At 52.2% G+C, this 57671-nt stretch carries 58 protein-coding genes and 1 riboswitch (1 of these 59 cut by a window edge); of the genes, 34 read left to right on the top strand and 24 right to left on the bottom strand.

Translation table 11 applies throughout. The annotated features are described in order from the left end of the window. The 14 genes from OH144_RS15790 to OH144_RS15725 form a co-directional block, all read left to right on the top strand. A protein-coding gene (locus tag OH144_RS15790) for a GatB/YqeY domain-containing protein (protein ID WP_266203236.1) crosses the window boundary here: on the top strand, positions 1-196 show its end. It extends 266 nt beyond the left edge of the window; 196 of the gene's 462 nt are visible here — the last part of the coding sequence; its start codon lies off the left edge, out of view; the stop codon is at positions 194-196. A gap of 125 nt (positions 197-321) precedes the next feature. Continuing rightward, the gene (locus OH144_RS15785; RefSeq protein ID WP_266203235.1) at positions 322-840 is read left to right on the top strand and encodes a CvpA family protein; all 519 of its coding nucleotides are present in this window, start codon (positions 322-324) and stop codon (positions 838-840) included. A 170-nt stretch (positions 841-1010) separates the two neighbouring features. Further along, on the top strand, positions 1011-1592 hold the full coding sequence (locus tag OH144_RS15780) for an anthranilate synthase component II (protein ID WP_266203234.1): 582 nt from the start codon (positions 1011-1013) through the stop codon (positions 1590-1592). A gap of 146 nt (positions 1593-1738) precedes the next feature. Beyond that, positions 1739-2515: an alpha/beta fold hydrolase gene (locus OH144_RS15775; protein ID WP_266203233.1), complete on the top strand. Its 777-nt coding sequence runs from the start codon at positions 1739-1741 to the stop codon at positions 2513-2515. Next, positions 2512-3177 (top strand): cbs domain containing protein, encoded by a 666-nt coding sequence (locus OH144_RS15770; RefSeq protein ID WP_266203232.1) that lies wholly within the window; start codon positions 2512-2514, stop codon positions 3175-3177. Before OH144_RS15775 ends, OH144_RS15770 begins: the two co-directional genes overlap by 4 nt. Positions 3178-3188: 11 nt before the next feature. Then, a complete protein-coding gene (locus OH144_RS15765; RefSeq protein WP_266203231.1) occupies positions 3189-4577 on the top strand; it encodes a BamA/TamA family outer membrane protein in 1389 nt (462 codons plus the stop codon). A 10-nt stretch (positions 4578-4587) separates the two neighbouring features. Next, a complete protein-coding gene (locus OH144_RS15760; RefSeq protein WP_266203230.1) occupies positions 4588-5475 on the top strand; it encodes an NAD kinase in 888 nt (295 codons plus the stop codon). A 157-nt stretch (positions 5476-5632) separates the two neighbouring features. After that, positions 5633-6580, top strand: coding sequence for a DUF6089 family protein (locus OH144_RS15755; RefSeq protein ID WP_266203229.1), 948 nt, complete (start codon positions 5633-5635; stop codon positions 6578-6580). A gap of 48 nt (positions 6581-6628) precedes the next feature. Beyond that, positions 6629-7396, top strand: a complete 768-nt coding sequence (porG, locus tag OH144_RS15750; protein ID WP_266203228.1) for a type IX secretion system protein PorG — start codon at positions 6629-6631, stop codon at positions 7394-7396. A 59-nt stretch (positions 7397-7455) separates the two neighbouring features. After that, positions 7456-8199 (top strand): isoprenyl transferase, encoded by a 744-nt coding sequence (locus OH144_RS15745; RefSeq protein WP_266203227.1) that lies wholly within the window; start codon positions 7456-7458, stop codon positions 8197-8199. An 11-nt stretch (positions 8200-8210) separates the two neighbouring features. Next, positions 8211-10742, top strand: coding sequence for an outer membrane protein assembly factor BamA (gene bamA / locus OH144_RS15740; RefSeq protein ID WP_266203226.1), 2532 nt, complete (start codon positions 8211-8213; stop codon positions 10740-10742). 18 nt (positions 10743-10760) lie between these two features. Beyond that, complete coding sequence (locus tag OH144_RS15735) at positions 10761-11417, top strand: OmpH family outer membrane protein (protein WP_266203225.1); 657 nt, start codon at positions 10761-10763, stop codon at positions 11415-11417. 30 nt (positions 11418-11447) lie between these two features. Beyond that, positions 11448-12059, top strand: coding sequence for an OmpH family outer membrane protein (locus OH144_RS15730; protein WP_266203224.1), 612 nt, complete (start codon positions 11448-11450; stop codon positions 12057-12059). A 77-nt stretch (positions 12060-12136) separates the two neighbouring features. Further along, positions 12137-13171 carry an RluA family pseudouridine synthase gene (locus OH144_RS15725; RefSeq protein WP_266203223.1) on the top strand — a complete coding sequence of 345 codons (1035 nt, stop codon included), beginning with the start codon at positions 12137-12139 and terminating at the stop codon, positions 13169-13171. 704 nt (positions 13172-13875) lie between these two features. Here OH144_RS15725 and OH144_RS15720 read toward each other — a convergent pair. The 9 genes from OH144_RS15720 to mazG form a co-directional block, all read right to left on the bottom strand. After that, entirely contained in the window at positions 13876-15525 is a 1650-nt protein-coding gene (locus OH144_RS15720; protein WP_266203222.1) for a tetratricopeptide repeat protein, read from the bottom strand. A 31-nt stretch (positions 15526-15556) separates the two neighbouring features. Next, entirely contained in the window at positions 15557-16495 is a 939-nt protein-coding gene (locus OH144_RS15715; protein ID WP_266203221.1) for a PstS family phosphate ABC transporter substrate-binding protein, read from the bottom strand. Continuing rightward, on the bottom strand, positions 16485-16742 hold the full coding sequence (locus tag OH144_RS15710) for a hypothetical protein (protein WP_266203220.1): 258 nt from the start codon (positions 16740-16742) through the stop codon (positions 16485-16487). The genes OH144_RS15715 and OH144_RS15710 overlap by 11 nt, the downstream gene beginning before the upstream one ends. Before the next feature lie 113 nt (positions 16743-16855). Next, positions 16856-17698, bottom strand: a complete 843-nt coding sequence (locus OH144_RS15705; RefSeq protein ID WP_266203219.1) for an energy transducer TonB — start codon at positions 17696-17698, stop codon at positions 16856-16858. Between the two features lie 186 nt (positions 17699-17884). Then, positions 17885-18715, bottom strand: a complete 831-nt coding sequence (locus OH144_RS15700) for an energy transducer TonB (protein ID WP_266203218.1) — start codon at positions 18713-18715, stop codon at positions 17885-17887. A gap of 3 nt (positions 18716-18718) precedes the next feature. Next, complete coding sequence (locus OH144_RS15695) at positions 18719-19240, bottom strand: ExbD/TolR family protein (protein ID WP_266203217.1); 522 nt, start codon at positions 19238-19240, stop codon at positions 18719-18721. A 19-nt stretch (positions 19241-19259) separates the two neighbouring features. Then, a complete protein-coding gene (locus OH144_RS15690) occupies positions 19260-19865 on the bottom strand; it encodes an ExbD/TolR family protein (protein WP_266203216.1) in 606 nt (201 codons plus the stop codon). Between the two features lie 24 nt (positions 19866-19889). Then, positions 19890-20756, bottom strand: coding sequence for a MotA/TolQ/ExbB proton channel family protein (locus tag OH144_RS15685; RefSeq protein ID WP_266203215.1), 867 nt, complete (start codon positions 20754-20756; stop codon positions 19890-19892). A gap of 497 nt (positions 20757-21253) precedes the next feature. Continuing rightward, positions 21254-22063, bottom strand: a complete 810-nt coding sequence (gene mazG, locus OH144_RS15680) for a nucleoside triphosphate pyrophosphohydrolase (protein WP_266203214.1) — start codon at positions 22061-22063, stop codon at positions 21254-21256. Positions 22064-22133: 70 nt separating this feature from the next. Between mazG and OH144_RS15675 the strand changes: the two genes are divergently transcribed. The 5 genes from OH144_RS15675 to OH144_RS15655 all read left to right on the top strand — a co-directional run bounded on the left by OH144_RS15675 (position 22134) and on the right by OH144_RS15655 (position 26507). Continuing rightward, a complete protein-coding gene (locus tag OH144_RS15675; protein ID WP_266203213.1) occupies positions 22134-22478 on the top strand; it encodes a hypothetical protein in 345 nt (114 codons plus the stop codon). Between the two features lie 167 nt (positions 22479-22645). After that, positions 22646-24037, top strand: a complete 1392-nt coding sequence (gene glmM, locus OH144_RS15670; RefSeq protein ID WP_266203212.1) for a phosphoglucosamine mutase — start codon at positions 22646-22648, stop codon at positions 24035-24037. Between the two features lie 147 nt (positions 24038-24184). After that, complete coding sequence (locus tag OH144_RS15665) at positions 24185-25327, top strand: cysteine desulfurase family protein (protein WP_266203211.1); 1143 nt, start codon at positions 24185-24187, stop codon at positions 25325-25327. Positions 25328-25407: 80 nt separating this feature from the next. Further along, positions 25408-25989, top strand: a complete 582-nt coding sequence (locus OH144_RS15660) for an LOG family protein (protein ID WP_266203210.1) — start codon at positions 25408-25410, stop codon at positions 25987-25989. A gap of 14 nt (positions 25990-26003) precedes the next feature. Continuing rightward, positions 26004-26507 carry a hypothetical protein gene (locus tag OH144_RS15655; RefSeq protein ID WP_266203209.1) on the top strand — a complete coding sequence of 168 codons (504 nt, stop codon included), beginning with the start codon at positions 26004-26006 and terminating at the stop codon, positions 26505-26507. 93 nt (positions 26508-26600) lie between these two features. On the opposite strand, the gene hemH is transcribed toward OH144_RS15655, so the two are convergent. Further along, a complete protein-coding gene (gene hemH / locus OH144_RS15650) occupies positions 26601-27629 on the bottom strand; it encodes a ferrochelatase (RefSeq protein WP_266203208.1) in 1029 nt (342 codons plus the stop codon). Between the two features lie 400 nt (positions 27630-28029). Here hemH and era point away from each other — a divergent pair, with 400 nt between their 5' ends. From era to OH144_RS15625, 5 genes are all read left to right on the top strand, one after another. Continuing rightward, positions 28030-28920 (top strand): GTPase Era, encoded by an 891-nt coding sequence (gene era, locus OH144_RS15645; RefSeq protein WP_266203207.1) that lies wholly within the window; start codon positions 28030-28032, stop codon positions 28918-28920. A gap of 63 nt (positions 28921-28983) precedes the next feature. Continuing rightward, positions 28984-30297, top strand: a complete 1314-nt coding sequence (der, locus tag OH144_RS15640) for a ribosome biogenesis GTPase Der (RefSeq protein ID WP_266203206.1) — start codon at positions 28984-28986, stop codon at positions 30295-30297. 193 nt (positions 30298-30490) lie between these two features. Beyond that, a complete protein-coding gene (locus tag OH144_RS15635) occupies positions 30491-30658 on the top strand; it encodes a hypothetical protein (protein ID WP_266203205.1) in 168 nt (55 codons plus the stop codon). Positions 30659-30733: 75 nt separating this feature from the next. Beyond that, positions 30734-30943 (top strand): hypothetical protein, encoded by a 210-nt coding sequence (locus OH144_RS15630; protein WP_266203204.1) that lies wholly within the window; start codon positions 30734-30736, stop codon positions 30941-30943. Between the two features lie 173 nt (positions 30944-31116). After that, positions 31117-31293: a hypothetical protein gene (locus tag OH144_RS15625; protein ID WP_266203203.1), complete on the top strand. Its 177-nt coding sequence runs from the start codon at positions 31117-31119 to the stop codon at positions 31291-31293. Between the two features lie 72 nt (positions 31294-31365). Here OH144_RS15625 and OH144_RS15620 read toward each other — a convergent pair whose 3' ends face one another. After that, a complete protein-coding gene (locus OH144_RS15620) occupies positions 31366-31935 on the bottom strand; it encodes a hypothetical protein (RefSeq protein ID WP_266203202.1) in 570 nt (189 codons plus the stop codon). Positions 31936-32205: 270 nt separating this feature from the next. Here OH144_RS15620 and OH144_RS15615 point away from each other — a divergent pair, with 270 nt between their 5' ends. After that, positions 32206-32934 (top strand): SpoIIAA family protein, encoded by a 729-nt coding sequence (locus OH144_RS15615; protein WP_266203201.1) that lies wholly within the window; start codon positions 32206-32208, stop codon positions 32932-32934. Positions 32935-32986: 52 nt separating this feature from the next. Beyond that, positions 32987-34039, top strand: a complete 1053-nt coding sequence (locus tag OH144_RS15610; RefSeq protein ID WP_266203200.1) for a hypothetical protein — start codon at positions 32987-32989, stop codon at positions 34037-34039. 32 nt (positions 34040-34071) lie between these two features. Here the strand turns inward: OH144_RS15610 and OH144_RS15605 are convergent, their stop codons facing one another. From OH144_RS15605 to OH144_RS15585, 5 genes are all read right to left on the bottom strand, one after another. Further along, positions 34072-34353, bottom strand: coding sequence for a hypothetical protein (locus OH144_RS15605; protein WP_266203199.1), 282 nt, complete (start codon positions 34351-34353; stop codon positions 34072-34074). A 107-nt stretch (positions 34354-34460) separates the two neighbouring features. Further along, positions 34461-35276, bottom strand: coding sequence for an N-acetylmuramic acid 6-phosphate etherase (murQ, locus tag OH144_RS15600; RefSeq protein WP_266203198.1), 816 nt, complete (start codon positions 35274-35276; stop codon positions 34461-34463). An 80-nt stretch (positions 35277-35356) separates the two neighbouring features. Further along, a complete protein-coding gene (locus OH144_RS15595) occupies positions 35357-36229 on the bottom strand; it encodes a BadF/BadG/BcrA/BcrD ATPase family protein (protein WP_266203197.1) in 873 nt (290 codons plus the stop codon). 61 nt (positions 36230-36290) lie between these two features. Further along, positions 36291-36560: a cytochrome b5 domain-containing protein gene (locus OH144_RS15590; protein WP_266203196.1), complete on the bottom strand. Its 270-nt coding sequence runs from the start codon at positions 36558-36560 to the stop codon at positions 36291-36293. 162 nt (positions 36561-36722) lie between these two features. Further along, positions 36723-37895 carry a formimidoylglutamase gene (locus OH144_RS15585; RefSeq protein ID WP_266203195.1) on the bottom strand — a complete coding sequence of 391 codons (1173 nt, stop codon included), beginning with the start codon at positions 37893-37895 and terminating at the stop codon, positions 36723-36725. A gap of 235 nt (positions 37896-38130) precedes the next feature. Between OH144_RS15585 and OH144_RS15580 the strand changes: the two genes are divergently transcribed. The 7 genes from OH144_RS15580 (at position 38131) to OH144_RS15550 (ending at position 47789) form a co-directional block, all read left to right on the top strand. Continuing rightward, a complete protein-coding gene (locus OH144_RS15580) occupies positions 38131-39888 on the top strand; it encodes an AMP-dependent synthetase/ligase (RefSeq protein WP_266203194.1) in 1758 nt (585 codons plus the stop codon). Between the two features lie 403 nt (positions 39889-40291). Next, positions 40292-40726 (top strand): MarR family winged helix-turn-helix transcriptional regulator, encoded by a 435-nt coding sequence (locus tag OH144_RS15575; protein ID WP_266206351.1) that lies wholly within the window; start codon positions 40292-40294, stop codon positions 40724-40726. 25 nt (positions 40727-40751) lie between these two features. Beyond that, a complete protein-coding gene (locus OH144_RS15570) occupies positions 40752-43154 on the top strand; it encodes a 3-hydroxyacyl-CoA dehydrogenase/enoyl-CoA hydratase family protein (RefSeq protein WP_266203193.1) in 2403 nt (800 codons plus the stop codon). Between the two features lie 316 nt (positions 43155-43470). Further along, positions 43471-44649 carry a thiolase family protein gene (locus OH144_RS15565; protein WP_266203192.1) on the top strand — a complete coding sequence of 393 codons (1179 nt, stop codon included), beginning with the start codon at positions 43471-43473 and terminating at the stop codon, positions 44647-44649. Between the two features lie 45 nt (positions 44650-44694). Beyond that, positions 44695-45042, top strand: coding sequence for a four helix bundle protein (locus OH144_RS15560; protein ID WP_266203191.1), 348 nt, complete (start codon positions 44695-44697; stop codon positions 45040-45042). Positions 45043-45095: 53 nt separating this feature from the next. Next, entirely contained in the window at positions 45096-46892 is a 1797-nt protein-coding gene (locus OH144_RS15555) for an acyl-CoA dehydrogenase family protein (RefSeq protein ID WP_266203190.1), read from the top strand. 168 nt (positions 46893-47060) lie between these two features. After that, entirely contained in the window at positions 47061-47789 is a 729-nt protein-coding gene (locus OH144_RS15550) for a glycosyltransferase family 2 protein (protein ID WP_266203189.1), read from the top strand. Here OH144_RS15550 and OH144_RS15545 read toward each other — a convergent pair whose 3' ends face one another. The 5 genes from OH144_RS15545 to recG all read right to left on the bottom strand — a co-directional run bounded on the left by OH144_RS15545 (position 47790) and on the right by recG (position 54216). After that, positions 47790-49244: a hypothetical protein gene (locus OH144_RS15545; protein ID WP_266203188.1), complete on the bottom strand. Its 1455-nt coding sequence runs from the start codon at positions 49242-49244 to the stop codon at positions 47790-47792. It abuts the gene before it with no gap. A gap of 81 nt (positions 49245-49325) precedes the next feature. Continuing rightward, positions 49326-50489, bottom strand: coding sequence for a serine hydrolase domain-containing protein (locus OH144_RS15540; protein WP_266203187.1), 1164 nt, complete (start codon positions 50487-50489; stop codon positions 49326-49328). A 94-nt stretch (positions 50490-50583) separates the two neighbouring features. Next, on the bottom strand, positions 50584-51069 hold the full coding sequence (locus OH144_RS15535; RefSeq protein ID WP_266203186.1) for a hypothetical protein: 486 nt from the start codon (positions 51067-51069) through the stop codon (positions 50584-50586). Between the two features lie 187 nt (positions 51070-51256). Next, a complete protein-coding gene (locus OH144_RS15530; protein ID WP_266203185.1) occupies positions 51257-51658 on the bottom strand; it encodes an acyl-CoA thioesterase in 402 nt (133 codons plus the stop codon). Between the two features lie 185 nt (positions 51659-51843). After that, positions 51844-52037: riboswitch (cobalamin riboswitch) on the bottom strand. Between the two features lie 73 nt (positions 52038-52110). Then, a complete protein-coding gene (gene recG / locus OH144_RS15525; RefSeq protein ID WP_266203184.1) occupies positions 52111-54216 on the bottom strand; it encodes an ATP-dependent DNA helicase RecG in 2106 nt (701 codons plus the stop codon). Positions 54217-54330: 114 nt separating this feature from the next. Between recG and OH144_RS15520 the strand changes: the two genes are divergently transcribed. Further along, complete coding sequence (locus OH144_RS15520) at positions 54331-54540, top strand: hypothetical protein (RefSeq protein ID WP_266203183.1); 210 nt, start codon at positions 54331-54333, stop codon at positions 54538-54540. 665 nt (positions 54541-55205) lie between these two features. On the opposite strand, the gene gldD is transcribed toward OH144_RS15520, so the two are convergent. Genes gldD through OH144_RS15505 form a run of 3 tightly spaced genes read right to left on the bottom strand, consistent with a single transcriptional unit; the run spans position 55206 to position 57662 of the window. Further along, on the bottom strand, positions 55206-55775 hold the full coding sequence (gene gldD, locus OH144_RS15515; RefSeq protein WP_266206350.1) for a gliding motility lipoprotein GldD: 570 nt from the start codon (positions 55773-55775) through the stop codon (positions 55206-55208). Between the two features lie 13 nt (positions 55776-55788). Then, positions 55789-57159: a gliding motility-associated protein GldE gene (gene gldE / locus OH144_RS15510; RefSeq protein ID WP_266203182.1), complete on the bottom strand. Its 1371-nt coding sequence runs from the start codon at positions 57157-57159 to the stop codon at positions 55789-55791. Between the two features lie 26 nt (positions 57160-57185). Beyond that, the gene (locus tag OH144_RS15505; protein ID WP_266203181.1) at positions 57186-57662 is read right to left on the bottom strand and encodes a single-stranded DNA-binding protein; all 477 of its coding nucleotides are present in this window, start codon (positions 57660-57662) and stop codon (positions 57186-57188) included. Between the last annotated feature and the right edge of the window lie 9 nt (positions 57663-57671).

Below are 57671 nucleotides of genomic sequence, written 5' to 3'. Positions count from 1 at the left end.
AGATTACCTGCCCAAGCAGCTGGACGAGGGCGACCTGCGCACCCGTCTGGTGGAGATCATCCAGCGTGTGGGTGCTACCGGGCCATCAGACATGGGCAAGGTGATGGGCGTGGCCACCAAAGAGCTGGCAGGCCAGGCCGACGGGCGCGCTATTTCACAAACCGTAGGCGAGTTGTTGAGCAATACTGATTTTTAAAGTATAAATTTGCAGCTGTTGCCGCTGGTTTTGCACGGCGGCAACAGCTGCAAATTACATGTAAAGTATGGCCGTGCTATACTTGAGAAGTATGATTTCCGGCTGCTTCCACCCTTTATGATGATATGAGTACGTTTGATTTTTTCCTGGCCATTCCGATTGTCTATGGTGCCTTTATGGGCTTCCGGAGAGGACTGCTGCTGGAGTTGGTGTCGTTGGTGGCGCTGGTGCTGGCCATACTTGGAGGCCTGAAACTGCTGGACACGGCCCTGCCCCTGATGGCCGGCTTTATTGGCGATGCGCACGGGCTGTTGCCCTACGTTACCTTCTTGATAGTGTTCGTAGGCATCATCCTGCTCATCCACCTGGGTGGCCTGCTGCTCAAGAAAGTGATCGACTTCACCCCCTTTGGCCTCTTCGATAATATGCTGGGGAGCATACTGGGCGCCCTGAAATGGTGCCTGGCCCTGAGCCTGCTGTTATACGTGTCGGAGATGGCCGGTATCAGTGTGTCTCAGGACACGGCCGATGCCTCCATGGTATACCCGGTGGTGCTCAAGACAACGCCTTACGCGCTCGACATCCTGAGCTACGTACTCCCGTTCATCAAGGCGCTCATTACCTCGCTCAGGCAACACTTTTAGGAGTTTGAGAGTTTGGGAGTTAGAAAGTGGAGGAGTTAGGATTGTTTAATATGATGTTCATATTTTGCAGCAGCTCCGATATTCATTTACTGGTAAGGAGAAACAAAGGCTTATACTTCATTAACTCCTAAACTCTTTAACTCTCTAACTCCCCAACTCTTTAACTTCCCATGTTTCTCCTGCTCGATAATTTCGACTCCTTTACCTATAACCTGGTCGACTACTTTGGCCGCCTGGGAGTGGTAGTGCGGGTGGAGCGGAACGACGTACCACTGCAGGAGCTACAGAAACTACCTATTGAGGCGGTGGTGCTCTCGCCAGGGCCGGGGGCGCCGCAGGGTGCCGGAAGTATGATGGAGGTGATCAGCTATTACCATAACCGCGTGCCGATGCTGGGTATTTGCCTGGGGCACCAGGCGCTGGGCGAGTTCTTCGGGGCTAAGCTGGAGAAGGGGCTGCGGCCCATGCATGGCAAAATATCGGAGATCACCTGCGCGGAAGACCCTCTTTTTGAAGGCTTGCCAGCCACGATGCCAGTAGTGCGCTACCACTCGCTGGTGCTGCGCCAAACGCCGGAAAGTATAATACCGCTGGCCCACACGCAGGAGGGGGAACTGATGGCGTTCCGGCACCGGGAGCTGCCGCTCTACGCGCTGCAGTTCCACCCTGAGGCCGCCCTCACCACTTATGGCTTGCAGATGCTTCAAAATTGGGTTAGTATTGTTAATATTGCGCAGGCATCGGGCCGTTAAGGCTCCATGTTTGTTCATACTTTGCAGAGCAGGCAAACGTATACTTCCGCTGCATGCGTCTGGGGCAATTTCCGGAAACCGGCTACTGCTGCAGAAAGTATAAGCAAGGGCAGCACACAGGTTTCTTATAAAAGTTTTTTCGATTCATGGATTTACAAGTCAAACAAGAAGGAGAATATCAGTATATTGATGAGGGAGAAGGAGAGGTGCTGTTGCTGCTGCATGGCCTTTTCGGGGCACTCAGCAATTGGAACGGCGTTGTGGACCATTTCTCGAAGAACTACCGCGTGGTCATTCCGCTGATGCCGATCTATGAGATGGCGCTGCACAAGGCTGGCGTGCCGGGGCTGGTGAACTTTGTGGAGGGCTTCGTGAAACTCAAAAAACTGCAGAACCTGACCCTGCTCGGTAACTCGCTGGGCGGCCACGTAGGGCTGGTGTATACGTTGAACAACCCGAAAATGGTAAAGCGCCTGGTGCTAACCGGTAGCTCCGGCCTCTTCGAGGACTCCATGGGCGGCTCTTTTCCGAAGCGCGGCAACTATGAGTATGTGGAGGAGCGCGTGGGCTATACGTTCTACGACCCCAAAACGGCTACCAGGGAGCTGGTGGACGAAGTGTTCGGCATCACCAACAGCAATGCCAAGTGCCTGCGCATCATCGCCATCGCCAAATCGGCCCAGCGACATAATATGGCCAAGGATATCACAAACATTAAGGTGCCTACGTTGTTAATCTGGGGACTGAACGATACGATCACGCCGCCGCTGGTGGCCTACGAGTTTAACAGGCTCATCGATAACTCTGATTTATTCTTTATAGATAAGTGCGGGCACGCGCCAATGATGGAACATCCGGAGAAGTTTAACAGTATCTTAGAAAAGTATTTAGAAAGAACACCGATAACCGCCTCATCCGTATGATCGCAGAAGAACTCATCAACCAAATGATTCCGCCGCTGAAGTTCTACGACACCGTAGACAAGGCGCTGCGGTGGATGGATGAGTTCCGCGTAAACGAGTTGCCGGTGGTAAGCAACCGCAAGTACATGGGGCTGGCCACCGAGCTTAACCTAATCGAGCTGCCCGACCGTACCCGCCAACTCAAGGATCTGGAACTGGAGTTCCAGGAGGTGCACGTGCAGGGACAGCAGCACTTCTACGATGTGATGGAGGCTGCCATCAAGAACAAGATTCAGGTCGTGGCCGTGCTCGACGAGGAGCATGACTACATGGGTGTGATCACCATTAACGATACATTGGCGGCTTTCGGGCAGATGTCGGCGCTGCAGGGCTCGGGAAGTATACTGGTGCTTTCCATGCCGGAGCGCGACTACTCGCTGGCCCAGATCAGCCGGTTGATCGAGGAGGAAAAAACCAAGATTCTGAGCGCCTACGTGTCGCCGGACGAGCTGGACCCCTACAAGATCAAGCTGACCCTGAAGCTGAACACCACCGACCTGAGCCGCATCATCGCCACGCTCGAGCGCTTTGAGTACCGCATCACCGCCCAGTTTAACGACAACACCGACTACGACGTGGGCCGCGACCGCCTCGACATGCTCTTCAAATACCTCGACATTTAATGCTTGCATAAATGCCGCTGCGAGCTTTCCTGTTTATACTTGTACTTTTTACCGGAGCCGCAGCGCTGGCCAACCCCTGCACGGTGCCTGCCGTGGTGGTAGCCGACATTAGCCTGGCCGGGAACGAGACCACCAAAAGCCAGGTAATGCTGCGCGAGCTCACCTTTGCCCCCGGCGACACCATACTGGCCGAGGAGCTGGAGCCGCTGCTACAGGAGAACCAGAAGCGCCTGTTCAACCTCCGCCTGTTCCACCATGTTAACTACACGTATACTTGCTCCGAAGGGCTGGTGCAGGTAACCTACCAGGTGCAGGAGCGCTTTTACCTGTATCCCATCCCTATTTTTGACTTTGCCGACCGTAATTTTAACGCCTGGCTGGAGAAAAAGGACTGGAGCCGCATCGACTATGGCCTCAACCTGATCCGGCGCAACTTCAGGGGCCGTAATGAGGAGGTGCGCGTGCGGGTGCAGCGGGGCTTTAACAAGCGCCTGGAACTGGGCTACCGCATCCCATACGTATGGCGCAAGTATAACCTGGGGGCAGATTTCTCGGTGGCCGACTACCGTAGCCGCACCATCAGCTACACCAACCTGAATAACAAGCAGCGTTTCTTTGAGCAGGAGAATGGCATGCCCATCAAGCGCAGCTCGGTGTCGGCGGCGCTGGTGCACCGGCAGAACGTGCAGCGGCAGTCGGGGCTAAGGCTGTCCTACTTCAACGAGCACATCTCCGACTCCGTGGCCTTCCTGAACCCCGATTACTACCGGGATGCGCAGCGGGAGCGGCAGTACGCCCGGGTGGAGCTGTACAGGGTCATCAACCTGCGCAATAATTTTGCCTACCCCACGGCGGGGAGCTACTTTGAGGCTGCCCTGGGGCAAACGCTTTTCCTGGAAAAATCTGGTTCGCCGTATACCACGGCCCGGGCCAAGTATGTGCGGTATCTTCCGCTCCCGGGCAAGTATACGTACATGGCGGGGGCGGAGGGGCAGCTGCGGCTGGCCGGCAGGCATGCCTTTGCCGATAACGTTGCGCTGGGCTACCGCTCCTACGTGCGCGGCTACGAGCTATACGTGGTGGGGGGGCAGCACTACGGGCTTTTTAAACAGGGCCTGACGCGGAAATTGCTGGATATTAAAAGTATAAAGCTTACATTTATAGATAATCCGAAGTTCAACAGTGTGCCGTTGGCGCTCTACCTTAATGCTTTTACTGACGCCGGGTACGTGGTGGATGACGTTTTCGGGCAGAAGAACCCGCTCACGAACCGCCTGCTGCTGGGCAGCGGGATGGGGTTGCATGCCGTGACCTTTTACGACATCGTACTACGGCTGGAGTATACCCTGAACCGGGAGGGGGACACCGGATTATACTTTAGCGCAAGGTTTCCTTTTTAACACGACTACTATGAAAATTGCCATACTTGGTAAACCCTTTACCGATGACATCAGCCCCTTTATCCAGGCGCTTTTTGATGAGCTGCACCGCCGCAAGGCCCAGCTGTGCCTGGTAGAGCACTTTGAACTGTACCTGAAAAATACCATCAACCTGCCTACCGGCATCGAAACCTTCAGGCGCGGCGATAAGCTGGAGGGGGTGGATGTGGTGTTGAGCATTGGCGGCGACGGCACCCTGCTGGATACGGTTACCTATGTGGGGGCGCAGCAGCTGCCCATACTTGGAATCAACACCGGCCGCCTCGGCTTTCTGGCCACCATCCCTTACGATAGTATAAACATCGCAATAGACGCGCTCTATAAAGGCCATTATGCCCTGGATGACCGCGCGCTTATCCGCGTGGATTCTGACCAGGAGGTGTTTAACGGCATCAATTTCGGGCTGAATGAGTTTAGTATACTAAAGCGCGATACTTCGTCCATGATAGTGGTGCATACGTATATAGATGGTGAATATTTGAACTCTTACTGGGGCGATGGCTTGGTGGTGGCCACGCCCACCGGTTCCACGGGGTACTCGCTTAGCTGTGGGGGACCTCTGGTGCTACCGCAGACCAACAATTTTGTTATTTCGCCCGTATGTCCGCATAACCTGAACGTGCGGCCCATGATCGTGTCTGATCGCACCGTGATCTCGTTTGAGGTGGAGGGGCGCAGCAGCAGCTATCTGGCTGCGCTGGATTCCAGGTCTACATCAGTGGACATGAACGTGCAGTTGGCGGTGCGGAGGGAGGCTTTTGTGGCCAGGCTGGTAAAGCTTCACCATGTTAACTTTCTATCAACACTTCGGAGCAAGCTGAATTGGGGGCTTGACAAGCGGAATAGCATCATAAAATAATATTAAATATATCTGTTATATTATTTTGTTAGTCCGGTATTCTCGTTATTTTTGGCTTCTATTAATTTGGGGTGAATACAAGCTTACTGATACGCTACCTTTTATATATTTCTCTATTATGAAGAAACTTTGTACTCTTGTTTTGACGCTCGGTTTTATGCTTACACTTTGCGCCCCAGGCGCCGAAGCGCAGCGTTGGACGAAGCGTAAGCAGTATGGCACCGTAGGCTTTTCTCTAGGGGCCATGAACTACTTCGGAGACATCGTGCCGCAGCCAGACTTTACGAGTTTCCGCTTTAAGTCTACAAGGCCTAGTGCAAGCATCAGTTACGCTTACCGTTTCGCGCCGCGCTTCTCTTACCGCGTAGGCTTTACATGGGGGCGTATCACCGGAGATGATGCCCTGAGCGCTTCACAGAATGAAGGGGAGAACAGAGGTCGCTTCGGCAGGAATCTCTCTTTCAGAAACGATATTAAAGAACTGAGCGCCGTAGCTATCGTAGACCTGTTCGAAAACCGCAGTACTTTCCAGCGCCGTCCGGACTTTGTGCCGTATGGTTTCCTGGGTGTGGCAGTTATGCACCACAATCCTAAAGCGTATTATGAAAGCGGTTCCCAAGGCAACCTTGGCGATGCTGATATTGCAGATGGCTGGTATGAATTGCAACCTTTAGGTACCGAGGGGCAGTATGCTTCTGGAGGCGATTACCCGGACCCTTACAAACGCGTGCAGATCGCCATTCCTTTTGGTCTGGGTGTTCGCTACAAGATTGACAGATACTGGGACCTGAGCCTGGAGATAGGCTGGAGAAAGACTTTCACCGATTACCTGGATGACGTAAGCACAAGCTATGCCTCTAAAGCCAATATCCTGGCAGGGGGAGGAGAGAACCCTACTGCTGCCGCCATACTTTCTGATAGAAGCGCAGGCTCAGGCTTTAATACTTTGCCAGACCCAAGCGGTACACCTTACGATATCGTAAGAGGCTACGGCAGAGACGGCCAGCAGAGAGGCGAAAGATCAGATGACGATTGGTACATTACCACAGGCTTAACCATTAACTATATTTTAACACCGCGCATTAGAAGTCCGAAGTTTAGATAATAGAACGGACAGCGGCTGCGTTGTTCAACTAAACTTTGCTCAGAATACATGACATTACGTACCTTAAAACAGGCACTCCTTATTTGTCTACTCGTGCAGATAGGGAGTGTTTTTTTTGGCCTAGCTGCAAGCGCCCAGGCACCAAAGCCAGTTACTACTTCCGAGATAGGGATCGGTATCGGCGGGGCCAACTATAAGGGAGAGATATCACCCAACTACCGCTTTCTGAACAACCAGCCTGCGCTCACCGTCTTTTATCGCCGCGACATGTCCAATGCCATCACGCTGCGGGGAGGCTTTATGGGCAGCCATCGGTTAATTGACGATAACACATTCAGTGATGAGGCTTTTGACGAGCGTCCGCTGCATGCTTTTCGGCAGGCTGAGCTGCGCCTGAGTTTGCTGGAGCTTTCGGGCGTAATGGAGTACAACTTCCTGGATTACTATGACCGCAGCCAGAGTCCACGCCTGTCGCCATACCTATTTGTGGGTATCGCGGGCCTGCTGTATAATAAGAAACTTCACCTGAATGGCAATGTAGACAGGGAGTTTGACACCGACATGACGGTGGCCATACCCTTTGGGCTGGGGCTGAAGTATGCCCTCAGTACCCACTGGAACCTGGGTCTGGAATTTGGGGCCCGGAAAACCTTCACAGATAAGCTGGATTATCTACACTCCCCTGAATATCCGGAGAACCTGGCCAACCCGCACGACAACGACTGGTACTTCTACAACGGCATCAGCATCTCCTATACTTTCTACCGCTATAACTGCCCTCCGGTATACAAGAACAGGCCAGGTCTCTTAGATTAAATGGCAATCATTCATGAATTTCTCTTGCTTTTTGTAACTTGCAGGGAAATTGTGTTTTAATGAATCTGAAGGAGAAAGTAGACTTAGGCAATTTACCAAAGCACATCGCCGTTATCATGGACGGCAACGGGCGTTGGGCGAAGAAAAGGGGCGGCCTGCGCATCTTTGGGCATCAGAACGCTATAAAAGCCGTGCGCGACACAGTGGAGGCGGCGGCTGAACTTGGCGTGGGGTACCTGACACTGTATGCCTTTTCCACAGAGAACTGGTCAAGGCCCATGGAGGAGGTGTCGGCGCTGATGACGCTGCTGGTATCTACCATCCGCAAGGAAACCGCCACCCTCAATAAAAACAACATACGCCTGCAGACCATTGGCAACACGGCCAGCCTGCCGGAGGCCTGCCAGCGCGAGCTGATGGAGGCCATTGAGATTACGAAAGACAATAACCGCATGACCCTGGTGCTGGCGCTGAGCTACAGTGGGCGCTGGGACATTACGCAGGCTGTGCAACGCGTTGCCGCTGAAGTGGGTCATGGTACTATACAAGCTGACGAAATAACCGAAACCACCATTGCCGGCTACCTCTCTACAGCAGGTATGCCCGACCCCGAACTATTGATCAGGACCAGCGGTGAGCAGCGTATCAGCAATTTCCTGCTCTGGCAACTAGCTTATACTGAGTTATACATTACAGAGTTGCTTTGGCCCGATTTCCGGAAGGAGCATCTCTACGAGGCAATATTAGCTTACCAAAGCCGTGAGCGCCGCTTCGGTAAGACAAGTGAACAACTAACAAAGTGATAAACACACAAATGATTAGATGCATCTGGGTGCTTGTGTTGCTGCTAATGGCAGGCACGGCCTCTTCCCAAGTACTAAACAGACCTGCCCAGCCGTCTCCGATAGATTACCAGCAGCCGCGCCAGTACCGCATTGGAGAAATCAAGGTAAGCGGATACAAGTTCCTGGACCCTATTGCGCTTACCTCCCTGACAGGTCTGAAAGAGGGCGACATGATTACGGTGCCAGGGGAAGATATCAGTCGGGCCATCCAGAACCTGTGGGACCAGGGTATTCTGGGAGATGTGGATGTGACGGCCCATACCGAGGGGGAGGTTATCTACCTTACCTTTAACCTGACGGAGCGCCCACGCCTTTCTAACTTCCGTTTCTCCGGCATCAATAAGTCGCAGGCTGAGGCGCTGCGCGACAAGGTGCCGCTTCAAAAGGGACGCATCGTGACGGACGCCGTGCTGAACAGTACCCGTAACGTGGTGCGGGAGTACTATGTGGACAAGAGCTTCCTGAACGTGAAGGTGAATATCACGCAGCGCCCGGACTCCATCCTTCCGAACAGCGTGGTGCTGAACATACATGTGGATAAAGGTGACAAGGTAAAGGTTGGCGATATTGAGTTTGTTGGCAACGACGCCTTTAAGGATAAAAAGCTGCAGCGCCAGCTCAAGAACACCAAGGAAAAGCGGTTTTACAAGATCTTTACCTCCTCTAAGTTTAACCGAACCAAGTTCGAGGAAGACAAGGAGGCGCTCATCACCTTCTATAACAGCCAGGGCTACCGCGATGCCACCATCGTTTCTGACTCGGTATACCGCATCAGCGAAGATCGCCTGGGCATTCAGATCACCGTGGATGAAGGCCAGCAGTACTTCTACCGCAATATCGTCTGGACAGGTAACTACCTGTACGATGATGACTACCTGGCGCGCGTGCTGGGTATCAGCAAAGGCGATGTATACGACCAGGTTGAGTTGGAGAAACGCCTGACCTACAATCCTGCCGGCATTGACGTATCTGCACTTTATCAGAACGACGGTTACCTGTTCTCCAGCATCACCCCGGTGGAGATGCGCGTGGAGGGCGACTCCATTGACCTGGAGATGCGGGTGCAGGAAGGACCGCAAGCTACCATCAACAAGATCCTGATTTCTGGCAACGACAAAACAAGCGACCACGTGATTCTGCGTGAGATACGCACCTTGCCGGGCCAGAAGTATAGCCGCGATGATTTGATCAGAACCCGGAACGAACTGGCTGGTCTTGGCTACTTCGACCCGGAGACAATTGGCCTGAATCCGATTCCTAACCCGGCAGACGGTACGGTGGACATCGCTTACAGCGTGACAGAGCGCCCGAATGACCAGATTAGCCTTTCCGGTGGCTGGGGCGGACCGATCGGTGCCGTAGGTACTGTAGGCCTGTCGCTCAACAACTTCTCTACCCGTAAAATGCTGGACCTGTCGGAGTGGAAGCCTATCCCTACCGGCGACGGCCAGCGCCTGTCGCTGAACGTGCAGGCAAACGGTAAATCCTACCAGTCTTACTCCTTCTCGTTTACAGAGCCGTGGCTGGGAGGGCGCAAGCCAAACTCCCTTTCTGTAAGTTTGTTTAAAACAATTTACAGGAGAGACCCGAGAATCTATAACCCCTACATCGAGGTGGATGATGTAAATGAACTGAGCCGACTGAACGTGGATGGTGCAGCAATAAGCCTGGGCCGCCGCCTGAACTGGCCGGACAACTACTTCTACATGAACCACTCGCTGTCTTATAACCGCTACACCCTGAAGGACTACGGACTGTTCAGCATTGTGGAGAATGGCCAGTTAACGATGTTTGATAACGGTGTATCGAATAGTATTTCCATCGTGAATACGCTGGGCCGCTCCAGTATCGATAACCCGACGTTCCCGAGGCGTGGTTCAACTTTCTCCCTTAGTGTAAACCTGACGCCGCCGTACTCGCTGTTCTCCGACCGTATCGACAACTTTGAGTACATTGAGTTTAATAAATGGATGTTTGATGCCTCATACTTTATAAATGTGGCAGGGAATTTGGTATTCAACACAAGAGCCCACTTCGGGTTTGTGGGCACGTACGGTTCCGGTGAAGTTGGACCTTTTGAAAGGTTTAAACTTGGAGGATCTGGCCTGGGTGGCGGTAATGTCTTCGTAGGCACAGAGTATATTGGCCTGCGTGGATATGACGACGAGCGGGTCGTAAACACGAACAACGATCCTCAGTTACTGCAGGCAGGTGGTATAGCCTATAACAAGTTTGTGTTTGAGGCGCGCCAGCTGATTTCGCCTAACCCGGCGGCTACTATTTATGGCCTGGCTTTTGTAGAGGCAGGAAATAACTTCGGTAGCTACAAAAACTATAACCCGTTTAAGCTGTACCGCTCGGCGGGTGTGGGTGCCAGGATCTTTATGGCCGCGTTTGGCCTGCTTGGCTTCGACTATGCCTGGAGACTGGATGACTTGCCGGGTCGTATGAACGATAAGCGGGGCATGTTCCACTTCATTATTGGCCAGCAGATACGCTAAAACCCGAATTGAATTAGTATGAAAAAGTTTTTGTTCATCTTTTTAGCGGGCTTTTTGCTGGCCTCTGTTTCGCAGGCTCAGAAGATTGGCTATATTAACTCAAACTTTATCCTGAGCAAGATGCCAGCCTTTAACCAGGTGCAGCAGGAGATGGACAAGTATGCGGAAGCCTGGCAACGCGAAATAGAGCAGCTACAGCAGCAGGCTGATAAGCTGAAGCAGGACTACAAGGCCGAGGAGGTGCTGCTGACAGACCAGATGAAGCAGAAGCGCCAAGCCGAGATTACCAAAAAGGAAAATGAGCTGCGCGACTACCAGCGTAAGGTTTTTGGCTACGAGGGTATGATGTTTAAGCGCCGCCAGGAGCTGATGCGCCCGATACAGGATGAGGTGTTTGAGGCTGTGGAAAAAGTCTCAAAGGCCCGTGGTGTTCAAATCATGTTTGATAAATCAGGCGACCTGGTGATGATCTACACAAACCCAGTGCATGACTATACTGAGTATGTGCTGGAGGAGCTGGGCCTGGCCTCTGACAGGAAGAATACCCCAGGCGAGCGACCGGCAGATGCCATCGTGGATGACCCGGAGAACCTGCCTGAAGTGGGAGAGGAAGCACAGGAGCAACAGCCGGAGCCTCCCGCCAGGAAAACGACAAAGAAGAAGTCTAACAACTAAACATCCAAATACTTATTAACCAACCAACCAATGATGAACAAGATTAAACTATTAGTAGCAGCGTTCTTTCTGATCAGCTTTGCGTCTTATGCCCAAAGCAACGACCAGCCGCTTAAGATTGGTTATACTAACGTAGAGTACATTCTGCTGCAATTGCCGGAGAGCAAGCAAATAGAGTCTCAGTTGAAGGACCACAGCACCCAGCTTGAAAACCAGCTGAAAACCAAGTACTCGGAGTACGAGACCAAACTGCAGGCTTACGAGAAAGGCGCAGCCACCATGGATGCCACTATCCGTGAAGACAAGGAAAAGGAACTGATGGGCCTGAACAACTCTATCCAGGAGTTCCAGCGTAACGCTCAGATGTCGCTGCAGCAAAAAGAGAAGTCTTTGGTAGACCCGATCATCACGAAGATCGATAAGGCTATCAAGGATGTAGCGAAAGAGAACGGCTATACTTACGTGATCAGCAACCAGGCGCTGCTTGCCGGTCCTGAGGATGGCGACATCTCTCCGCTTGTACTGAAGAAGCTTGGCGTTGACCCGGCAAAAGTGCAGCAAACTCCTGAGCCAGCTGCTGCTACACCAGCTGCAAAGCCAGCGACTACACCAGCTAAGAACAACAACAAGAAGAAGAACTAAGTAAGCTATTTTCTATAGTTTGGGAAAGCCGTTGTGTATACTTCGGCTTTCCTTTTTTTATACCAGTAAGCATAACCGTGGTAGAGTACACAGAAACAGAAGGCACAGAAGACTCAGATGAGTTGTATGAGCACCATCGCATTGTAGTGGACAAGGGGCAGGCCTTGCTGCGCGTAGATAAGTTCCTGATGGACCGCCTGCCGAACGTGACGCGCAACAAACTGCAGAGCGCCATCCGTTCGGAGTCGGTGCAGGTGAACCAGAAGCCGGTAAAGGTAAGCTATAAGGTAAAGCCGCTGGATGTAATTACCGTTACGCTGGCAGAACCTCCGCGCGATACGGATATTGTGCCGGAAAATATCCCGCTGAACATACTTTATGAGGACGAGGAACTGCTGCTGGTAAACAAGCCGGCCGGCATGGTAGTGCATCCGGCTTATAACAACTGGAACGGCACGCTTGTCAATGCGCTGGCGTATCACCTGCAAAACCTGCCTACGCACCGCAATGGGGAGGGAAGGCCTGGCCTGGTGCATCGCATTGATAAGGACACCTCCGGGTTGCTGGTGATCGCCAAGACAGATTATAGTATGGCTTTCCTGGCCAAGCAGTTCTTCGACCATAGTATTGAACGCACCTACTATGCGCTGGTATGGGGTGTTCCCAAGGAGCAGGCGGGCACTATTACAGGCCATGTAGGCCGTAGCGCCAAAGATAGGAAGGTAATGGCAGTGTACCCTGCCGGAGATTATGGGAAGCATGCTGTGACGCATTACAAGGTATTGCGCAGCTTTAAATACGTGTCGCTGGTGCAGTGCAACCTGGAGACGGGCAGGACGCACCAGATACGGGCCCATATGAAGCACATCGGCCACCCGCTTTTCTCCGATGCTACCTACGGCGGCGACAGGATACTGAGCGGAATGCCCAATGGCACCTACAAATCCTTTGTGGATAATGCCTTCAAATTGATGCCACGACAGGCGCTCCACGCCAAGTCGCTGGGTTTCCTTCATCCATCTACCAAGGATTTCCTGCAGTTTGATTCTGACCTTCCGGAGGACTTCAAGGCGGTGCTGGAGAAGTGGGAGTTGTATGCAGATCAGCTGTAAAGTATAAATCTAGTGTTGGTGCTAAAGTGTGGTTTGGTATAAATATGACAAACCCATACTTATAGGAATGGGCGTTTCTATACTTAAAGCCTGATACCTTCGCTCCAGAACTTGTGAAGTATAATACTCTTATAAGGTGAGTTATGCGTATTAATTCTTTATCCCCTTCAAGCTTACCCCTGCCCCTCAGGATTACGATTAGGGCACGAGACCACTCTCCGTTAACCAACCGTGCGTTTTTAGCCTTATCTTGTCCCATCACATTTCTGGAATAAGCCCTGATTCTGAATAATTGTCCCCTTGAGGGGACTACAGGGGTGTAAGGCTATAGAGCAGAGCACTTTTATTCGCAACACAGGTAAATCTGCAGGTGTAAACACTCCTAAGACCTATAGTCGCAAATTTCGGACCCTCGTTCTCACTTGTCCTCAAGGGGATAGGTTAACCTCAAAAAGGCCGAATCTCAAAAAGTTGTGGAACAAGCCACAAGCTGTAAGCTTGCGGCAGGAACAGAATGAGTCCAAATGCTACCTTTGACAAGGAGGGGGCATTTGATTTGACTGGCAAGCGGCCCTGATACCGCACAATGGAAGAGTGATCTAAATCCACACTTGTAGCTCGCCTGTACAGTGCTAAGGCTATATAAACAGAAAACCTGCTACAAAGTAGCGGGTTTTCTGTTTATATACTTATTTAAAGCAATTTTACTTCTTCTTTCGTGGCGTCTTAGAGATCTCTTTTAGAGCGGCCTCTGCCTGTGGGTTGCTAGGGTCAAGGGTTCTAACTTCTGTCCAGTACTTCACAGCGTTGTCGCGTTCGCCTTTGATGTAGTAGTAGTAGCCTAAGTAAGAGTTAGCCTCAATTAGGTCACGCTTATACTTTTCTTTTTCTCCACCAGCCTTCTCGATGAACTGCTCATAGTATGGCTTGGCCAAACCTTGCTCAGTCTCCGGGTCCTGGCTGGCGTTGGCGCGGGCTCTCCACAGGTAACCGTACGCGTAATCAGCGTTAGCCTCGGTTACTTTGCCATACGTCTCGTCAGCCTTTTTAAAGTACTCATTCGCTTTGGCAGCGTTGCCGTTGGCAGCCTGCTCTTCACCGGCCATCATGTAGATGTTACCAATGTAATAGTAGTCAGAGTTACTTTGGCCCACGTTCTCACGCTTGCGGTCATACACCTCGATGGCTTTATCGTATTGGTTGCTGCGCGCATAGGCAGTGGCCAGTTCCGCATAAAGCTCAGCGTTGGCGTTGTTCATCGCCAGTGCCTTCTCCAGATTCTCGATAGCCTTTGCATGCTGGTTGTTTTTTGACAAGATGCGACCATAGTACTCGTAGTCCTCGGCAATCAGCTTGTTCGGGTCAGCCTTCTGTATGTGCGTCTCCATGGCTTGCAGCGCTTTGTCAGGTTGGCCCAGCTCTAAGTATGAATAGGCTCTCAGGCGGTTCATTACCATGTTATCTGGCTGCTGCTGCAGTACCTCCTCAGCTGTTTTAAGTGCCTGGTCGTAGTTCTTTGTCAGGAACAGGAAAGAGGCATACTTCGCTTTGGTGTCCGGTGTGTTCTCCGCCATGTCTACATACTTCTGGAATGTAGACAAAGCCTTGTCATACTGTCCGGCAAAGTAGTAAAGTTCACCTAGGTCGCGGTAGGCAGGGGCAAAGTTAGGGTCGAGCTCGATGGCTTTCAGGAACGCCTGCTCTGCCTCGTTATAGTTGCGTGAGCTCGTGTACAGCTGGCCACGCTTCAGGTAAGCATTTGCATTCTGAGGGTCCAGTTGAATAGCCCTGTCGTAGCTGGACATCGCCTGTCCACCATTTTTCAGCGCCAGGTACGCATCACCCAAGATAACATTTGCCGTTGCGTTCTTGTTATCACGCTCCAGGGACTGCTTCAGGTAATCAATACCTTTGTTGATCTGTGCTTCAGTGGCGTTTGGGGCACTTACATAGGCCTCACCGATCATGGCAAGTACGTACGCATCTTTTTTGCCTCTGCCGCTCAGGGCCTGGCTGAAGTGCTGCTCTGCTTTTGCCTGATTTCCCTGCTCCAATGCCAGCTTACCTAGCCCTACATGGTTGATGTAGGATTTTTTGTTAGCAGCGATACCCTGGTTGAAGTAGTATGCTGCTGAGTCTGGCTGGTTTGTGCGCAGGTAAATATCGCCAAGGTTGAAGTAGGCATTATCGGCTGCGTTCTTATTGTTCAGCTGAGACTTATAAATAGATTTAGCTTCTTCATAGCGCTCCAGGTCAACGGCTCTTCTGCCTGCGTCACCTGTTTGCGCAAATGCTGCAGTAGCAGGGAAAGCAGCCGCCATCAAAGCGATGTACTTCCAGTTTTTAGTCATCATATAATAGTTTAGTTGTTGCTGTTACGTTTTATTAATCCAGGCTTATGACCCTTACTGGCATGGTTGCCGGCACTAGCCCAGATTTAAGGATGAGGCGCTGGCCTTTGTCACTCGCTACATAGGATGCAAAACCTGTGCCAAGTCCTGTACGGCCTTCAGTACTAATGATATACAGGAAACGGCGCAGCGGGTAAGCCTCCTGTGCAATGTAGGCCTGGTAAGGCTGGTAATAAGCTTCTGTTGTAACTGGCGCAGGGTCTTCGCTGATGCCCAGAACTTTAATCCTGTTCAAAAAGCCAACCACGGTCGAGTCGTCAAAGTCGCTTACCCAGTTCACACCTATAACACCGAGGGCGTTTTTATTCTCCTCCACATAGTCTACCAAGGCTTTGTGTGAGTTTGATGCAAACGTGTTTGCCGGCAATTTATTGCCTGCGATCAACGAGTCTCGTACGTAGCGGGCGGTGCTGGAGTTGTTGTTATCGAAAACTATCGTGATGTCGCCGAGAGGGGAATCCTCATCCAGGTCTTTCCAGCTTTTTGCCTCCCCGTTAAAGATCCGCTTCAGCTCGTCCATTGTCAGCAGCGAGTCCGGGTTCTGCCTGTTAGTGATCAGGGCCACCGCATCGATCGCGATCTTGGTCACGCGGGCTACTCTATTGTTCTTTTTGAAATAGGCATTCTCCTCCTCCGTCAGCTCCCGTGAGAGTACGGCGATTTTAGTGCTGTCGTTGAGCAGGTCCTTTACTACCTGTCCCTCGGGCTTATAGTTTGCGTTTATGTTGGCGTATTTGTAGATGCCCTCAAAGGTGTTGATCTCCGACTCTATAATAGGCTGGAATGACTCATCCACACTGATGTTGATGGTGCCGGATGTAGGGGTGTCAAGATTGGTGGAAGGGTCGCCGCCGCAGCTGGCCAGGGCCATAAGACCCGCGAAGGCTGCTATAGGTAGTGATTTAATCTTCATATCTGTTTTTGTTGGAACGCGTGCTGTTGTAAACTCTTACAAATCTAACAATTCCGTATAAGATGAGAATCCCACCTAAGGCATACTTCATACTTTCCGGCATATCCAGGTTCAGGCTATCCCCCGCAAACATGATAAAAATGCCCATGGCCACATAGAGCAAGGTCATGATGATGCCAAAGATACGGGCAAATTTCCCAAACAAACTTTGCTTTGGTGTGTCGTCGTCTCTCCTTGGTCTTATCATGTGTGGTTTTCGTCTTTTTAACCCTTAAAAATAAACCTAATGCTTATAAAATGAAAGCAGAAGCTAACAAAACTACCATGTTGCTTCTGCTCTCTTCCATTATTCTTCTTTATTTACTGCATTTTAAACCGTATAGGTAAAGTATAGCGCACCGGAACCGCGCGTCCATTCTGCCTGCCAGGCTCCCATTTGGGCATGTTCTGTATGACGCGTGCTGCCTCTTCGTCCGTTCCGAACCCGAGACCTTTCAGTACTTCCACGTCTGTTATCTCGCCGGTTGTGCCTACTACAAACGTAACTACTACGGTTCCCTCTATCCCGTTGCTCTGGGCAGAGGCCGGGTAACGCAGCTTGCGGCCTAAATATAGCATCAGGTCATCTACCCCGCCTTTAAATTGTGGCATCTGGTCCACCACTATAAAGGGCTCCGTTTCGGCGGGTGCTTCGCCTGTGCCTCCCTCCAAACCTGCGGGAGGATCTTCAGTTATACTTACAGATGGTATTTCAGGCAGGTCGCCTTCTATCTTTTCTTTTCCGATCACCACCTCCGACAGCCTGCTTTGGTCCGGCACCGTTTCAGTAGTTTCTGTCGCATCGTCTACTACTTGTATTTTCGTAAACTTCTCGGTGGCTACGTTTTTCTCGGCGGCGGGAGCAGGAGGGGGCGCTATAGCTTTCTCAGGTTCCGGTTTGGGTGCGGGAGGGGGTGGCAGCACGAGCACCACAGGCTCCTTGATGTCAAAGACGGGTTTCACATACTTGACAGGATCTGAGAAGAAGATTGTATCTACCAACGGACCGACCAATGCCCCGGAAAATGTCGCTATAGCGAGTGTGGATGCCAGCAGCATGTGTTTGCTGTACTTGCGGCGCAGGTAATAGGCGCCATACGCCTTGTTTCGCCCTCTGAACACAATGTTGTTGAAGGTCGTGCTTAAGAAATAGCTCTTTTCCATGGCTTTGGGGTTTAGGATTATACAATCATTCTAAGGCATTGCGGTAGTAGCTGGGTTAATGGGAGAAATGTCTGTTTTTCTGAATATACGGAATTTTATATAAATAGTATGCATGCAGTGTAGTTTATTTTAGGGCATAAAAAAAGCCCAGCCGGTAAGGGCTGGGCTTTATAGCAGGTAAACTGCTTATTTGATCGTAAATCGTACTGGAAGTGTGTAGCGTACAGGTACGGCTCTACCGTTCTGCTTTCCTGGAGTCCACTTCGGCATTGATTTAACAACGCGTACGGCTTCCTCGTCAGTACCAGCTCCAAGGGCTTTCACCACCTGGATATCGGAGATCTCTCCTGTGTTGCTCACCACGAATGAAAGTACCACCAGGCCTTCCACTCCGGCGCGCTGTGCAGCGGCTGGGTAGCGGATGTTCTTGCCTAAGTACTTCATCATTTCGCCGTCGCCGCCCGGGAAGGTTGGCATCTGCTCCACGTAAGTATAAGGCTTCTCCTCTACTACTTCTGCTACCACATCGCTTGTTCCGTCAATCTCACCTAAGTCCATTGGTGCATTCGGGTCACCTTCTACGGTTTCTATACCCGCATCAACTTCCTCTAGCACTTCTACGTCCGGAATTTCTTCCTCCTCCTGTACTTCCTCGTCACGCTTCACTACTGGCGGTGTGTACTTTACAGTAGCACGCACTGGTGGCGGCGGCGGTGGAAGATCTGGCGGCGGCGGTGGTGGTGGTGGCGGCGTAGCCTCATCTAATGGTGGTGGTGGGGCCAGGTCTACTTCTGTTACAATTCGCTCTACCACTTGCTCTTCCGCCTGGTCTCCTTTGATCAAATCAGAGATCAAAGGAATACTGATGAAAAGGAAGAACAGTATAATTGCTACAATAGCGGCAACCGTGATATGCTTGTTGTAAAGTCTGCGAAGTAGGTAGGCACCGTACGCTCTGTTACGCCCTTCAAAGACGATATCATCAAGCGATGCTTTTGCTAACTTACTTGCGTCCATATCTTAATTTCCAATTTGTTCTTGTACCAGCTTCTTGTCTGAATCGGCAATTTCTACCATTGCAAACTTCTTGGTATCTGTTATTTTTAATTCATCCAGGATGTCCACCATGTTCTTGTAGCGCGACCCCTCCATTGGCTTCACCATTACGGTCATCTTGTCGTTCGACTTCACTTGGGGTGAAGTGAGAACTTTGCGGATGCCGCCTGCTGCGTAGCTCGACTCGATTACCTCTGGATTATCTTCAGCCAGACCGAAGTAGTAATAGATCTTATCGTCTGCGCCAAGAATAATGGTCATGGCGTTACTGGCTTTAAGCGCTATCTGCTCTTCTTCATTATCAGGCTTCACAGGCATGTTAATTTCCATGGTCTGCGGCTTATTGAAAGTCGTGGTAAGCATGAAGAATGTAATCAGAAGGGCGGCAAGGTCTACCAGTGGCGTCATGTCGATTTTGGTCGATGAGCGTTTGGCGCGTTTCTTACCACCTTTACCGGAGTCGGCTTTTTCTTGAATCTCTGCCATTTTCTTATCTCCTTTCTAATTATAAGTTCGTAGGCTTCGCTTCCATGTCCGTAATCAGGTTAAACCTGTTTACTTTTCTGTCTTGCAGGATGTCGATTACGCGCTTTACAGTCGGGTAGTCGGCATCTTGGTCGCCTTTGATCGCAATAACTACCTTAGGGTTCGTTAAGCGTGTCTGCAGGATCCAGTCGCCAAGCTCGTTACGAGCAGAATCGATTGGAATTCCTGGCTGGTTTACCTCCTTGCGTGCTGAAGACTCCATGGCTAGCAAAGACTTAAGTTGGCTCATTGGCACTCCGAAGTTACTTAGGAGAGAGAATGTTTTCCTCTCCTCTTCAGTGAAACCGACGCCATACTTGCCCGCCATCTTGTCAAGTAGCGCTTCCTTTGTTTGCTGCCCATCAACTCCAAAGAACACTCGGCTATCGTTATCTATTGTAATAGTAATTACGTTAGTATCCGGGATTTTGATCTCTGACGCCGATGAAGGCGTGTCTACTATAACAGCCTCGTCAGGACGGGCCGTTGCAGTCAGCATAAAGAAAGTAACCAGCAAGAAGAATAAGTCCACCATTGGCGTCATGTCCAACGAGGGGTTTTTCCTTTTTACTTTTACTTTAGGCATTTTATCTGGTTAATACGGTTTAACTTAAACAGTTTGCGGTCTGGTAGCAGCTGTGTCGTGCTGTGCTGTGAAAGTAGACACCATGCTGAAGCCAGCCTCATCGATGCTGTAAGTAAGTTCGTCGATCTTGCTAGTGAAGTAGTTGTAGGCAATGATCGCAACAGTAGAACCTGTCACACCCAGGGCTGTGTTGATAAGGGCCTCAGAGATACCGTTTGCAAGGGCTACTGAGTCCGGAGCACCTGAAGTTGCAAGAGCCGAGAAGGCCTTGATCATACCAATTACCGTACCGATCAAACCAACCAGTGTAGAGATAGAGGCGATAGTTGAGATAACTACCAGGTTTTTCTCCAGCATAGGCAGTTCCAGGGAAGTAGACTCTTCGATTTCCTTCTGGATAGCGGCTACTTTCTCTGCTTTCAGCAGTTCTGGCTCGTTCTGCATTTCCTTGTACTTCAGCAGGCCGGCTTTTACTACGTTGGCCACAGAGCCTTTCTGTACGTCACAGGCAGCGATGGCACCGTTGATGTCGCGCTGGTTCAGTTTGGCAGAGATGTTACGCACAAAGTCAGCAACACTCTTGGTGCCTTTTGCTTTACCGATGGTAAGGGCACGCTCGATAGCAAAGATGAATACTAACAGGTTAAGGGTAAGAAGTACTGGTACTACCCAACCACCTTTGTAAACAATACCAAGATAGTTGCCCGAAAGCGGGTGGTTAGCATTGTCATTGCCTTCGAAGTTGGCTGGATTGCCAAATACGAAGATATAGATAAGCACACATGCTATAAAAGCGATTGGAATAACGATGGTCGCAAATAGAGAGCCTACCGGACTTGGTTTTTTCTCTACATTAGCATTCTTGCTCACTACTGCAGTCTTTTTTTCCATTTTGATTAAAGTTTAAAGTTTAGCTGTTTGTGTTGTAATAAAAAAAAGTTGTGTAAGTATAAAATGTAATAGTTTCGCTTTTAGTTCTTTACTGAATTTGCAATTTCAGATTTTTCTGAATTTTTCGCACTATAACCCCCGTTAAAATTTAGGTAAAAGCCTACAACTGCGGCTTTAGCTGCCTAAATTTAAGTTATTATCTTTCAGGATTCCAAATTTACGGTATCACAATATCGTAAATTATTAATTAAAAAGTTTGTTTCAAAGTGCAAACACCGTTGACTGCGGCGCTCTCTTTATCTCTTGCTGCGCGTTGTTTTATCAAACAGGTTGTGTGCTAGGGTAGAGGGGGCAGGTCGAGCGATAGCTGGCTTTTCCTCCACGATTTACGCTTGCTTTCAGATGCACCGCTGCGTACTACCTGCGCTGCTTTCCTCCTGAGTTTAGAGAAAAGCGCAATAAATATAAGCAATAAATTCTTTAAGCGGCACGCGCTGCTATAGTTTTTTTGCTTTGTTCCAGTAAAAATCCATTTCCTGCAAGGTCATGTCCTGTAGCCTCTTGCCATCTTTAGCTGCCTCTGTCTCAATGTACTGGAAGCGCGAGATAAACTTCAGGTTAGTGCGTTCCAGGGCCTCCTCCGGGTTAATGCCTGCAAAACGGGCGAAGTTGATGAGCGAGAACAGCAGGTCGCCAAACTCTGCGGTGGCTCTTTGCTGGTCTATGGCAGCGCTGTCCTCTATGTTAAACTCACTGGCAAACTCGTTTAGCTCCTCCTGTACCTTGGCCCATACCTGCGTTTTATCATCCCAGTCGAACCCCGCGCCGCGTGCCTTTTCCTGTATGCGCATGGCTTTTACCAGTGCGGGCAGCGATTGAGGTACTCCTCCGAGCACAGATTTGTTGCCCTCTTTTAGCTTTAGCCTTTCCCAGTTCTGCTTTACCTCCTCCTCGCTGTCGGCCTTGGTGTCGCCGTAGATGTGCGGGTGCCGGAAAATAAGCTTCTCGCACTGGGCATTCAGCACGTCTGCAATATCAAAGGCGCCCTGCTCTGAGGCGATCTTGGCGTAGAATACCAGGTGCAGCATAATGTCGCCGATCTCTTTCTTTACTTCCTGTACCTCCCCTTTAAGTATGGCGTCAGAAAGTTCGTAGGTTTCTTCGATGGTGAGGTGGCGCAGGCTTTCCATGGTTTGCTTGCGGTCCCAGGGACATTTCTCGCGCAGGTCGTCCATCACATCCAGCAGGCGGCTAAAGGCCTCGAGCTGGCGTTGGCGATCGTTTTTACCGGGTAGTGAAGTAGTCATAAAGGCAAAGTTACTAAATAATTAGCGTTTATGGCCCCGCTCGCCACAGGCTTAACACTGAATTAACACCTTGGCGGTCTTAAAGGTGGAGATCCTGCGTAAGTATAAACCCGGCGAGGGTGTTTTATACTTTATATATAGGAGGGCCATACTTATGAAGAAGAAAAAGAAAAAGGAGCTTAAAAAGATTGCCGGCTCGTTGGCTGCCGTGCAGTCGCAGGTGGCGTTTGCACGAATGGCCACTGCGCTGGCCGTGGTTAGCGTAGGAGCCATGGCCGTGGGGGCGCTGGCCATCGGGCACCTGGCCATTAAAAAGCTTGCTCTAAAGACCGGTGAGGTAGACCGCCTCCGAATCAATGACCTGGAGGTGGGAAGGCTGACGGTAAAGGAACTGATAACCGAGAGCAAAGTATAACGACCCCTCGGAGTGTGAGTTTTCGGAGCCGTGGCTGAATTGCAGGTGCCAGTTCTTTGCCGTGCGGGTGGTGGGCTGGGTATATTTTGTGCTGCCACAATACCACATAATCCGCTGGAAGTATAAGTAAAATTACTACTTTTGCCGGAGCAACTAATATAGGAACAGTGGCTTTAATAAAATCAATTTCAGGAATACGTGGTACGATAGGCGGACAGGCTGGAGAAGGACTTACCCCTGTGGATGTGGTTAAGTTTTCCGCTGCTTTCGGTACCTGGGTGCTTCAGAACACCGACAAGAAGACTATTGTAGTGGGGCGCGATGCGCGCCTTTCCGGCGATATGGTAAACAAGCTGGTTTGCGCCACCTTGCAGGGCCTGGGGATAGACGTAGTGGACGTGGGGCTCTCTACCACGCCAACCGTGGAGATGGCTGTGCCGGAGATGCAGGCCGGCGGCGGCATCATCCTTACAGCCAGCCACAACCCTAAGCAGTGGAACGCCCTGAAACTGCTCAACCACAAAGGCGAGTTTATTTCCGATGCCGAGGGGGAACTGGTGCTGGAGATTGCCGACCAAGAGGCCTTTGAGTTTGCGCAGGTAACAGAGCTGGGCAAGTACACCCGGGACGAGGAGGCGCTGGAGAAGCATATCAGAACCATACTTGACCTGCCGCTGGTAGACGTGGAGGCCATTAAAGCTAAGAACTTTAGTGTGGCGGTGGATGCCGTGAACTCGAGCGGCGGCTTTGCCGTGCCAATGCTGCTGGAGGCCTTGGGCGTGAATAAAATCGAGAAGCTCTACTGCGAGCCGGACGGCAACTTTGCCCACAACCCGGAGCCGCTGCCAGAGAACCTGCGCGAGATCGCGCGCGTGATCGAGAAGGGCAAGTTTGACCTGGGCATTGTGGTGGACCCGGATGTGGACCGCCTGGCCCTGGTGAACGAGGACGGCAGCATGTTCGGCGAAGAGTATACGCTCGTAGCCGTAGCTGACTATATCTTAAAGAACCAGGCAGGAAACACGGTTTCTAACCTTTCGTCTACCCGTGCCTTGCGCGATGTGACCGAGAAAGCCGGAGGTTCCTATTTTGCCGCTGCTGTGGGCGAGGTGAACGTGGTGAACATGATGAAGGAGCAGCACGCCATCATCGGGGGCGAGGGCAACGGCGGTATCATTTACCCGGAGCTGCACTACGGCCGCGACGCGCTGGTGGGCATTGCCCTGTTCCTGACGCACCTGGCTAAATCCGGCATGAGCATGACGCGCCTGCGCGCCAGCTACCCAAGCTACTATATCTCCAAGAACAAGATAGAGCTGACGCCGGAGGTGAATGTGGACGAGGTGCTGCGCCAGATGCAGGAGCGCTACGCCAAGCAGCCGGTCAACACGATTGACGGCGTGAAGATTGAGTTCGACAAGGAGTGGGTGCACCTGCGCAAGTCCAATACTGAGCCGATCATCCGTATCTACGCTGAGAGCGACAGCAATGCCACGGCAGAGCACCTGGCCAATAAAATCATCGCCGATATCAAAGAGATCATCTCTAATAAAGCATAAAATATGTGTTGTTGCTGCTGTCATAGAAAACGAGAGTAACAGACCGTGTTGCGCCACTGGGAGGAGATTGTTCCTGCCGTTGGCGCAACTTTTTTTTATGCTTCAATGGTTGAGTAAAGAACAGAATCAGAAAAATAGCTTAAGAATATGCGTGTATATTTAGATAATGCTGCCACCACCCCTCTGGATAAAGAGGTTTTTGACGCCATGGCCCCCTTCATGCTGGAGCACTTCGGCAATCCTTCTTCCATCCACTCGCACGGGCGCGAGGTTAGGGCGGCTATTGAGCGGGCGCGCAAAACGGTGGCAGGTTTGCTGAACACGTCGCCGGCAGAGGTCTTCTTTACCTCCGGCGGTACCGAGGCCGATAACGCTGCCATCGTCTGTACCTGCCGCTCGCTGGGCATCAAGCATGCTATTACCACTAAACTGGAGCACCACGCGGTGCTGCATACCCTGGAGCTGCTGGAGAGGCAGGAGGAGGTGCAGCTAAGCTACCTGCGCCACGACGAGCGCGGCAACCTGGACCTGGAGCACCTGGAGGAGTTGCTGGCCAGCCAGCCGCAGACGCTGGTATCGGTGATGCACGCCAACAACGAGATCGGTAACTTGAACGATATTGAGGCCATTGCGGAGATCTGCAGGAAGTATAACGCGGTGTTCCACTCCGACACGGTGCAGACCATGGGCCACTACCAGCACGACCTGCAGCAGCTGAAGGCCAACCTCATTGTGGGCTCGGCGCACAAGTTCCACGGCCCGAAAGGCGTGGGCTTCCTGTACTGCGATGCGGAAACGAAGATTCAGCCGCTGATACAGGGTGGGGCGCAGGAGCGCAACATGCGTGGCGGTACCGAGAACGTGTACGGCATCATTGGCCTGGCCAAGGCCCTGGAGATCGCCTACCGCGATATGGCCGAGCACCAGCAGCACATCCAGAGCCTGAAAGACCGCATGATCCACCAACTGCGCGAGCAGATGGACGACGTGAGCTTCAACGGCATGTCGGCGTTCGGGGATAAGAGCCTGTACACGGTGCTGAACGTGAGCCTCCCGGCCTCAGACCTAAACGAGATGCTGCTCTTCAGCCTCGATATTGCCAAGATATCGGCCTCAGGGGGTAGCGCCTGCAGCAGCGGCGCCAACACCGGCTCGCATGTGCTGCGTGCGCTGGAAGTGGATCCAAACCGCGGGTCCATACGTTTCTCGTTCAGCAAGTATAACACGCCGGAGGAGGTTGATTACGTGGCCGAAACACTAGCTAAAATGTATAAAAAGCAGCTGGCCTAAAAAGAGGGGCTGTAGTTACTTATAAAAAGGCTCTGGCAGTATGCCGGGGCCTTTCTTTGTTACACATCAAAGTATAAAGGATGAAAAGTATAGCCGTTTTCTGTGGCGCCAATGCCGGCAATAACCCGGTGTATGCAGCGGCAGCCACAAAGTTGGGCCACCTGATGGCCGCACAAAGTATGAGACTGGTATTCGGTGGTGGTAAGGTCGGGTTGATGGGCACCATTGCCGACGCCGTACTTGACGGGGGCGGAGCGGCTGTTGGCGTGATCCCGCAGAGCCTGGTAGACCGCGAGCAGGCCCATACCGGCCTGACGGAGCAGCACGTAGTAAAAACGATGCACGAGCGCAAGGCCCTGATGGCGGCTAAGTCAGATGCCTTTATTGCCATGCCCGGCGGCTTCGGTACCCTCGATGAGATCAACGAGATCATCACCTGGAACCAACTGGGCATCATTAAAAAGCCAGTGGCCTTTTACAACGTGAACGGCTATTTCGACAAGTTCCTGGACTTTGTGAAAGATAGCGTGCAGGAGGGCTTCATCAAGCAGGAGTATGTGAGCAACCTGATCGTGGAAAGCGAGGCGGAGGTGCTGCTGCAGAAACTCACCAAGTATGCCGATGCTGTATCGGAAGATTGGGTAGACTCGGAGCGTATCTAGCCACTGGCCAATACATGAAGCCATTCAAAAGTATAAATGCGGTTGTAAAAAATAAACTGCTTTTGCTTGTCGCGCTGCTGGCATTCTCTTCTGCAAAGGCGCAAGACGTTTTCTCCGTTGGCCCTGCCCTGCACTTTAACTTCGGAGACAAAAAGCCGAAGGTAAGCTGGGGCGTAGAGGCCTCGCTGTGGTGGTTCGAGGATCAGTTTCCGGTAAGCGGTAGCCTCGGCTTCGACCGCCGGAAAGGCAGCACGGTGCTGTACATGCAGGCCCAGACCGGCATCGGCATCGCTGGCGTCTCGGCCGGGCCATACTTAGAACTTAGAAAGGAAGATGTAGCCGTGCTGGGGCTGCAGACGGATTATTGGGTGAATTACTTTGCCGGCCTCAATTACAGGGTAAGGTACAATGGCGAGGGGAAGCAAAGGGCACTGGGCATCTATGTTAAAGCTCCGATGCAGTTTGGCCTGGATGATGAGGACGGGGAAGAAGATGATTGGGACTGGGACTGGGATTAACCAGTGTAAAAGAAAAGGGCGCTGCATTTATACTTGCAGCGCCCTTTTATATTTTACAGAGAGCTATACTTTACAGGGAGCATCTTCAAATCCTCAGTTCTGTAGCACCATCTCCTTCAGTGCCTCTACCCAGCTATCGCTGGAGTTCAGGCTCTCCACCAGCTGCCATTTCTCACCGCCGGCGTGCTCAAACATCTCCTTAAACTCTTCGCCAACCTCAATGGTCGTTTCCAGGCAGTCGGCCACGAAGGCAGGGCTGTAGGCCAGCACTTTTTTAATGCCTTTGCCCGGAAGCGTTTTGAGCACTTCGTCGGTGTACGGTTGCAGCCAGGGGTCTTTCAGAAGCCTGGACTGGAAGGTAACCGTGTACTGGTCTTCGTTTAAGCCCAGCTCGGCGGCCAGCAGGCGGGAGGTAACAAAGCAGGAGGCGCGGTAGCAGTACTTGTTGCGCTTGTGGTAGGAGTTGCAGCAGGCTCCCAGTTGGCAGTAGCCCTTGTCGCTGCCTTTGAGTACCTGGCGCTCCGGCAGGCCGTGGTAACTGAAGATCACGTGGTCATAGTCGTCCTGGGCCATGTGCTTTTTACCCAGCTCGGCAAAGGCCTTGATAAAGCCCGGATCGTCGCAGAAAGAAGAGATGAAGCTGATACTTGGGATAACCCACCAGTCTTTGACGATTTCCATCACCTTGTCCTGCACCGAGCCGGTGGAGGCCGAGGCATACTGCGGGAAGAGCGGCAGCACGATGATGCGGTCCACACTCTGTTCGCGCAGCTCATCCAGGGCACTCTGGATGCTTGGGCTCTGGTAGCGCATGCCGAAGGCCACGTGGTAGGTGTTGCCCAGCGCCTGCTGCAGCTTCTGCTGCAGGTCCAGCCCGTGGTAGAGCAGCGGTGAGCCGCGGTCGGTCCAGAGCTGCTTGTATACTTTGGCCGACTTCGGCGCCCGGAAAGGGGCGATGATGCCGTTGATCAGGGCGTAGCGCTGCACGGCAGGTATGTCTATCACGCGCTTGTCCAGCAGGAATTCGCGCAGGTACTTTCTAACGTCTGGGGTGTTGGGGGTGTCTGGTGTGCCTAAGTTCACCAGCAACACGCCAATCTTACCGGTAGTTTTCTTGCTCATCTATACTTTAAAAGTGCTGTTGTTCTACAAAGATACAAGTATAACCTGTTACTTGTTGATACTTAATCTCTATCAGTACATAGAGGATCACCGTAGGGTAAAGCGATAAGTATGGCAGATTGTTCTAAAGTTAAAGAGTTTAGGAGTTGGGGAGTTAGAGAGTTAAGGTATACTTTGTAATCAGCCTATACTTATTGGCTAATGTGGCGGGACGCCGCACGATGGCGCACACTCGCGAGACGCGAGCGATGGAGAAAGCACAGAACCCAAACTCTTCAACCTTCTAACTCCTAAACTCTCTAACTCCCCAACTCTCTAACTCCTAAACTCCTCCTAAATCCGCACATTTTCACGAGGTTTCGTAAAAAAGGAGTAATTTTGCAACCTCAAATTCAGACGTATGGCCGAAACACCGCACAAAGCCGGTTTTGTAAGTATAGTGGGCAAACCGAATGTGGGTAAATCCACGCTGATGAACGCGCTGGTGGGCGAGAAACTCTCCATCATCACCTCAAAGGCACAAACCACGCGGCACCGCATCATGGGTATTTTGAACGGAGACGACTTCCAGATCGTTTACTCCGACACGCCTGGCATCATCAAGCCGCAGTACGCACTGCACGAGTCGATGATGGGTTTTGTGCGCACCTCGCTCGAGGACGCCGATATCATCCTTTTTGTGACGGACATTTACGAGAAGCACGACGAGGACGACGTGATCAAGCGCCTGAAGTACGCCGAGGTGCCCATCCTGCTGCTCATCAATAAGATAGACCAGGCCACTGAGGAGGAGGTGAACGAGAAGGTAGCCTACTGGAAAGAGCACATGAACCCGACTGAGATCCTGCCGATCTCGGCTCTCCATAACTTCGGCCTGGACCATTTATTCGGGCGCTTGCTGCATTACCTGCCCGAGCATCCTGCCTTTTATCCCAAGGATGAACTCACAGATAAGCCCGAGCGTTTCTTTGTGTCGGAGATGATCCGCGAGAAGATCTTCCTCAACTATAAAAAAGAGATTCCCTACAGCTGCGAGGTGGTGGTAGAGGAGTTTAAGGAAGAGGAGGACATCATCCGGATCCGGGCTGAGATCAGTGTGGAGCGGCGCAGCCAGAAAGGCATCGTGATCGGCAACAAAGGGGAGGCGCTGAAAAAAGTAGGCACGCAGGCCCGCCTCGATATGGAGGACTTCTTCCAGAAAAAGATATTTCTTGATTTATACGTGCGCGTGAACGAGAACTGGCGGACAGACCAGAAGCTGCTTCGGCGCTTCGGCTACCGCGAAGAGTAGCGCACCATTAAAGCTTCGGGGCAAGGTGCTCCGGGGGCACTTTAACATTTTTATTTTAGTTCGATGTCATCAAACATCATTGCCATTGTAGGCCGCCCCAACGTGGGCAAGTCTACGCTTTTTAACCGCCTGATCGGCCAGCGTAAGGCCATCATGGACAACGTGAGCGGCGTAACCCGCGACCGCAGCTATGGCCACGGCGACTGGACCGGCAAATATTTCACCGTGATAGACACCGGTGGCTACGTGCACGGCTCCGACGATATTTTTGAGACCGAGATCAACCGCCAGGTAGAGCTGGCCATGAACGAGGCCGACGTGATACTTTTTATGGTAGACGTGGATGCCGGCCTCACCGGCCTGGACGAGGAGTTTGCCAACGTGCTGCGTCGTACCGATAAGCCGGTATACGTTGTGGCCAACAAAGCCGATACCAACGCACGCATGCACCAGATGGGCGAATTCTACGCGCTGGGTGTAGGCATCGATATTTTCCCGATCTCCTCGCAGAGCGGCTCCGGAACCGGCGAGCTGCTGGACGAGGTGGTGAAGCACTTTAAGGACGAAGGCGTGGAGGACCCGGATGCCGGTATTCCCAAGATCGCCGTGCTGGGCCGCCCGAACGTAGGTAAATCGTCTTTCGTGAACCTGCTGCTGGGCACGGAGCGCAACATCGTGACCGATATTGCCGGCACCACCCGCGATGCCATCCATGCCCGTTACAATGCGTTTGGCAAGGAGTTCATTATCGTGGATACTGCCGGTCTTCGCCGCAAGAGCAAGGTGAGCGAGGATATTGAGTTTTACTCGGTGCTGCGCTCGGTGCGTGCCTTGGAGGACGCCGATGTGTGTATTGTGATGCTGGATGCCACGCGCGGCATTGAGGCGCAGGACGTGAACATCATTGCCCTGGCTGAGAAAAACCGCAAAGGCATTGTGATACTAGTAAACAAGTGGGACCTGGTGGAGAAAGACACCCATACCACCAAGCAGTTTGAAGAGGAGATTTATAGCCGCATCGCGCCGATCGCCTACGTGCCGATCATCTTCACCTCGGTGCTGACCAAGCAGCGTATCCACAAAGCCATTGAGGTGGCCATGGAGGTATACGACAACAAGACGCGCAAGATCCAGACCTCCAAGCTGAACGACCTGCTGCTGCCGGACATTGAGCGTTACCCGCCGCCAGCCATCAAAGGTAAGTTTATCAAGATCAAGTACATCACGCAGCTGCCGACGCACAACCCTACGTTCGCGTTTTTCTGCAACCTGCCGCAGTACGTAAAGGAGTCGTACACGCGCTATCTGGAGAACCGCATGCGGGAGCACTTCGACTTTACCGGTGTGCCGATCAGGCTGCTGTTCAAGAAAAAGTAAGGGCGAAAGCATATCCCTGCGGCCACGGCCGCAGCTTAACCGAAAGGCACCTGAGCAGGGTGCCTTTCGGCATTTTTATATATTCCAAATAACTATATTCTGATTGTGCCGTATTGTTTGGCATGTTTCTGCTGCGGCCGTTAGTGTGCCGTAATGGAGGCGGGGAATAATCCCCTCACTAAAAAATAAGACAATGAAAAAGTTACTTTACGTGTTTGCGCTGGCAGGCCTGTTTGGCTTTGCCTCCTGCGACTCCCCGGCTGAGGAAAGAGCAGAGGAGATGGAAGATCAGGCAGAAGAAGTGGCGGATGATATGGAAGACGCCGCCGAGGACGCCGATACCACCGCAGTAATTGAGTAAATCCTGGCCTGCGGCAACCGCAGCAGACTGGAAGTATGATTTAGCCTGATTGATAACCCTTAAAACCGAAATAATATGAAAAAGCCGATTTTTATGTTCCTGGCACTGGGCATGTTTGCCTTCGCCTCCTGCGATTCTAACACAGAGAACGCTGTAGAAAGCGATGCCGAAAGAGTAGAGGAAAACGCTGAAGAGGTTGGCAGCGACATGGAAGAAGGTGCCGAGGAGGCTGGAGAAGAGATAGAGGAAGGTGCTGAAGAAGTAGAGAACGAAGTGAACAACTAATCTATAGCAGACAATGCCTTGGTAGCGGGTTGGGCTTAAGCTCGGCCCGCTATTTTTTTGCAAAGCCGGCCAAACTAATCCAAATCCCGGCCGTATCAGTAGCTTGTGTTGCAGGCATCCTGTTGAGTATCAGGAACCTTGTAATGTTTGTTTTAAGCGTAATTTCATAAGCGATGAAAAAGCTGTTATATGTTTTTGCTGTTGCCGGCTTGTTTAGCCTGGGAGCATGCGCCTCTACTGAAAATACTGTGGAAGATGGGGCCGAGGAGGTAGAAGACGCTGCTGAGGAAGTAGGCGATGAGGTAGAAGAGGCTGCCGATGAAGTAGAAGACGAGATCGACGAAAAGTAAGCATCTTATATTCTGACAACACAAAAGGCCGGTGTCATATATTGCACCGGCCTTTTGCTTTTTAAAGTATACTTATGGTCCCAGCCGTTTCTGTATCAGGCTGTTCACGAGGGCAAACAGGCGCTTGGGCGTAAACGTGCGCCAGTGGATGTCGTCGAGGTTGCCGCCGGAGTTGATGTAGTAGTCCAGGTTGTAGTTCTTCATCTCGCTCAGCACGAAATCCTGGAAGCCAAGGGCAGCCACCCAACCCTCCTCCACATCCTCAAACCACTCCTCGTAGTAGGAGTCGTCGGAGCCGTGGAAGTTGAACACATTCTCCCCGATCAGTATAAAATGCTTGATGCCCTCCTCCACCATGGGGTCGATGATGTTGCGCTTGAGCTGCATGATGTCGTTATTGAGGGCATCGTTCCACTCACCGATAAACTCGATTACGGCAAAGCCCTGGTCGTAGTCGGCGTAGAGGATCTTTATGAAGAGCGTCTCGGAGTTGATGTCGTCCCACTGCGGGTGTATGTAGTAACCGTAAATGGTATGGGTGTACTGCGAGAGGCTGTTCTCGGCCCCGTACAGCGGCGAGCGCGGGTCCTCGCAGGCCGAGTACTTCTCAATCCAGTTATAGTATGGTTCTATCGTGTGCATAAGGCAATGGTATAGGTGTGGGGGCCGTAGCATCATTTACTGCCGTGGCTGCCGCAAAGTTCGGCGCCCAGGAGGTCTTTTTTTACTTCCCCCGGCGCCGTAAATCAACAAATATACAGCAGAAAAAGTGGCATCCCGTTTATTGGAAACTTAAGCTCCCGAACAGGAAACCGTTTAAGGGTTACAGCGGTATGCTAAGTGTAGACGTTGCCCCAGAAAGGCGCCGGCATACAAAGGTATACAACATCAACGCTAACCTATCCGCAAACCATGGTATCGATTATTCAATTTGAGGAGGATAACCTTGCAGGTTTTCATGTGCAGCGCTATATTGACGAGTCCGGGCTGAGGACTATCGTGCATGAGATGGAGGAGAAGGCCAAAGTGCACGATAAGGTGCATCTGTACTTCGAATTCGTGAGCTTTGGCGACTGGGACAGCGTGCAATCGTTTTTTGATGCGCTGAAGCTCAAGTTCCATAGCTGGAACAAAATAGCCCGCTATGCCATTGTAACAGACAAAGATTGGGTGAAGAAGCAGTCGCGGCTAGCCAATTTCCTGACGCCGCACTTTGAGGTGATGGCCTTTGGGATGGCCGACAAGGAGCAGGCACTGGCGTGGCTGCGGCAGCCCGCTACCCATCAACCGGAGCAGGGCGTGTCGGTACTGGAGGCTATGCCCCGGCATGTGGTGGGGCTGGCGACGCTAGACGGCCTTTCCTCCGATGATTACCGTACGATAAACCATTTGCTGGAGGAACAGGCACGACAGAGCCCGGATCTGCGTTTGTACCTGGAGGTGCTGCAGCCCAACGGGGCCGCCCCGGATACCATGTGGGAAGACCTGAAGCATGGGGTGCACTACTACGAGAAGTTCAGCAAGGTAGCCATAGCCGGGCACGAGGAGTGGCTGCAGCGGTCGGGTCCGTATGTGCCTAGCAACAATGTAAAATTCTTTAAACTGGATGAGCGCGACACTGCCATAGACTGGCTACGGTAGCAGCAGCTAACACGGAGCTGCCGCCGAACCTGCCGCGCCATCAGCTCTAAACATGATGCTCAGGAAAATATTTTTATACTTTACGCTACTGATGCTGGCGCAGCAGTATGCGTTGGCCCAGGGGGTACCGGATTACACGCAGGTATACCACCCCGTTATTAACGAGGCAGAGCTGCTGGTGGTGGATAAAAAGTATGAACAGGCACTGGAAGCTTACCGGCAGGCCTTTGCCGCTGTGCCTTCGCCGTTTGCCCGCGATTACTACAACGCCGCTATTTGTGCGCTGCTGCTGCAGGAGCGCAGGAAGACCTTTCACTACCTGGAGGAGCTGGTGCAGAAGGGCGTGAGCCTGGAGTACCTGGAGCGTCAGCCGGTGCTGGACTCGCTGCGCAGCACCAAGCAATGGCAGAGGTTCGCCAAGAAATACCCCAAACGCCGCGACAAGTATGAGCAGAAGCTCAACAAAGAGCTACGGGCCGACTTGGACGAGCTCTACGCCCGTGACCAGTACTTCAGACAGGCCAAGGGCGGCTGGCGCGTGCACGGCGATACCATCACGAAGATTGAGGCAGCCAACATGAAACTGCTACTGGGTTGGATAGAGGAATACGGTTACCCCGGTGAGGACCTCGTCGGCGTAGCCGATACCCTGGAGCAGCTTCCCCGCTTCACCGTTGTCATTGAGCGGCAGACCAAGGCCCGCAAAGGCCACGACTTTACCGAGGTGCTGACGCAGGCCGTGCAGCAAGGCCGCATCGCTCCGCAGGCCGCCGCTTACCTCCTGGACCAGCAGGCCGGTGCCAGCAAGTATGGCTCCCGTGTTTTCGCTAAAATAAACTGTAGCAAGTGCACCGACGATGAGGAGCTGGGCACGCTGGATGATTACATGACCACAAAGATCAGTAGAAAAGAAGAGAGCAAGGTGGATGAGCGTCGTAAAAAGCTTGGGCTAGAGCCGCTGGAGCTCTACAAGTATAAGATCGTGCACATCGGCGAAAAGAACCGGGACCGTTTTATGCTCACATACCCCTGGTCGGTGATCAACTACATAGTTCCCAGCAAAGAGGCCGCCCGCGTTTTGCTGGAAAAGCTGACGATGAAGTAGGGGACTGAATGTGCGCTTGCAAGGTGCCTGCTCTAAAAGGGGTAGTACAGTAGAATGAGGTTGAGGATACATATTCCCATGCCCAAGAGCCCGACCTTGGCTTTCCATCTTCTGTAAGACAGGAAGCCCAGGGCAGCACCAACCACCTCAAGTATAAATAATGTTAGCCTGGTGCTGTAGCTCATGCTATAAAATATTATTAAATTCTGCAGTTCCCCTGCCTCACTGTATTCCTGCATGGTTTGGAAGTACGCGTAGGTTAGCATAGCCAAGCCCACCATACCGATCAGAAGAGATGCGATTCCTGCTTTCATATTCGTGAAAAGCCATTGTACTAAGTATAAACGGAAGCAAATGAGAAGAGCCGGAGTGTTTTGCCCCGGCTCTTCTCATTTGCTTTACGGATGATGCTCTGTTAAGTCTATTGTCCGTTTCCGTTGCGGTAGGCTTCTACGGCGGCGCGCACGCTGCCATACTTTTGAAGCAAGGCTCCTGCCTCTGCTCTTCCCACACCCAACTCTTCCATCACCATTCGAATACCGCGGTCCACCAGTTTGTGGTTCGAGAGCTGCATGTCAACCATCTTGTTGCCCTTTACGCGGCCCAGTTTTATCATGGTAGAGGTGGTAAGCATGTTGAGGGCAAGCTTTTGGGCCGTGCCGGCTTTCATGCGGGTGCTGCCGGTCACGAACTCAGCTCCGGTAACAACCTCCACCGGAAACTCGGCGGCGGCGGCCACGGCACTGCCTGCGTTGCAAACGATGCAGCCTGTGGTAATGCCGCGCTCGCGGCAGGCGTTCAGGCCCCCGATCACGTAGGGGGTGCGGCCCGAGGCGGCGATTCCCACCACGATATCCTTCTCCGAGATATGGTGCTCCTGCAGGTCCTTCCAGGCTTGCTGCTCATCGTCCTCGGCAAATTCCACCGCCTTGCGGATAGCCGTGTCACCACCCGCTATGATGCCCACGACCATGCCGTGCGGCACGCCGTAGGTAGGAGGGCACTCCGAAGCATCCACAATGCCCAGGCGGCCGCTGGTGCCGGCACCAATGTAGAACAGGCGGCCTCCCTGCTGCAGGCGCTCCACGGTGGCGTTCACCAGGGCCTCGATCTGCGGGATGGCTTTCTCAACGGCAAGGGGTACGGTTTTGTCTTCGCGGTTAATGTTTACGAGCAGCTCATGCACGCTCATTTGCTCTAATCGGTCGTAGTTAGACGCTGATTCGGTAGTTGACACTGTGGTGTTTTGTTAAAGATGATGAACAGTAAAAGCATAGGGCGGCCGTGTTGCGCCATCTCCCTGTGCTTCAGTTATACTTATACTTTTTTAGGGGCGCCGAACGTCTGCAGCAGTTCCTGGTGGTATTTGATCAGGCCTTCGCTGGGGCTCTGTAGGATGGTCTCGATGTGCAGGCCATACTTCTTGGCCACCTGCTTCAGAATGTCGCTGAAGTAATAGGAGATGGAGCCCACAAAGTTCACCGGCAGTGTCTGGTGGCCCTCATACTTTACCACGTGGCGCTCGAAGAACTCAGAGAAGTTCTCGTAGATCATGCCGTGGATAACGGGATGCTTCTGCTTGTCGTGCATGAACCTGGCAAACGTAGCCATGTAGCGGCTTGGGATGGCAGAGCTGTAGAGCGTATCCAGGAAGCCGTCCTTGGTGAGGTTGTAGGTGTTCTTCAGCGAAGTAGCCAGATCTTCAGGCAGCTCGCGGTACAAGTACGCCTTCATCAGCAGTTTGCCCATGTAGGCGCCGCTGCCCTCGTCGCCGAGCAGGAAGCCCAGTGATGGCACGTTGTCCGTAATGTTGGTGCCGTCGTAGAGGCAGGTATTGGAGCCGGTGCCCAGGATACAGGCTATGCCCGGCTTACGGCCACAAAGGGCGCGCGCCGCTGCCAGCAGGTCGTGGTCCACGGAGATAAGGGCATCCGGGAAAACTCTGCGCAGGGCATCTTCTACGCGCTGGTTACGCTCCGGCGAGCTGCAGCCGGCGCCGTAGTAATAGATAGCATCCGGGGTTTTGTCGCTTAGCTGTGGCAGCAGCACATCGTTAATTTCCTGAAAAATCTCGTCAGCCTCCTGGTACATCGGGTTAAATCCTGCCGTCTGTGCCTGGCTCAGCACGTTATCGTTCGTCACGATGCGCCAGTCTGTCTTTGTTGAGCCGCTATCAGCTATAATTATCATTTGTGTTAGTTTGATTTATTTGTGTTGAATCGGGTCGTAACCCCAATATACGGTTTTATTTTTACGTCTGTTGGTTCTGCGCAGGTCGGTGTGCAGAATTTTTAACAAGTCCTACAGCCTCAAATTTATCAAAAACATTGGCATTATGTGGCGCATCAGCCAGTTCTTCTGTTAAGTCCTGTCCGGCCCAGTGCTCATAATGCCTGCCGTTGCGCCACATCCTCGACTTTTTTACGTCGTAAATCACGCCCTGGTAGGCCACCCATACATCCTCGCGGTCCTGCCCGTTTCGCAGCGCCAATTGCTGCAGCGTGTATTCTGGTAGAGTCATTTAATGTGCTAATGGGTTAATTTATTAATTTATGCGTTAATGAGTTAGTGTGATGGTTGTATTAGCGCTTTAATTATAATCTGCTAAAAAAATGAGCTGACAAGGCACTTGCAGGCACCTACTGCGCACATTAACACATTAAAGAATTGTCAAATTACCACATTAACCAATCCGTGCCTGCGTCATGATCCAGCGGTTGGGAACCTCGCCCTTGGTGGCCTGCAGGTAATCCTCGTAGCTGCAGGGCACAATGCGGCTGCCCTTGTCAGGGCTCATGGGCTCCACCTCCAGCCACCATTTTTCGCTGCTGCGGCTCTTGTAGAAGATCATGCGGTCGGGGTTGTCGGCGGCGAAGGCCACGGCATACTTGGTGAAGTGGCGGCTGTTGAAGTCTGTCTCGTTCTTGCGGTGGTAGAAGCCCTCTATGAAATACCAGATCATGGTGGCCACGGTCATGGCAGTTAGCTCGCGGTCGTCGAGGGCGGGGTTGTACTCGTAGATGCCCAGCGAGGTCAGGTTGTCGTTCAGGCCGGCATACCAGCACAGCTGGCAGGCCTCCTCACCGGTAAGCCCGAAAGGGTTGGCTGGCTCAGAGGCCGGCGCATCCTGGTGGCGTATAGCCGAAACGTCAAAAGTCAGCAAATCCGCCACACGTACCACCGGCTCCATCTCCTGCACGTTGCGGTGCACCTCGCCCACGCGGTAGGCCTCAAAATGCATTTTCTCAAACGTGGCCATCACCTCTGGCTCCACAAAGTATGATTGGTACCCGATTTGGCTCAGGCTGAAGAGGTAGTTGGGTTCGTGCATGAGTATCTGGCGCAGCTGCTTCTTGTTGGGCGCGGCCGCGGCATCCTCGGTCATGTCCACGCTGCTGTCTACGGTCACCATGTTCACCACGCGCTCCAGGTGCTCATAGCCCATGTACTGGCCATACTCCAGGTCGTGGGAGCCGCCGATGATCACCGGGATGGTGTTGTGCGAAATGAGTACCTCCACGATCTCCTTCAGGCGCAGGTACGTATCCTCCAGCGTAATGCCGGGGCGCAGGTTGCCCAGGTCCACGATCTGGCAGCGGCCGGTGCCCTTGTTCAGGCCATACAGCTTTCTGCGCACGAGGCGGGCAGGGGCCTGGGCGGCGACTTGCTCTTCTTCTGTGGCTTCCTGGCTGTGGCGGCCGCGTGTTTCGTTCACGCCAAGTATGGCGATGTCGGCAGCGCGCCAATCGGGGAACTTGCTTACGAAGCGGCTTATGTAGGAGCCAAGCGTGCGTGGCTTGTTCAGGGTGGCGAAGACATCCTCGCTCAGCGGCTCAAAAAAAATCGACAGGTTCATGTATGGTCGTCTCGGGAGAATGCCTGTAACGCACAGGCAGCCCATATGGCGTTGCCCGTACGAATGGCCGTCGTTCTAAAAGTATAAATATAATACTTAGGAAATATTTATATGCCCTGCCGTGGCAGAATTCGAAAAAAATAGTTAAAATGCATCTGTAACAGGCCATTTGCTCAGCTTTTAGCCTTGCTTGTAAGCTAACTAATCAAACACTGTTTTATAACGCAGAAACTATATGAACCTAACCCGGACCTTCGACCTTCTGCCACACCAGATGCAGCAATTCCCTAAGCCCGACTGTTTGGCGGCTAAGGTGAACGGCGTCTGGCAAAAGTATACCACCAGCGATGTGCAGGAATATGCTGACCAGGTGAGCCTGGGCCTGCTTAAGCTGGGTGTACAGAAAGAGGATAAAGTGGCCATCATCTCGTTCAACCGCCCGGAGTGGGTGCTGGTAGACTTTGGTATTCAGCAACTTGGCGCCATCAGTGTGCCCATGTACCCTACCATTACGGAAGAAGACTACCGCTATATTTTTAATGATGCCGAGGTAAAAGTGGTTTTTGTGGCCGATGCTACGCTTTACAACAAAGTAGTGGCTGCCACCGAGGGCATGGAGGGCATTAAGGAGATTTATACGTTTGATGATATACACGGTGCCAAAAGCTGGAAAGAGGTGCTGGCCCTGGGAGAGGGGGAGGATAAAGAGCAGCTGGAGCCGCTAAAGGCCGCCGTAACACCAGACGATATCCTGACCATCATCTATACTTCCGGCACCACCGGTAACCCGAAGGGGGTGATGCTGACCCATGATAACCTGATGAGCAACGTGCAGGGCACTGTGCCTTACGTGCCGGTAGACCATAACCACCGCGCGCTGAGCTTCCTGCCGCTCTGCCACGTGTTTGAGCGCATGCTGCTGTACCTGTACTTCCGCATCGGTGTTTCGATTTACTATGCCGAAAGTATAGAGAAAGTGGCCGATAACCTGAAGGAGGTGAAGCCGCACCTGTTCACCACAGTGCCGCGCCTGCTGGAGAAAGTATATGATAAGATCGTGGCCACCGGCATGGAACTGACCGGCGTGAAGCGCAAGCTGTTTTTCTGGGCGCTGGAGCTGGGCCTGAAGTATGACCCGCAGGTAGATCACGGCTGGTGGTACAACAAGCAGCTGGACCTGGCCAACAAGATCATCTTCAGCAAGTGGCGTGAGGCATTGGGCGGGAACGTCAGGGTGATCGTTTCGGGTGGCGCCGCTTTGCAGCCACGCCTGGCGCGCGTGTTCTGGTCGGCTAACATCCGGGTGATGGAGGGCTACGGCCTTACCGAAACATCACCGGTGATCTCGGTAAACCGCTACGAGCCGGAGAACAACATGATCGGCACGGTGGGTATGGCCATCGATGGCGTGGAGATAAAGATTGCCGAAGACGGCGAGATACTGACCCGCGGCCCGCATGTGATGAAGGGCTACTACAAAAAGCCGGACCTGACGGCCGAGGTGATCGACAACGAGGGCTGGTTCCATACCGGCGATATCGGCGAGATGATACAGGGCAAGTATCTCAAGATCACAGACCGTAAGAAAGAGATGTTCAAGACATCCGGCGGGAAGTATGTGGCGCCACAACCTATCGAAAACAAGCTGAAGGAGTCGGTGGTGATAGAGCAGGTGATGATCGTGGGCGACGGCCGCAAGTATGCCGCTGCGCTTATCGTTCCGTCGTTCCTGGGCCTGCAGGACTGGGCCAATCACAAAGGCATCAAGTATACCTCGGATGCGGAGATGATCAAGCACCCGGACGTGATCGAGAAGTTTAAGCGCGAGATCGACAAAGCCAACGAAGGGCTGGCGCAGTACGAAACGGTGAAGAAGTTCGCCCTTATCCCGAATATGTGGACCGTGGAAAGCGGTGAACTGACGCCAACCCTGAAGGTGAAGCGCAAGAACATCATGGCCAATTACCGCGATGTGATCGAGGGTATGTACTAAAGTATAAAATGTGGCAGTTGCTCGTTGTTGAGTTCGCAGTCATACTTCATTAACTTATATAGTTGTCATCCTGAAAGGATCTTGGTTGCAGGGAGGTTATGCCTCTGCCAAGGTCCGTTCAGGATGATTTTTTATACTGCCAATCTGTAAGAGTAAGTATGTTCTCCCTCTTCAAAGTCCTCTCCCTCACCGAAGAGGACTTTTTTATTTTCCAGCCATACTTTCTAAGCCACATTTTCTAAACAATATCAAATCCCATCTGTCCAATAGTAGTATAACTATACCTGTGCCATTTATGATATTACCTCTAGCTGCTGTACCTGGGAGCACAAATAAATTTTTGCTTAAAAAGGTATGCAAGCATAACAAATTTTCCTATATTTGGTATATACCATTGTAAATGATGAAGCCGGAAGAAACAGTAGACTATAACTTTAAAGTATGTTGGCATGCCATCTCGCGTATGTATAATACAGAGGCGACCAAGGCAGATATCACCACGTCCATTGGCTTTGTGCTGCTCAACATAGACCAGGAGCAAGGCACGCCCGCCACTAAAATCGCTCCCTTGCTTGGGCTGGAGGCCCGCAGCCTTACCCGTATCCTGAAAAGTATGGAGGAGAAGCAACTGATCTACAAAGTATCCGATCCGAGCGATAAGCGCCTGGTGCGCATCTTTCTTACAGAGAAAGGGCTGGAGAAGAAGGAGGTTTCTCGCCAAACGGTAAAGCAGTTTAACCATAAGGTGCGCGAACAGATTCCGGACGAAGAGCTGGAAACGTTCTTTAAAGTATGCAGCCGCATCCAGGGCATGATCGAGAATAAGGAAATCTTTTAACCCATAGACAACCATAAGTCATTCTATGAAAAGAATAATCAAAAAGGTAGCCGTGCTTGGCTCCGGGGTGATGGGCTCGCGCATAGCCTGCCATTTTGCCAACATCGGGGTGCAGGTGCTGCTGCTCGACATCGTACCGAAAGAACTGACGGCGGACGAGGAGAAAAAAGGCCTGACGCTGGAAAGCAAGCAAGTGCGTAACCGCATCGTGAACAGCTCACTGGAGGCGGCCATCAAGTCTAACCCGTCGCCGCTGTACCGCAAGTCGGACGCCGGCCTGATCCAGACCGGCAACTTTGAAGACAACATGAAGGACATCGCCACCGCCGACTGGACCATTGAAGTGGTGGTGGAGAACCTGAAGATAAAGAAACTGGTGTACGACCAGGTGGAGCAGCACCGCAAGCCGGGCACGCTGATCTCCTCTAACACCTCGGGCATTCCGATCCATATGATGCTGGAGGGGCGCTCCGACGATTTCAGAAAGCACTTCTGCGGCACGCACTTCTTTAACCCGCCGCGCTACCTGAAGCTCCTCGAGATCATCCCGACGCCGGAGACAGACCAGGGCGTGGTGGACTTCCTGATGCACTACGGCGATCTGTACTTAGGTAAAACTACGGTACTGGCTAAAGACACGCCGGCCTTCATCGCGAACCGGGTGGGCATCTACGCCATTATGCAGGGTTTGCAGGTGATGAATAAGCTGGGGCTAAACGTGGATGAGGTAGACAAGATTTCCGGCCCGATCATCGGTCGTCCGAAGTCGGCTACCTTCCGAACGCTGGATGTGGTAGGTCTGGATACGCTGGCAAACGTAGCGAATGGCTTGTACCAAACCGGCGAGAAGGACGAATCCAGGGAGCTGTTCAAGCTGCCGGACTACCTGCAGAAAATGGTGGAGAACAAGTGGCTGGGCGATAAGACTGGTCAGGGCTTCTATAAGAAAACAAAAGACGCCAAGGGCAAAACAGAGATCCTGACGCTGGACCTGAACACCATGGAGTATGGTCCGAAGCAAAAGGCCAAATTCCAGAGCCTGGAAATGCTGAAGCCGATCGAAGACCTGAAGAAGCGCGTGAAAACTTTCTCCGGCCAGGATGATAAAGCGGCGCAATTTTTCAACGAGTCCCTTTACGGCTTATTCCAGTATGTAAGCAACCGCATCCCTGAGATCTCTGATGAACTGTACAGGATAGACGACGCCATGCGCGCCGGCTTCGGATGGGAGCTTGGTCCGTTCGAGTACTGGGATGCCATTGGTGCCCGCGAAGGCGTGCAGCGCATGATCGAAGCTGGATATGAGCCTGCCCGTTGGGTAGAGGAGATGCTGGAGCACGGCAAGGAGTCTTTCTACATCGTGGAGAATGGCCAGCGCCGCTACTACGACATCCAAAGCAAAGAATATAAAGCCATACCGGGTGCGGAAAACTTCATCATCCTTAATAACCTGCGCGAAAACAAGGTTGTCTGGAAAAACACCGGTGCCACTATACTCGACCTGGGCGACGGCATCCTGAATGTGGAGTTCCACACTAAGATGAACACCATGGGCGGCGATGTGATTCAGGCCCTGAACAAAGGGATAGAGCTGGCCGAGAAAGATTTCCGTGGTATGGTAGTTGGTAACCAGGGCGCTAACTTCTCTGCTGGTGCCAACGTCGGGCTCATCTACATGTATGCCCTGGACCAGGACTACGATGAGCTGAACATGATCATCCGCCAGTTCCAGAACACCATGATGCGCATGCGCTATTCGGCTATACCAGTGGTGGGTGCGCCGCATGGCTTGACGCTGGGTGGCGGCTGTGAGCTAAACCTGCATGTTGACCACATTCAGGCCGCCGCTGAGACCTATATGGGCTTGGTGGAGTTCGGTGTTGGCCTGATACCAGGTGGTGGCGGCACCAAGGAAATGACGCTTCGTGCGGCCGATATGTATGCCGACGGCGATATCGAGCTGAACGACCTGAAGAACGTGTTCCTGAATATCGGCATGGCCAAGGTTTCTACTTCGGCGAAAGAGGCGGTGGACCTGGGCTTTATGCGTGCAAGCGATGGCATCACCATAAACAGCAACCGCCTGATTGCCGACGCCAAGGCGCAGGCTATACTTCTGGCGGAAGCGGGTTACACGAAGCCGGTACAGCGCACAGATATCAAAGTGCAGGGCCGCAGCGCACTAGGTATGTTCCTGACAGGGGCCAATGCCATGTTTACCGGCCGCTACATGTCGGAACATGACCTGAAGATCTCTCAGAAGCTGGCTTACGTGATGTGCGGTGGCGACTTGTCTGCCCCAACCGAAGTGAGCGAGCAGTACCTGCTGGACCTGGAGCGCGAGGCCTTCCTGTCGCTGACAGGTGAGCGCAAAACGCTGGAACGCATCCAGAGCATCCTGACCACAGGCAAGCCGCTGAGAAATTAATGCTTCATGAAGTATGAGTGGAAGGTAAATGACCGCCATTCATACTTTACTTGTTCTTTGTCATTCTGAAAGGATCTTAGTTGGAGGGTAAGCTTGAACGCTCTTTCGGATTTTTAATCCGAAAGTATGATTAACCGCGGATTTGTAATCCGCAATAGGTTAGGCTCTAGCTATTAGCAAGCAGGCGGATTAAAAGTCCGCAGTTACTTGGTTCCGGATTGCAAATCCGGAACAGCAACCGTAAGCAAGATCCTAAGGAATGATAAATCAGAATCAAAAGTATAGCTGATAGTATAAACTATAAAAGAGCATCAAAATGAACAATGCATATATCGTAGCCGGATTTCGTAGCGCCGTGGGTAAAGCAGGCCGTGGCGGTTTCCGGTTTACTAGACCTGATGATCTGGCCGCTGACGTCATAAAGCATTTATTGGATTCTGTGCCGGCCCTGGACCCGGAGCGCGTAGACGACCTGATCGTGGGCAACGCAGTGCCGGAGGCTGAGCAGGGTCTGCAGATTGGCCGCATGATCTCGCTGCTGGCGCTGCCCATGTCGGTGAGTGGTATGACGGTGAACCGCTACTGCGGCTCCGGCTTGGAAACCATTGCCATTGCCGCTAACCGTATTTCGGTAGGTATGGCCGATTGCATCGTGGCAGGTGGCACGGAGTCGATGTCGCTGGTGCCAACGGCAGGCTGGAAGACGGTGCCCAACTACAAGATCGCCAAAGAAAACCCCGACTGGTACCTGAGCATGGGCCTGACGGCGGAGGCGGTGGCTGCCGATTATAATGTTTCACGTGAAGACCAGGATGCGTTTGCCTTCAAATCGCACCAGAGAGCGATCAATGCGATCAAGAACGGTTACTTCAAAGACCAGATCGTGCCGGTGACCGTGGAGGAGACTTACCTTGACGAGAACGGGAAGAAAAAGACCCGCACTTATGTGGTGGATACCGACGAAGGTCCGCGTGCCGATACGTCTCTGGAAGCATTGGCCCGGCTGAAACCGGTGTTTGCGGCAGGTGGTACGGTAACGGCCGGTAACTCTTCCCAGACATCCGACGGGGCGGCCTTTGTGATCGTGATGAGCGAGCGCATGGTAAAAGAGCTGAACCTGGAGCCGATTGCGCGCCTGATCAGTTACGGAACCGGTGGGGTAGACCCGCGCATCATGGGTATGGGCCCCATAGCGGCCGTTCCGAAGGCCTTGAAGCAGGCAGGGATGACGCTAAACGACATCGACCTGATCGAAATGAATGAGGCCTTCGCCGCGCAATCTATCGCTGTGATGCGCCACTTAGACTTTGACCCGGATAAGCTGAACATCAACGGTGGTGCCATTGCGCTGGGCCACCCGCTGGGTTGCTCCGGGGCTAAGCTGAGTGTGCAGCTTTTCAGCGACCTGCGCCGCACCGGCGGCAAGCATGGCCTCGTTACGGCCTGCGTTGGCGGTGGGCAAGGTGTCGCCGGTGTGTTCGAGTTATTGAAGTAATATTTTCAAATCACGTATCACGACACACGAATCACGACTATACAAATGCACAATTTCAAAGAACTGAGAGTCTGGAAGGAGTCGATGGAGCTGGCAAAGCTGGTCTATACTATATCAGCCAAGTTTCCTGCTGACGAGAAATATGGCTTGAAGTCTCAGGTGAATCGTGCCGTTGTGTCTGTGGCATCAAACATTGCTGAAGGTGCTGGCAGAGGCTCGAACAAAGAATTTGCCCAGTTTCTGAAAGTAGCATTAGGGTCAGCTTTTGAAGTGGAAACGCAAATGATCTTAGCAGATGTCTTTGGATTTGTAGGAGGAGAAGATAATAAAAAGCTTATGCAACAGGTATCGGACGTGCAGAAGATGCTGAATGGCCTTATTAACAAGTTATAAAGTCGTGCTACTTGATACGTGATACCTGATACGAACAGATAAAATCAAAAAACATGGAAAATATAACAGATAAAAAAACAGCCGCTATCCAGGGTGGTGAATTCCTGATAAAGGAGACCAATCCGCAGGATGTCTTTATCCCTGCTGACTTTAACGAGGAGCAGCTAATGATGGCGCAGACCTGTAAGGATTTTGTGCGCGAGGAAGTGTACCCGCTGCTCGACCGCCTGGATAACCACGAGGAAGGCCTGATGGAAGGACTCATGAAAAAGGCCGGGGAACTTGGATTGTTCGCTGTGTCTATTCCGGAGCAGTACGGCGGCCTGGATATGGACTTTAATACCTCGTTACTGGTAACGGAGGCTGTAGGTGGTGGACACTCGTTCCCGGTTGCTTTTGCTGCTCATACGGGTATCGGCACGCTGCCCATTTTATACTTCGGCACCGAGGAGCAGAAGAACAAGTATATCCCGAAGCTGGTGAGCGGCGAGTGGACGTCGGCTTACTGCTTAACGGAGCCGGGCTCTGGTTCTGACGCCTTGGCGGCTAAAACCAAGGCAGTTCTGAACGAAGCGGGCTCGCATTACATCCTGAACGGCCAGAAAATGTGGATCACGAACGCCGGTTTTGCGGATGTGTTTATCGTGTTCGCGCAGGTGGACGGTGATAAATTCACGGGCTTTATCGTGGAGAAAGGATCTAAGGGCCTGAGCCTGGGTAACGAGGAGCATAAAATGGGTATCAAGGGGTCCTCTACGCGCCAGGTGTTCTTCGAGGACTGTGAAGTGCCGAAGGAGAACGTGTTGGGCGAGATCGGTAAAGGCCACCTGATTGCCTTTAACATCCTCAACATTGGGCGAATTAAACTGGGCGCGGCTACGCTGGGTGCCTCCAAAAAAGTAGCCGACCTGTCGGTGAAGTATGCCAATGAGCGCCACCAGTTCAAGCTGCCGATCTCTAAGTTCGGTGCTATCAAGTATAAGCTGGCAGAGCAGGCAATCCGCATCTATGCGGTGGAGTCGGCGCTGTACCGTTGTGGTATGGATATCTACCGCAAAGAGCAGGAGCTGATGGCTGGTGGTGCCAACGAGAACGAGGCGCTGCTAGGTGCCGCCCGTGAGTTTGCCGTAGAGGCCGCCATGCTGAAAGTAGAAGGCTCTGAGGTATTAGATTATGTGGTAGACGAAGGCGTGCAAATCTACGGGGGTTACGGTTTCTCCGCCGATTACCCGATGGACCGCGCCTACCGCGACTCCCGCATCAACCGCATCTTCGAGGGCACCAACGAGATCAACCGCATGCTCACCGTAGACATGATCCTGAAGAAAGCCCTGAAAGGCGAACTGGACCTGATGGGCCCAGCGCAGGCGGTGCAGCAGGAGCTGATGGCCATTCCGGATTTTGGGGAAGAAGAAGAGGGCCTGTTCACAGCAGAGCACAAGGCGATCAAGAACCTGAAGAAAGCTATCCTGATGGTGGCCGGTACGGCGGTGCAGAAGTATATGGACTCGCTGGCCAAGGAGCAGGAGATCCTGATGAACATTGCCGACATGGCTATTAAGACCTACGTGGCGGAGTCTACGCTGCTGCGCGTGGAGAAGCTGGTGGGCCAGAAAGGAGAGGAGGCCGTAGCCAACCAGATCGACATCGTGCGGGTAACCGTGAACGATGCCGTGGACACTGCCTTCAAAGCTGGCAAGGAGGCCATTGCGTCTATGGCGGAAGGCGACGAGCAGCGCCTGTTGTTCATGGGGTTGAAGCGTTTTACCAAAAAAGACCTCTACAACACCAAGGAAGCGCGCCGCCGCATAGCCGCCGCCCTGATCGAGGCAAACGAGTACGTGTATTAATTTCTGACCATTTATAGTTAAAAAAGGCTGTTACCTTAGGTAGCAGCCTTTTTTGTTGCACTTGCGCCTAAACGCATCTGCTTGCTTGGTTTTTAAGTATAGGGACAAAGACGGGGGGCAGTTTTACGTATTCACTTAAAAGCGCCCAACTTATAAACAAGCATAGCTATGGAAGTGACGTGCCTTATACCCTGCTACAACGAGCGCGAGCGGATTGCTCAGGTGCTGCAGGTGGTTATCAATGTAAAATATATAACGCAGGTTATTTGTGTGGATGACGGCTCTACGGATGGCACGGCAGACTACATACAGCGCCACTGGCCTGAGGTGGAGGTGGTGCGCCTGCTGCAGAATATGGGAAAAACGGCAGCCATAAAGTATGGTTTGAAGGATGTGCGGCACGAGGTGCTGCTGATGATGGATGCCGACCTGCAGGACCTGCGAAAGTATGAACTGGAGGCTGCCCTGGAAGCGTATCAAAAGTATGCCTCCGTAGATATGATCATCATGCGGCGCATTAACTCGCCCTGGTTTGTGAAATGGTACCGCAGCGACGTGCTGTTATCCGGAGAGCGTATTCTCAGAACCGCCGACCTGCGGCAGGTGCTCAGGCAGCAACTGAAATGCTACCAGCTGGAGGTGGCCATAAACCGCTACATGCTGCGCCATAAAAAGGTGGTGCGCTGGATGCCGTGGTCGGCCATGAATACCTATAAAGTAGACAAGCTGGGTGTGCTGGACGGCTCGCGCAAGGAGTTTCAGATGTATGTGGACATTGTGAACTACGTGGGCTTCTCGCACATGCTGTTGCAGCTGACCTCCTTTACCCGAAAAATGCGGGAGAAACAAAAAAGCGAGAACCTGCGCTCTCGCTTTCTGCAGCAGTTAAAGCTATAGTTACTTTATCTCGATGCGGCTTAGCTGCAGCTTGTCTGCTTTCTTGCCACCGCGCAGCACCGTAACAATATTTTTATCGGCCAGCCAGGCGGTGTAGTCCTTTACATACGCTGGTCTTTTATCGTTAGGGATGCCCAGGCGCAGCTCCTGCGGTGCTGTAGCTTGCCCGTTATTGGTATTGATCTGGCGCAAGTATAGATCATACTTGCCGTTGAGCTCCTCCAGCGTAAGCAGGTTTAGCGTGTTGCCGTTGAGGTGCGAGCTATAGGAAATGCTGGTGAAGCCTTCGGAAGCCGGAGCCTGCTGCTGCTTCATCAGCACGGAGTTCCAGTCGAAGGTCATGTACTCATCGTAGGCGAACAGGTGCAGCTCTTTGGCAAAGTATGGCGCATCCTCGCCACCCTCGGTATACTTCTTCTCGGCAAGTATAAGCAGCTGCTTCTCCGGCGTCAGGATCAGGTCGGTCAGGTAGATGTCCTGCAACGCGTTGCTTTTGTTCGTTTTATCCAGCGTGTTTACTTTCTGCACATACTCCGGCGTAAATTTATACTCCTCGGCGAAGCGCATGTCCTCCTGCTCGAAATCATACTTCACGGCTTTCAGGCTGTAGTAGCCGCCGCTCTTCTCGTCGGCCGTCAGCACGGCGCCATACATTTGCCCGTCCGGCATCAGTTCGAAACGCGTATCGCGGATGTATACTTTCTTGCCCTCAAACACACCGCCCACCAATACCGACATCACCTGCGCTTTTTTGCTGCCTGGCTTGTACTGCCGCACGCTCAGGCGGTTCATCTGGTCCGAGATCAGGTTCACGTATTGCTCGCCACCGTTTCCTACTTTTATGTCCGCTGTCAGGATGTTACGCAGGTCGCTCAGGTCATAGGTTGCGTCCTGCTGCTTCTGTAGGCTGCCGTTGTACAACGTGCCGCTGATGCGCTGTATCTGGAAGCTATTGTCGGTATGGAAGCGGTAGGCCAGCACCTGCGTGCCATCGGCAGACACCGCCACTCCGGCTCTGCGGCCTTTAGAAGGAGCCTCCAGCAGCTGCACCGGCTTCTCCGGCTGTCCGTTTTTCAGGTTAATGCGGTACCCCTGCAGCAGTTGGTTTTGGCCCTCTTTGCGGTGCGTTACCACCAGCGCCGCCTCCTGTCCGGCCGTAAAGCTCTCCACCTCCTCGCCCGCAGCCATCGGTAGCTCCGCCGCCCACAGCTTTTTCAGGTCCGCGTTATACTTCTCCACGGTATACTTGCCATCGCCCTGGCGGTTCAGAAGTATAAACTCGTTCTGCCCCACGGGTATGGATTTGTGAGGCAGGCGCTGGTTATAGTGGTCGGCCTCGGGGTTGGGCTGGTAATTAAAGTCTACGGCTGCCCTGGTTTTGGATTGGGCAAGTACAGCCTGCGGCAGGCAGAGCAGGCACAGAAGTATAAAAAGTGGTGTAAACTGCTTCTTCACGGGTGGTATGGGTTTTTGGTAGAGGTAAAACGGAGGCTTTGAATGTTTGTTGTGGGTAGCCGAACTGGGCTAAGGCATGTTTTAATGTGCTTTTGCTTTAGTTGGCAGCAGTAATTTTTCTTCATACGCTTTTAGAAGCCGCCATATACTGGCAAACACTTCAACCTGTTTATCTTCTTCAAGCAGTGTGTTGGTTACAAATACTCTTCCCGTGGCAGTTTTTGGGTTGAAGAAAACGAAAGTTGTTATACCTGGGTCACCTCCTGTGTGCCCTATTTCTCCATTTCGCTTGTGCACCCAAAACACTCCGATATTAGGTTCTTTAGGATTAATATTCCTGGGGTTGAGGCTGTCCCCGAACTGAGGGGCGAGCAACATGTTGTAAGAAGAGTCTCCTAGAATTTTCCCACTGCCGGCACTGCCTTTCATGATTTCCTGCAGATACGTGTTCAAGTCATGTAGATTAGACTTTAACCCGCCGTCAGGGTATGTCAACAATGAATAAAGCTGAATGGGTTTATGGCCAGCGCTGTATAGAACAGCATGGTTATTCATCGGGATGTCTCTAAAAAACCAGCCGGTCGAGCTTAGCCCCAGCGGCTCTGTAATATGCCTCTTGGTGTATTCACTAAAAGGCACCTTAGTGGCACCCTCCACCACAAAAGCCACCAGGGCTGAACCGATGTTGCTGTACTCCTGCCATTCTCCTGGCCTGTGCCTTAGGAAGTTCTTTTCAGAATAGTTTGCCCCCGTCCTGCTCAGGTACTCCTGCAGGAATCTTTTATATGCATCTACATCCAGTTCTTTTGTGTAGGTCTGCTTGTATATCTCTTCCCGGTCAGTTATCCCGGAGGTGTGGGTGACTAAGTGAATTACCTTGATTGGCTGGTCGGGGTAAAAGGGGTTCTGGACCTTGAAGGGTAAAAAATCATTGATATCCGAGTCCAGACTCAACTTACCTTCGCTTACCGCCTTCATCAAGGCTAAGCCAACAAAAGTCTTACTCACGGAGCCAATGTTGAGGATCGTTTTTTCGGTGAATGGTTTTTGGCTGGAAATGTCAGAGAATCCAAAGGCCTGCGTGTAGAGTACACTATCTGGACTAATCACGGAGACAGCAAATCCCGGAAGCACATTCATTTCACTCAACTCATCGAGGCTCTGCGTTAACGATGCTTTAAGATCTTGACCTAACAAGGTCAGAGTAACTAAAAAGAAAACCGAAGTTAAGAGAATTTGCCTCATGTTTGTTAAGGGGCTATACGTGCCAACAGTTAGTACTGGCTGCGAACGAGGCGCAGCTGAGTATAGAGACAGTGCCGTGTTGTGCGTACGTTTTTTATTTCTTCAATTCTTCTAACGACCAACTGAGACCTTTTTGAAGTTGCTCATAAGAAATAAGCCACTCAACTGGTTCTTCATTCATGAACTCAATCTTCCTTTCTTCAATCAATTTGTCAAAAACAGATTGGTTGATTTCGTAACCATGAATCCTGTCACTATACACATACTTTGTAACAAAGCCTTCCTCTGTTACTTTTAGCAATAGCCCACCCACATATTCATCTTGGAAATCAAAAGGCAGGAAAATCTCTTTACTTTCTGTCCCAATGCGGCTATTCCAATAGTTGATAAGTTTACTCGTTGCATATTTTAGAGCGTCCTGCTTGTTTACATCCCGTTCTTCCAGACGTTCTTCTGTTAGTTCGAGAAAGTCAAGCAAGTAATAGCTATCGCCTGTTTTTGAAAAAGTCTGGAAGTTGTCAATCTTCAGAAACAGATCACTATGACCAGTACCTAACTTATCTATAATTACTCTTACCACATTTTTTTATTTCAAATGCCGCCCAACTGCCAGATACAAGCAACCATTACGTTTAGCCAACCAACGGTAGGCGGATAAGCATAACTGTGCTACCTAATATACCGGATTTTACTCACCCAAAGTACAAACAACTGCAATATTAACCTGCAGCTATTGTTTCGCGTGGAACTTCAGGGAAACAAGCCATCTATACTTGTACTTCCTCGGGTAGTACCCGCACCGGCTGCTTGTGCTCGTCTATGGCTACAAAGGCAAAGCTCCCGCTCACGGCTTGGGTGCGTACATCAGAGTACATCTCTTCTACAAAGATCTCCACCTGTACCTTCAGACTGGTATTGCCGACACTCACGACGCGGGCTACCAGTTCCACAATGGTGCCTGCCGGTATAGGCTGAGTGAAGTCTATTCTGTCGGATGACACGGTAACCACGCGCTTGCGGCAAAAGCGCGTGGCAGCGATAAAGGCTACCTCATCCATAAGCTGCATGGCTGTGCCGCCAAAAAGCGTATCGTAATGGTTCGTAGTATTCGGGAAAACAGCTTTAAATATGCGGGTCTCCGACTGCGCGATGCGTTCCTGTAAATTCATAGTATCTAAATAAAGTATGGTTCTGCTGACGGAGCGGAGACAGCCGTACGTATGGTTGTTGTTTTGCGGCACGCTCTCGAATACAGTGCAGGCTGCGCGGAGAAAAGGTAGGGGAGAAGGCACAGCTGAAAGGCGGTCGCTGCCGCTGGCTATACTTCGTCCACAGGCTTTGTACCGCGAAAGCATGCGTGTATGTGTCTGTGGCAAGTCTCCTGGCTTATAACCTTGCTGCCGTCCTTCTCATCCGGTGCCGGACAATGGACCTGCAAAAGCAGCAAGTTCTCGTTATTTACAGTTGCGCGTCAGCCCGTGAGTTTCACACGGTTCCTTTTTAAACCCGGTTATACTTTACCGGAGTACCGCAGACGGAGCAAAGGTACACTTTTTGGGGAAAGTACAGCAGTTCAAAGTGTAAAGCCGTTCTGGCTTAGCTTAACAACTCCCAAACTCCCTCAGCTGATCCTGCTCCAGTTAACAGTATTGGCGCTCAGCGACTGGATATGGCGGCGGATGTTGGCATGCTCCGGCTGCTCCAACTGTGGGTCCTGGTGCAGCACGCGCTGGGCGGCGGCACGGGCCTCCTGAAGTATAGGCGCGTCTTTGGAGAGGTCGGCAATGAGCAGGTCCAGCACACCGCTCTGCTGCGTGCCCATAAGATCGCCAGGGCCGCGCAGTTTCAGGTCAATGTCGGCAATCTCGAAACCGTTGTTGGTGCGCACCATCGTTTCGAGGCGGGTTTTACTGTCTTTGCTCAGTTTATAGCCTGTCATAAGTATACAGTAGCTCTGCTCGGCACCTCGGCCCACGCGCCCGCGTAGCTGGTGCAACTGCGAGAGGCCAAAGCGCTCGGCACTCTCGATAATCATTACCGAGGCATTCGGCACATTCACACCAACTTCAATCACCGTGGTGGCTACCATGATCTGTGTCTCGTGGTTCACGAAGCGCTGCATCTCGTAGTCTTTGTCCTGCGGCTTCATCTTGCCGTGTACCATACTTACCTTGTACTCCGGGAACGCCCGCTGCACACTCTCAAAGCCATCCATCAGGTCCTTGTAGTTCTCCATCTGCTCCGATTCCTCAATGAGCGGGTACACAATGTATACCTGGCGGCCCAGCTTTATCTGGTCGCGCACAAACTGGAACACGCGCAGGCGGTGCGAATCGAAGCGGTGCACGGTCACGATCTCCTTACGGCCGGCTGGCAGCTCATCGATCACCGACACATCCAGGTCGCCGTATAAGGTCATGGCCAGGGTGCGGGGAATAGGGGTGGCCGTCATCACGAGCACGTGCGGGATGATGCGCGGGTTCTTGCGCCACAGTTTCGAGCGCTGCTCCACGCCAAAGCGGTGTTGCTCGTCCACAATGCACAGGCCCAGGTTCTGAAACTGCACCACGTCCTCCAGCAACGCATGCGTACCCACGATCATCTTCATTTCGCCGGAGCGCAACTGCTCGTGCAGCACTCTGCGGTCTTTGGCTTTGGTGGAGCCTGTTAGTTTGCCCAGGTTAATGCCTAAGCGGTCGGCAAATTGCTTCAGGCCCACATAATGCTGGTCTGCCAGAATCTCGGTCGGAGCCATCAGCACCGACTGCGCCCCATTGTCGGCCGCAATGAGCATCGTGATAAAGGCCACGATGGTCTTGCCCGAGCCCACATCGCCCTGCAGCAGGCGGTTCATTTGCTTGCCCGCTGTTAAATCGCCATAGATTTCCTTCACCACCCGCTTCTGTGCGTTGGTCAGGTCGAAGGTCATGTGGTTTTTATAAAATTCGGTGAGGGTAGGCACCTGATTGAAGATCTGCCCTTTCAAATCAGCCTTGCGTACCACCTTCTGGCGGAATAGGCGCAGCTGTATGTAAAAAAGCTCCTCGAACTTTAGCCGGAATTTGGCCTTGTTATACTTGTCTGCTGACTCCGGGAAGTGGATGTTGGCGTAGGCGCTGCGCTTGTCCATCAACTTATAGGTATCAATCAGCTCCGGCGACAGCGACTCCTGCACCTGCGGCAGCGCCACCTTCAGCAAGTGCTCCATCATTTTAGCAATCACTTTGCTGTCGATGCGGTGGGCCTTGAGCTTTTCTGTGGTATTGTAGACCGGCTGCAGAAAAGAAGTCGTTTGTTTTTCCTCAGCCAGCTCCTCCAGCTCCGGGTGCGCCATATTGAACCTGCCGTTGAACTCGGTGGGCTTACCAAATACAATGTAGTCGGTGTGGTTCTTCAGCGTCTTCTGCATCCACTTCACCCCCTTAAACCACACCAGCTCCAGTTGGTCACCGTTCTCATCCACCAGGGTGGCAGCCAAGCGCTGCTTACGGCCCTCGCCAATTACCTCTTTGCCCCGGATGCGGCCGCGCACCTGCACGTAGGGCATGCTCTCGTCCAACTCGCTTACTTTGTAGAACTGCGTGCGGTCGAGATAGCGGAAAGGGTAGTGCTGGATCAGGTCGCCGTAGGTGAAGATGCGGAGTTCTTTCTGCAACAGCTCCGCCCGCATCGGCCCCACGCCCTTCAGGAATTCTATTTTGGTGTTGAAGAAGTTGCTCCCAGTCATTGGCTTGCTATCGGGTGAAAGTATGGCAAGTATAGAATACAAAAATACGCAAAAGCCCCGACAGGTGTAAGTGCTGGCAGGGCTTTATACTTGGTAAGTATACTTATGTTTGTGATGTCTCTGAGTATTGAGGGTTATGCTCTGGCGCAAGTCTTCAGACTGGTGTCCTACTATGGTGTCAAGTTTGTGACTCGACTGGCTTGCAAAGCCATACTTATACTTGAGCTATACTTGCCAGTTTATACTTCCGCTGGCGCGGGCTTGCAGCCCGTGTCTTTTTATACTTTGGCCATACTTTATACTTGCTGGTTTATACTTTCCTAGCCGCCGCTTGCTTTAACCTGAACCTAGCTATACTTGCTAGCTGCTGTTCCTCCACGGCTTTACAACCAACTTGTTTCACCTCATACTTTGGAGCTCTCAAGCCCGAGAGGGCTCGTCCTCGGGCATCGCGCGGTGTACATTTCCTTTGCTTGACCTGCGGTCTCCGCAATTTCGCTAAAGCGAAACCGGAAATCTACAAGGCGCTCAACCCAAGGACTGGGTTCAGTTCGATAGCCACAGCTATTGCTGTCATCTCGACCTTTGGGAGAGATCTCTTTAGAATTTCGGATAGGTATCTCTCGCCCTGCTTGAGATGACAGAGAAAGTAGCAGGTATAGCTCCCTCTCCTGTTTTTAGGAGAGGGTTGGGGTGAGGTTAAATTCCCCTCCTCTGGACTAGCCAAAACGTGAGTTTTGAGCTAGCGAGCATAGCTTTCAGGGGTGGGTTTATACTTTGTAGGGATAGGTCGCGACCTGTCCGCAGGAGAACTGTGGCTATAAAGCTTATACTTCAGCAAGAGTAATTACAGGCTCCCCTCCTTAGACAAGGAGGGGTAGGGGTGGTTGGACCTGGTACTATCGCTAGACACTCGCAGGAGCTGCGCACGCTGCGAGGTCCATGATTTATACTTACCTCCCTAACAACTAATAACTACTAACCAATAACTACTCCTCCTTCCACTCCAGCGTGTTCAGCAGATGCACGATATCCTTTTTCACAAACTCGATCACCGGAGCCAGCGAGTCGTTTTGGGTAGCAGTTCTAAAGTATAAAGCGCCGCGCAGGAAATGGTCAGTGGAGTCGGTTACGTAGAACTGGAACTGGCTTGGCACCTCGCCCTCCAATTCAAACACAGCCGCCACATCACCGGTCGGTATCTTTATCTCCGCCTCTTCTATGGCATAGGCCTTTATCTGGTGCTTGGAGGTAAGTTTGCGGGCATCCTCCACCAGATCGTTCAGCTTCTTTGCATCATTCCCCAGTCCCTTGTAGGTTAGCTGCACGTTGGCGCCGAGGCTGGGGTAGATGATGTTGATCCAGTGCGGCTGCGCGATGCCGGAAGAGTCGGGGCGAATCTTGGCATGCTGCGAATACTCGAACGTATACGGGTGCGCCTCCTGCAGCTGCTGGTACGTTTGCGACGGCAGGTCGATGCGGTTATAGCCTTTGGGCTTCGGGGTGTAGTCTGCGGTGCTGCTGCAGGCCAAAGCGCCGGCAGCAAGGGCTACCCACATAAATGCCTTCAGGCTAGCTAACTTTATGGTACTGTTCTTTTTTGCTTGCGACATTGATCTTGACTCGTTTTACGCGCTTTGTGTCCGCCGACTCTACCGTAAAGTGGAAGCGGCCAAACGCTGCGCTTTCGCCCACCTTCGGAATTCTTGAAAATAGCGCCAACATTAGCCCGGCCACCGTCTCGTTTTCGCCCTTTACCTCGTCAAAGGCATCAAAAGGCACCTCAGCTATCTTACAGAAGTCATGCAGTGAGGTCTTGCCATCAAAGATAAAGGTATTTTCGTCGAGTTGAGAGTAAATGATATCATCGTCGTCATCGAACTCATCGTTTATCTCGCCCACTATCTCCTCCACAATATCCTCCAGCGTAAGCAGGCCTATCGTGCCGCCATACTCGTTCACCACGATGGCCATGTGCACGTGCTTTTCTTTAAAATCCTGGAAGAGGTCAGCGATACGCTTGGTCTCCGGCACGAAGAAGGGCGGGCGCACCAGCTGCTGCCAGTTAAAATCAGCACCTTTGCCCAGGTGCGGCAGCAGGTCCTTCACATAAAGTATCCCTTCGATATGATCGGTGTTATCGGAATATACCGGCACCCGCGAATAGCCCCATTCCACAATCTGCGGCATCAACTCGGGCAGTGTCATGGAGGTATCAAAAGCCACAATGTCCATGCGCGGGCGCATGATCTGCTTCACCGAGATGGCTCCGAAGTTCACCACGCCACGCAGAATCTTGCGCTCCTCCGGTGAGGTGTCGGCATTGATCAGGGCCACGTCCAGGCTGTGGTGCAGTTCCTCTATCGTATGGTTGTAACCCCGGATGATGTACTTGCGCTCCATATGCTCGTTGATGGAGATAAGGAGCCAGGAGATAGGGCGCATGATGACCTGTAGTTTATCTAAAACATCGGCCATGCGGCGCACGAGTGGCATGCGGTGCTTCTGGGCGTATACTTTTGGCAGCACTTCTCCGCAAAAAACGATGAAGAATGTGGCAAATAGCATGCACATGGCCAAATTGCCTGCCGATAAATCCATGGTGCCAAACACCTGCCAGGCCACGTAGGCAAACAGCGTGATGATGGCCACATTGATGCCGTTGTTAAGAATAAGGATGGTGGTAAGGAGCTTGCGCGGGTTCTGCAGGAGGCGGTACACACGTTGCTCAGCGGGGCGCTTGCTTGTTTTGCACTGCTCTAGTTCCTGCTCCGAGAGAGAGAAAAATGCTGCCTCGGCACCTGAGGTCAGGGCCGAGAGCAGCAATAAGGTCAGGCCGCCTGCTATGGCAGCCAGGTATTCAAATCTGAGTTGAGTTAGGGAACTCTGTAAAAGTTGAAGTAAACTATAACTCAGGGGGTCTCCGGGATCTGTACTTTCCAAGATTGTTCTGTTTAATGAAACATAGGTTAGAACGGCAGGTCGTCTGGCTCGTCGTTCTGGAACCCGCCAGCCGGGCTGCTGCCCTTATCGGCCGTTGCGCCGCCGGCATAGTTGCCGCCGCTTGCCGCAGAGGATTCCTGGTAGTTGCCACCGCCGCTGCCGCCATTGTCGCTGCGGCCTCCGAGCATGGTCATGTTATCGGCCACGATCTCGGTGCTGTAGCGCTGCACGCCTTCTTTGTCCTGGTAGCTGTTCGTGCGGATACGTCCTTCAATGTACACTGAATTGCCTTTGCGCAGGTATTTCTCCGCCACTTCGGCGAGGCCTCTCCATACTACGATGTTATGCCACTCGGTGCGCTCCTGCTTCTGTCCGCTCTTATCCTTGAAGGATTCGGACGTAGCGATTGGGAAGCGGGCAACAGCCACACCACCTTCCAGGTGACGTACTTCCGGGTCTTTGCCCAGGTTTCCGATCAGGATTACTTTGTTTACACTTGCCATGTCTTTTTT

The organism is Pontibacter kalidii, from assembly GCF_026278245.1.
Lineage (GTDB): Bacteria > Bacteroidota > Bacteroidia > Cytophagales > Hymenobacteraceae > Pontibacter > Pontibacter kalidii.
This window is presented reverse-complemented; position numbering and strand designations above follow the sequence as displayed.

Coding starts and splice junctions, on each gene's coding strand:
- OH144_RS15785 (WP_266203235.1), top strand. CDS start 322: ATGAGTACGTTTGATTTTTTCCTGGCCATTCCGATTGTCTATGGTGCC.
- OH144_RS15780 (WP_266203234.1), top strand. CDS start 1,011: ATGTTTCTCCTGCTCGATAATTTCGACTCCTTTACCTATAACCTGGTC.
- OH144_RS15775 (WP_266203233.1), top strand. CDS start 1,739: ATGGATTTACAAGTCAAACAAGAAGGAGAATATCAGTATATTGATGAG.
- OH144_RS15770 (WP_266203232.1), top strand. CDS start 2,512: ATGATCGCAGAAGAACTCATCAACCAAATGATTCCGCCGCTGAAGTTC.
- OH144_RS15765 (WP_266203231.1), top strand. CDS start 3,189: ATGCCGCTGCGAGCTTTCCTGTTTATACTTGTACTTTTTACCGGAGCC.
- OH144_RS15760 (WP_266203230.1), top strand. CDS start 4,588: ATGAAAATTGCCATACTTGGTAAACCCTTTACCGATGACATCAGCCCC.
- OH144_RS15755 (WP_266203229.1), top strand. CDS start 5,633: ATGCTTACACTTTGCGCCCCAGGCGCCGAAGCGCAGCGTTGGACGAAG.
- porG (WP_266203228.1), top strand. CDS start 6,629: ATGACATTACGTACCTTAAAACAGGCACTCCTTATTTGTCTACTCGTG.
- OH144_RS15745 (WP_266203227.1), top strand. CDS start 7,456: ATGAATCTGAAGGAGAAAGTAGACTTAGGCAATTTACCAAAGCACATC.
- bamA (WP_266203226.1), top strand. CDS start 8,211: ATGATTAGATGCATCTGGGTGCTTGTGTTGCTGCTAATGGCAGGCACG.
- OH144_RS15735 (WP_266203225.1), top strand. CDS start 10,761: ATGAAAAAGTTTTTGTTCATCTTTTTAGCGGGCTTTTTGCTGGCCTCT.
- OH144_RS15730 (WP_266203224.1), top strand. CDS start 11,448: ATGATGAACAAGATTAAACTATTAGTAGCAGCGTTCTTTCTGATCAGC.
- OH144_RS15720 (WP_266203222.1), bottom strand. CDS start 15,525: ATGATGACTAAAAACTGGAAGTACATCGCTTTGATGGCGGCTGCTTTC.
- OH144_RS15715 (WP_266203221.1), bottom strand. CDS start 16,495: ATGAAGATTAAATCACTACCTATAGCAGCCTTCGCGGGTCTTATGGCC.
- OH144_RS15710 (WP_266203220.1), bottom strand. CDS start 16,742: ATGATAAGACCAAGGAGAGACGACGACACACCAAAGCAAAGTTTGTTT.
- OH144_RS15705 (WP_266203219.1), bottom strand. CDS start 17,698: ATGGAAAAGAGCTATTTCTTAAGCACGACCTTCAACAACATTGTGTTC.
- OH144_RS15700 (WP_266203218.1), bottom strand. CDS start 18,715: ATGGACGCAAGTAAGTTAGCAAAAGCATCGCTTGATGATATCGTCTTT.
- OH144_RS15695 (WP_266203217.1), bottom strand. CDS start 19,240: ATGGCAGAGATTCAAGAAAAAGCCGACTCCGGTAAAGGTGGTAAGAAA.
- OH144_RS15690 (WP_266203216.1), bottom strand. CDS start 19,865: ATGCCTAAAGTAAAAGTAAAAAGGAAAAACCCCTCGTTGGACATGACG.
- OH144_RS15685 (WP_266203215.1), bottom strand. CDS start 20,756: ATGGAAAAAAAGACTGCAGTAGTGAGCAAGAATGCTAATGTAGAGAAA.
- mazG (WP_266203214.1), bottom strand. CDS start 22,063: ATGACTACTTCACTACCCGGTAAAAACGATCGCCAACGCCAGCTCGAG.
- OH144_RS15665 (WP_266203211.1), top strand. CDS start 24,185: ATGCGTGTATATTTAGATAATGCTGCCACCACCCCTCTGGATAAAGAG.
- OH144_RS15660 (WP_266203210.1), top strand. CDS start 25,408: ATGAAAAGTATAGCCGTTTTCTGTGGCGCCAATGCCGGCAATAACCCG.
- OH144_RS15655 (WP_266203209.1), top strand. CDS start 26,004: ATGAAGCCATTCAAAAGTATAAATGCGGTTGTAAAAAATAAACTGCTT.
- hemH (WP_266203208.1), bottom strand. CDS start 27,629: ATGAGCAAGAAAACTACCGGTAAGATTGGCGTGTTGCTGGTGAACTTA.
- era (WP_266203207.1), top strand. CDS start 28,030: ATGGCCGAAACACCGCACAAAGCCGGTTTTGTAAGTATAGTGGGCAAA.
- der (WP_266203206.1), top strand. CDS start 28,984: ATGTCATCAAACATCATTGCCATTGTAGGCCGCCCCAACGTGGGCAAG.
- OH144_RS15635 (WP_266203205.1), top strand. CDS start 30,491: ATGAAAAAGTTACTTTACGTGTTTGCGCTGGCAGGCCTGTTTGGCTTT.
- OH144_RS15630 (WP_266203204.1), top strand. CDS start 30,734: ATGAAAAAGCCGATTTTTATGTTCCTGGCACTGGGCATGTTTGCCTTC.
- OH144_RS15625 (WP_266203203.1), top strand. CDS start 31,117: ATGAAAAAGCTGTTATATGTTTTTGCTGTTGCCGGCTTGTTTAGCCTG.
- OH144_RS15620 (WP_266203202.1), bottom strand. CDS start 31,935: ATGCACACGATAGAACCATACTATAACTGGATTGAGAAGTACTCGGCC.
- OH144_RS15615 (WP_266203201.1), top strand. CDS start 32,206: ATGGTATCGATTATTCAATTTGAGGAGGATAACCTTGCAGGTTTTCAT.
- OH144_RS15610 (WP_266203200.1), top strand. CDS start 32,987: ATGATGCTCAGGAAAATATTTTTATACTTTACGCTACTGATGCTGGCG.
- OH144_RS15605 (WP_266203199.1), bottom strand. CDS start 34,353: ATGAAAGCAGGAATCGCATCTCTTCTGATCGGTATGGTGGGCTTGGCT.
- OH144_RS15595 (WP_266203197.1), bottom strand. CDS start 36,229: ATGATAATTATAGCTGATAGCGGCTCAACAAAGACAGACTGGCGCATC.
- OH144_RS15590 (WP_266203196.1), bottom strand. CDS start 36,560: ATGACTCTACCAGAATACACGCTGCAGCAATTGGCGCTGCGAAACGGG.
- OH144_RS15585 (WP_266203195.1), bottom strand. CDS start 37,895: ATGAACCTGTCGATTTTTTTTGAGCCGCTGAGCGAGGATGTCTTCGCC.
- OH144_RS15580 (WP_266203194.1), top strand. CDS start 38,131: ATGAACCTAACCCGGACCTTCGACCTTCTGCCACACCAGATGCAGCAA.
- OH144_RS15575 (WP_266206351.1), top strand. CDS start 40,292: ATGAAGCCGGAAGAAACAGTAGACTATAACTTTAAAGTATGTTGGCAT.
- OH144_RS15570 (WP_266203193.1), top strand. CDS start 40,752: ATGAAAAGAATAATCAAAAAGGTAGCCGTGCTTGGCTCCGGGGTGATG.
- OH144_RS15565 (WP_266203192.1), top strand. CDS start 43,471: ATGAACAATGCATATATCGTAGCCGGATTTCGTAGCGCCGTGGGTAAA.
- OH144_RS15560 (WP_266203191.1), top strand. CDS start 44,695: ATGCACAATTTCAAAGAACTGAGAGTCTGGAAGGAGTCGATGGAGCTG.
- OH144_RS15555 (WP_266203190.1), top strand. CDS start 45,096: ATGGAAAATATAACAGATAAAAAAACAGCCGCTATCCAGGGTGGTGAA.
- OH144_RS15550 (WP_266203189.1), top strand. CDS start 47,061: ATGGAAGTGACGTGCCTTATACCCTGCTACAACGAGCGCGAGCGGATT.
- OH144_RS15540 (WP_266203187.1), bottom strand. CDS start 50,489: ATGAGGCAAATTCTCTTAACTTCGGTTTTCTTTTTAGTTACTCTGACC.
- OH144_RS15530 (WP_266203185.1), bottom strand. CDS start 51,658: ATGAATTTACAGGAACGCATCGCGCAGTCGGAGACCCGCATATTTAAA.
- recG (WP_266203184.1), bottom strand. CDS start 54,216: ATGACTGGGAGCAACTTCTTCAACACCAAAATAGAATTCCTGAAGGGC.
- OH144_RS15520 (WP_266203183.1), top strand. CDS start 54,331: ATGTCTCTGAGTATTGAGGGTTATGCTCTGGCGCAAGTCTTCAGACTG.
- gldD (WP_266206350.1), bottom strand. CDS start 55,775: ATGTGGGTAGCCCTTGCTGCCGGCGCTTTGGCCTGCAGCAGCACCGCA.
- OH144_RS15505 (WP_266203181.1), bottom strand. CDS start 57,662: ATGGCAAGTGTAAACAAAGTAATCCTGATCGGAAACCTGGGCAAAGAC.